General features: G+C 67.4%; 53 protein-coding genes and 1 tRNA gene (2 of these 54 running past the window's edge). 1 reads left to right on the top strand and 53 read right to left on the bottom strand.

Features of this window, described 5'->3' with window-relative positions:
- The 23 genes from HMPREF2826_RS07100 to lepA form a co-directional block, all read right to left on the bottom strand.
- Positions 1–447: the 5' portion of a regulatory protein RecX gene (locus tag HMPREF2826_RS07100; RefSeq protein ID WP_070640524.1), read on the bottom strand. 249 nt of this gene lie to the left of the window's left edge; only the first 447 of its 696 coding nucleotides appear in the window; its start codon is at positions 445–447; its stop codon lies beyond the left edge, outside the window.
- 2 nt (positions 448–449) lie between these two features.
- Positions 450–1544 carry a recombinase RecA gene (gene recA, locus HMPREF2826_RS07095; protein ID WP_058270407.1) on the bottom strand — a complete coding sequence of 365 codons (1095 nt, stop codon included), beginning with the start codon at positions 1542–1544 and terminating at the stop codon, positions 450–452.
- A gap of 214 nt (positions 1545–1758) precedes the next feature.
- A complete protein-coding gene (locus HMPREF2826_RS07090; RefSeq protein WP_070640522.1) occupies positions 1759–2292 on the bottom strand; it encodes a CinA family protein in 534 nt (177 codons plus the stop codon).
- Between the two features lie 4 nt (positions 2293–2296).
- Positions 2297–2935, bottom strand: a complete 639-nt coding sequence (gene pgsA, locus HMPREF2826_RS07085; RefSeq protein ID WP_070640520.1) for a CDP-diacylglycerol--glycerol-3-phosphate 3-phosphatidyltransferase — start codon at positions 2933–2935, stop codon at positions 2297–2299.
- Positions 2880–4235 carry a 30S ribosomal protein S12 methylthiotransferase RimO gene (gene rimO / locus HMPREF2826_RS07080; protein ID WP_070640518.1) on the bottom strand — a complete coding sequence of 452 codons (1356 nt, stop codon included), beginning with the start codon at positions 4233–4235 and terminating at the stop codon, positions 2880–2882. The genes pgsA and rimO overlap by 56 nt, the downstream gene beginning before the upstream one ends.
- Positions 4236–4247: 12 nt before the next feature.
- Entirely contained in the window at positions 4248–4745 is a 498-nt protein-coding gene (locus HMPREF2826_RS07075) for a YajQ family cyclic di-GMP-binding protein (RefSeq protein WP_058270411.1), read from the bottom strand.
- Between the two features lie 39 nt (positions 4746–4784).
- Complete coding sequence (locus HMPREF2826_RS07070) at positions 4785–6236, bottom strand: helix-turn-helix domain-containing protein (RefSeq protein ID WP_070640516.1); 1452 nt, start codon at positions 6234–6236, stop codon at positions 4785–4787.
- Positions 6237–6241: 5 nt separating this feature from the next.
- Positions 6242–8797 carry a DNA translocase FtsK gene (locus tag HMPREF2826_RS07065; RefSeq protein ID WP_070640514.1) on the bottom strand — a complete coding sequence of 852 codons (2556 nt, stop codon included), beginning with the start codon at positions 8795–8797 and terminating at the stop codon, positions 6242–6244.
- Between the two features lie 6 nt (positions 8798–8803).
- Positions 8804–10465 carry a ribonuclease J gene (locus HMPREF2826_RS07060; protein WP_070640512.1) on the bottom strand — a complete coding sequence of 554 codons (1662 nt, stop codon included), beginning with the start codon at positions 10463–10465 and terminating at the stop codon, positions 8804–8806.
- A gap of 309 nt (positions 10466–10774) precedes the next feature.
- On the bottom strand, positions 10775–12985 hold the full coding sequence (locus HMPREF2826_RS07055; protein WP_070640510.1) for a polyribonucleotide nucleotidyltransferase: 2211 nt from the start codon (positions 12983–12985) through the stop codon (positions 10775–10777).
- 93 nt (positions 12986–13078) lie between these two features.
- Positions 13079–13357, bottom strand: a complete 279-nt coding sequence (gene rpsO, locus HMPREF2826_RS07050; RefSeq protein ID WP_058270415.1) for a 30S ribosomal protein S15 — start codon at positions 13355–13357, stop codon at positions 13079–13081.
- A 194-nt stretch (positions 13358–13551) separates the two neighbouring features.
- Complete coding sequence (gene recO / locus HMPREF2826_RS07045) at positions 13552–14301, bottom strand: DNA repair protein RecO (protein WP_070640508.1); 750 nt, start codon at positions 14299–14301, stop codon at positions 13552–13554.
- Between the two features lie 4 nt (positions 14302–14305).
- On the bottom strand, positions 14306–15244 hold the full coding sequence (gene era, locus HMPREF2826_RS07040; protein WP_070640507.1) for a GTPase Era: 939 nt from the start codon (positions 15242–15244) through the stop codon (positions 14306–14308).
- Between the two features lie 7 nt (positions 15245–15251).
- Positions 15252–15638 (bottom strand): diacylglycerol kinase family protein, encoded by a 387-nt coding sequence (locus HMPREF2826_RS07035; RefSeq protein WP_058270418.1) that lies wholly within the window; start codon positions 15636–15638, stop codon positions 15252–15254.
- A gap of 3 nt (positions 15639–15641) precedes the next feature.
- On the bottom strand, positions 15642–16145 hold the full coding sequence (ybeY, locus tag HMPREF2826_RS07030; protein ID WP_070640505.1) for an rRNA maturation RNase YbeY: 504 nt from the start codon (positions 16143–16145) through the stop codon (positions 15642–15644).
- A gap of 1 nt (position 16146) precedes the next feature.
- Positions 16147–17112, bottom strand: coding sequence for a PhoH family protein (locus tag HMPREF2826_RS07025; RefSeq protein WP_058270420.1), 966 nt, complete (start codon positions 17110–17112; stop codon positions 16147–16149).
- A 78-nt stretch (positions 17113–17190) separates the two neighbouring features.
- Entirely contained in the window at positions 17191–17772 is a 582-nt protein-coding gene (locus HMPREF2826_RS09690; protein WP_246824712.1) for a hypothetical protein, read from the bottom strand.
- 14 nt (positions 17773–17786) lie between these two features.
- Complete coding sequence (locus tag HMPREF2826_RS09685; RefSeq protein WP_246824711.1) at positions 17787–18440, bottom strand: radical SAM protein; 654 nt, start codon at positions 18438–18440, stop codon at positions 17787–17789.
- The gene (locus HMPREF2826_RS07015; RefSeq protein ID WP_070640503.1) at positions 18437–19609 is read right to left on the bottom strand and encodes a DnaJ C-terminal domain-containing protein; all 1173 of its coding nucleotides are present in this window, start codon (positions 19607–19609) and stop codon (positions 18437–18439) included. Before HMPREF2826_RS07015 ends, HMPREF2826_RS09685 begins: the two co-directional genes overlap by 4 nt.
- A gap of 51 nt (positions 19610–19660) precedes the next feature.
- The gene (locus HMPREF2826_RS07010; RefSeq protein ID WP_070640501.1) at positions 19661–20746 is read right to left on the bottom strand and encodes a DnaJ domain-containing protein; all 1086 of its coding nucleotides are present in this window, start codon (positions 20744–20746) and stop codon (positions 19661–19663) included.
- 88 nt (positions 20747–20834) lie between these two features.
- On the bottom strand, positions 20835–22106 hold the full coding sequence (locus HMPREF2826_RS07005) for a coproporphyrinogen-III oxidase family protein (protein ID WP_070640499.1): 1272 nt from the start codon (positions 22104–22106) through the stop codon (positions 20835–20837).
- A complete protein-coding gene (locus HMPREF2826_RS07000; protein ID WP_070640497.1) occupies positions 22099–23166 on the bottom strand; it encodes a tRNA dihydrouridine synthase in 1068 nt (355 codons plus the stop codon). Before HMPREF2826_RS07000 ends, HMPREF2826_RS07005 begins: the two co-directional genes overlap by 8 nt.
- Positions 23163–24974 (bottom strand): translation elongation factor 4, encoded by a 1812-nt coding sequence (gene lepA / locus HMPREF2826_RS06995; RefSeq protein ID WP_070641241.1) that lies wholly within the window; start codon positions 24972–24974, stop codon positions 23163–23165. Before lepA ends, HMPREF2826_RS07000 begins: the two co-directional genes overlap by 4 nt.
- A 137-nt stretch (positions 24975–25111) precedes the next feature.
- Here lepA and rpsT point away from each other — a divergent pair, with 137 nt between their 5' ends.
- Positions 25112–25372, top strand: a complete 261-nt coding sequence (gene rpsT, locus HMPREF2826_RS06990; RefSeq protein ID WP_070640495.1) for a 30S ribosomal protein S20 — start codon at positions 25112–25114, stop codon at positions 25370–25372.
- Between the two features lie 192 nt (positions 25373–25564).
- On the opposite strand, the gene holA is transcribed toward rpsT, so the two are convergent.
- The 30 genes from holA to rimP all read right to left on the bottom strand — a co-directional run.
- The gene (holA, locus tag HMPREF2826_RS06985) at positions 25565–26533 is read right to left on the bottom strand and encodes a DNA polymerase III subunit delta (RefSeq protein WP_070640493.1); all 969 of its coding nucleotides are present in this window, start codon (positions 26531–26533) and stop codon (positions 25565–25567) included.
- 31 nt (positions 26534–26564) lie between these two features.
- Positions 26565–28877: a ComEC/Rec2 family competence protein gene (locus tag HMPREF2826_RS06980; protein WP_148138353.1), complete on the bottom strand. Its 2313-nt coding sequence runs from the start codon at positions 28875–28877 to the stop codon at positions 26565–26567.
- A gap of 82 nt (positions 28878–28959) precedes the next feature.
- Positions 28960–29664, bottom strand: a complete 705-nt coding sequence (locus HMPREF2826_RS06975) for a ComEA family DNA-binding protein (RefSeq protein ID WP_070640489.1) — start codon at positions 29662–29664, stop codon at positions 28960–28962.
- A 136-nt stretch (positions 29665–29800) separates the two neighbouring features.
- Positions 29801–31042 carry a tRNA uracil 4-sulfurtransferase ThiI gene (gene thiI / locus HMPREF2826_RS06970; protein ID WP_070640487.1) on the bottom strand — a complete coding sequence of 414 codons (1242 nt, stop codon included), beginning with the start codon at positions 31040–31042 and terminating at the stop codon, positions 29801–29803.
- A gap of 1 nt (position 31043) precedes the next feature.
- Positions 31044–31337, bottom strand: a complete 294-nt coding sequence (locus tag HMPREF2826_RS06965) for a DNA-directed RNA polymerase subunit omega (RefSeq protein ID WP_058270430.1) — start codon at positions 31335–31337, stop codon at positions 31044–31046.
- Complete coding sequence (gene gmk / locus HMPREF2826_RS06960; RefSeq protein WP_058270431.1) at positions 31312–31917, bottom strand: guanylate kinase; 606 nt, start codon at positions 31915–31917, stop codon at positions 31312–31314. The genes HMPREF2826_RS06965 and gmk overlap by 26 nt, the downstream gene beginning before the upstream one ends.
- A complete protein-coding gene (gene mihF / locus HMPREF2826_RS06955; RefSeq protein ID WP_058270432.1) occupies positions 31918–32226 on the bottom strand; it encodes an integration host factor, actinobacterial type in 309 nt (102 codons plus the stop codon). It lies immediately after the preceding gene.
- Between the two features lie 212 nt (positions 32227–32438).
- A complete protein-coding gene (pyrF, locus tag HMPREF2826_RS06950) occupies positions 32439–33182 on the bottom strand; it encodes an orotidine-5'-phosphate decarboxylase (protein ID WP_070640485.1) in 744 nt (247 codons plus the stop codon).
- Entirely contained in the window at positions 33176–34102 is a 927-nt protein-coding gene (locus HMPREF2826_RS06945) for a dihydroorotate dehydrogenase (RefSeq protein ID WP_070640484.1), read from the bottom strand. Before HMPREF2826_RS06945 ends, pyrF begins: the two co-directional genes overlap by 7 nt.
- A complete protein-coding gene (locus HMPREF2826_RS06940) occupies positions 34096–34884 on the bottom strand; it encodes a dihydroorotate dehydrogenase electron transfer subunit (protein WP_246824710.1) in 789 nt (262 codons plus the stop codon). The genes HMPREF2826_RS06945 and HMPREF2826_RS06940 overlap by 7 nt, the downstream gene beginning before the upstream one ends.
- Positions 34885–34944: 60 nt before the next feature.
- Positions 34945–36243 carry a dihydroorotase gene (locus HMPREF2826_RS06935; RefSeq protein ID WP_070640483.1) on the bottom strand — a complete coding sequence of 433 codons (1299 nt, stop codon included), beginning with the start codon at positions 36241–36243 and terminating at the stop codon, positions 34945–34947.
- On the bottom strand, positions 36227–37162 hold the full coding sequence (locus HMPREF2826_RS06930) for an aspartate carbamoyltransferase catalytic subunit (protein WP_070640482.1): 936 nt from the start codon (positions 37160–37162) through the stop codon (positions 36227–36229). The genes HMPREF2826_RS06935 and HMPREF2826_RS06930 overlap by 17 nt, the downstream gene beginning before the upstream one ends.
- Positions 37163–37732: a bifunctional pyr operon transcriptional regulator/uracil phosphoribosyltransferase PyrR gene (gene pyrR / locus HMPREF2826_RS06925; RefSeq protein ID WP_058270437.1), complete on the bottom strand. Its 570-nt coding sequence runs from the start codon at positions 37730–37732 to the stop codon at positions 37163–37165.
- 215 nt (positions 37733–37947) lie between these two features.
- Positions 37948–39783 carry a glycosyltransferase gene (locus HMPREF2826_RS06920; RefSeq protein WP_070640481.1) on the bottom strand — a complete coding sequence of 612 codons (1836 nt, stop codon included), beginning with the start codon at positions 39781–39783 and terminating at the stop codon, positions 37948–37950.
- Positions 39784–39787: 4 nt separating this feature from the next.
- A complete protein-coding gene (locus HMPREF2826_RS06915; protein ID WP_070640479.1) occupies positions 39788–40978 on the bottom strand; it encodes a glycosyltransferase family 2 protein in 1191 nt (396 codons plus the stop codon).
- Positions 40975–41766 (bottom strand): ABC transporter ATP-binding protein, encoded by a 792-nt coding sequence (locus tag HMPREF2826_RS06910; protein WP_058270439.1) that lies wholly within the window; start codon positions 41764–41766, stop codon positions 40975–40977. The genes HMPREF2826_RS06915 and HMPREF2826_RS06910 overlap by 4 nt, the downstream gene beginning before the upstream one ends.
- 226 nt (positions 41767–41992) lie before the next feature.
- Positions 41993–42259 (bottom strand): hypothetical protein, encoded by a 267-nt coding sequence (locus tag HMPREF2826_RS06905; protein WP_070640477.1) that lies wholly within the window; start codon positions 42257–42259, stop codon positions 41993–41995.
- A 228-nt stretch (positions 42260–42487) separates the two neighbouring features.
- The gene (locus HMPREF2826_RS09295) at positions 42488–42679 is read right to left on the bottom strand and encodes a hypothetical protein (RefSeq protein ID WP_148138351.1); all 192 of its coding nucleotides are present in this window, start codon (positions 42677–42679) and stop codon (positions 42488–42490) included.
- Positions 42664–43656, bottom strand: coding sequence for a hypothetical protein (locus HMPREF2826_RS06900; protein WP_070640475.1), 993 nt, complete (start codon positions 43654–43656; stop codon positions 42664–42666). Before HMPREF2826_RS06900 ends, HMPREF2826_RS09295 begins: the two co-directional genes overlap by 16 nt.
- Positions 43657–44146: 490 nt before the next feature.
- On the bottom strand, positions 44147–44959 hold the full coding sequence (locus HMPREF2826_RS06895) for an ABC transporter permease (RefSeq protein WP_246824709.1): 813 nt from the start codon (positions 44957–44959) through the stop codon (positions 44147–44149).
- A 209-nt stretch (positions 44960–45168) separates the two neighbouring features.
- Positions 45169–45243 (bottom strand) — tRNA-Asn (locus HMPREF2826_RS06890).
- A 165-nt stretch (positions 45244–45408) separates the two neighbouring features.
- A complete protein-coding gene (rpoD, locus tag HMPREF2826_RS06885) occupies positions 45409–46695 on the bottom strand; it encodes an RNA polymerase sigma factor RpoD (protein ID WP_082629973.1) in 1287 nt (428 codons plus the stop codon).
- 114 nt (positions 46696–46809) lie between these two features.
- Complete coding sequence (gene dnaG, locus HMPREF2826_RS06880) at positions 46810–48642, bottom strand: DNA primase (protein WP_070640471.1); 1833 nt, start codon at positions 48640–48642, stop codon at positions 46810–46812.
- Positions 48639–49709, bottom strand: coding sequence for a riboflavin biosynthesis protein RibF (gene ribF / locus HMPREF2826_RS06875; RefSeq protein ID WP_070640470.1), 1071 nt, complete (start codon positions 49707–49709; stop codon positions 48639–48641). The genes dnaG and ribF overlap by 4 nt, the downstream gene beginning before the upstream one ends.
- Positions 49706–50632 (bottom strand): tRNA pseudouridine(55) synthase TruB, encoded by a 927-nt coding sequence (gene truB, locus HMPREF2826_RS06870; RefSeq protein ID WP_070640467.1) that lies wholly within the window; start codon positions 50630–50632, stop codon positions 49706–49708. The genes ribF and truB overlap by 4 nt, the downstream gene beginning before the upstream one ends.
- Complete coding sequence (locus HMPREF2826_RS06865) at positions 50632–51669, bottom strand: DHH family phosphoesterase (protein WP_070640465.1); 1038 nt, start codon at positions 51667–51669, stop codon at positions 50632–50634. Before HMPREF2826_RS06865 ends, truB begins: the two co-directional genes overlap by 1 nt.
- Before the next feature lie 4 nt (positions 51670–51673).
- Positions 51674–52096 (bottom strand): 30S ribosome-binding factor RbfA, encoded by a 423-nt coding sequence (rbfA, locus tag HMPREF2826_RS06860; RefSeq protein WP_070640464.1) that lies wholly within the window; start codon positions 52094–52096, stop codon positions 51674–51676.
- A gap of 3 nt (positions 52097–52099) precedes the next feature.
- Positions 52100–54721 (bottom strand): translation initiation factor IF-2, encoded by a 2622-nt coding sequence (infB, locus tag HMPREF2826_RS06855; RefSeq protein ID WP_070640462.1) that lies wholly within the window; start codon positions 54719–54721, stop codon positions 52100–52102.
- Positions 54722–54774: 53 nt separating this feature from the next.
- Positions 54775–56034, bottom strand: a complete 1260-nt coding sequence (nusA, locus tag HMPREF2826_RS06850; protein ID WP_070640460.1) for a transcription termination factor NusA — start codon at positions 56032–56034, stop codon at positions 54775–54777.
- Positions 56035–56063: 29 nt separating this feature from the next.
- Positions 56064–56253 carry the 3' end of a ribosome maturation factor RimP gene (rimP, locus tag HMPREF2826_RS06845; RefSeq protein ID WP_070640458.1) on the bottom strand. The gene runs 281 nt beyond the window's last position, so only the last 190 of its 471 coding nucleotides appear in the window; its start codon lies off the right edge, out of view — the gene reads right to left on this strand; its stop codon occupies positions 56064–56066.

The raw sequence follows: 56253 nt of genomic DNA, 5'->3' as shown, positions 1-56253 counted from the left end.
GCCCCAGCCGGCGTAGAGCTTCGAGCGCACGAAGACGTCGGCATAGCGGGCGTCGTTGACGAGCCCCAGGTCGCGCAGACGTACGAGGCAGGCCGTCGTGACGTCCGACCAGTAGCCGTCCGCCCGCAGTTTGTCCGTAAGCTCCTTGGAGGAGTAATCGCGCCTGTCCAGAAGAAAGGTGGCCCGAAGGCACGCCTGGCGCTCCTGGAGCTCGCGCAGCTTGAAGACGAGCTCGTTGCGCGAGCGGGGCGCGAGCGACCCTTGTCTTTTGAGGCGGTCAAGCTCCTTGCCGACGGAAATCGGCACCCGAAACGTCTCCTCGGCGTCGTCCTGGACGAGCGAGACGCACGCCGTCGGCTTGAGGCACGAGATTGCCTCCTGTCGCCCGCGACGGGCGGGAAGCGCGACGTTCCAGGTGAGGGCGCCCGTGTCCTGGCCTGCGCCCATCGCTAGGCCTCGCTCGTGGGCCCGTCACCCAGGAGGGGCTCCCCCACCCGCTCGTCGCCCAGCTCGAGCCCGCAGGCGACGCGCACCTTGTGGTCAACCTCCTCGCGCAGGTCGGGATTGGTGGCCAAAAACTCCTTGGCCGCCTCGCGACCCTGACCCAGGCGTTCCTCGCCATAGGTGAACCAAGACCCGGCCTTCTCGACGATGTCATAGTCGACGGCCATGTCGAGGATGGAGCCCTCCTTGGAGATGCCCGTGCCGTACATGATGTCAAACTCCGCCTGCTTGAACGGGGGCGCGACCTTGTTCTTGACGACTTTGACGCGGACGCGGTTGCCGACAATCTCGTTGTTGCGCTTGATGGAGTCGATGCGACGTATGTCCATGCGGACGGACGAGAAGAACTTGAGGGCGCGGCCGCCCGGCGTGGTCTCGGGGTTGCCGAACATGATGCCGATCTTCTCGCGCAGCTGGTTGATGAAGACGCAGGTGGTTTTTGACTTGGAGAGCGACCCGGCGAGCTTGCGCAGGGCCTGGCTCATGAGACGTGCCTGAAGGCCGACCGTGGTGTCGCCGATCTCACCCTCTATCTCGGCGCGGGGCACCAGCGCCGCGACGGAGTCTATGACGACGACGTCGATGGAGCCCGAGCGCACGAGCATGTCGCAGATCTCGAGCGCCTGCTCGCCCGTGTCGGGCTGGGAGATGAGCACCTCGTCTATGTCGACGCCGATGCGCGCGGCATAGCTGGGGTCGAGCGCGTGCTCCGCGTCGATGAAGGCGACCATGCCCCCCATGGCCTGGGCCTCGGCAAGGATCTCGAGGGACAGCGTCGTCTTGCCGGAGGACTCGGGGCCATAGATCTCGACGATGCGGCCGCGGGGCACGCCGCCGATGCCGAGCGCCGCGTCAAGGGCAATGGAGCCCGTGGGGATGGCCTCCACCTCAAGGTCTGTGCCGCCGTCGCCGAAGCGCATGATGGCCCCGCTGCCAAACTTCTTGTTGATCTCCTTGGCGGTGGCCTCGATCATCTTGTCACGCTCCTCGCCGTAGGTCTTCTCGTGGACCTCGCGCGCGGGAGCCTTGCTCTTTGCCATGCTGTCTCCTCAGGTCGTGACTACGTGAATGACTATATGCGAACACCCGTTCTATGTCAATCAAGCTGCCACAAGCGTACGAGCGGTGACTGGCAGGAGGCTTGCAAAAAGCTGGCGGCATGCTCGCGCCCTGCCGCGCATCGAGCGTGGGGCGGCCTCTGAGCAGGCGGGCGGATGAGACCCTGGTCACGTGGCGTCTCATTCGCGCGTCCGTCTATGGCCTGGCACCCTCAATCTCTTCACAAAGAAGGCGCAAGGCGCAACAAACTGCCTGATGGCGCACGGACGCCCTGTCGCCCGAGAAGCGCTCGAGGACGCAGCGCGTGCCGTCTGGGCCGTGCACGCCAAACCACACCGTCCCAACGGGCCTGCAGGGCTCGGCGCCGCCCGGGCCGGCTATGCCCGTCACCGAGACGCCAAAGTCGCTGCCGACGACGCGCGTGACGCCCTCGGCCATCTGGGCGGCGCAGGGCGCCGAGACGGCGCCCTGCGCCGGGTCGCTCAGGACGTCCTGCGCAACGCCGAGCACTCGCGCCTTCACGGACGTCGCGTAGGAGACGACGCCGCCCACGAGCGCGGCGGACGAGCCGGGCACGGAGGTGAGGGCGCCGCACACCAGGCCGCCCGTGCAGGACTCCGCGCAGCCGACGGTCACGCCGCGCGAGCGCGCCGCACGCACCACCCGCCGCGCGAGCGCCTCCTCGCCCGGGGCGTCCGGGGCCCCTTTTGCCCACGCGCCGTCGTTCATGGCCCTACCCCTTCCTGACGATGACGTGCCAGGACTTCATGAAGTAGTCCAGGCCGGACCAGATCGTGAGGACGACCGCCGCCGCGAGGCACAGCCGAAACGCCGTCGCAAGCAGGTTGACGCACGTCCCCTGCGGCAGGGCCATGACGAGAAGGAGTCCCGATATGGCCACCATCGTCGTGGCGGTCTTCCATTTTCCCAGGTCGCTCGCCGCGACGACCTCACCCTCGGAGGCGACCACCATCCGCAGCCCCGAGACGAGGAACTCGCGGGCGACGACGACGAGCAGAACCCAGGGGCTGACCCATCCCCTCTCGAGCAGGAAGCAGAGGGACACGACGACGACGAGCTTGTCGGCGATGGGGTCGAGGAACTTACCGAAGGTCGTCACCTCGTCGCGACTGCGCGCCAGGTACCCGTCGAGCTTGTCGGTGAGCGACAGGAGGACGAAGAGAACGGCGACGAGAGCCAGGCCGGGCTGGAACTCCCCCGGCACGGGCGCCCCCGCAAGCTCGGCCGCAAGCAGCCAGGCGGGCACGAGCGCCACGCGAAGGCAGGTCACGATATTGGCTGGAGTCCAGATTCCCTTAGTCGCCACACAGCTCACCGTCCTCGTCGGAAACGACTTTGCCCTCGAGCTCATAGCAGAACGAGTCCGTCAGCAGGACCCGGACCTTGTCACCGACAGACGCCTCGCCGCAGGCGAGATGCACCGCGCCGTCGCAGTCGGGCGCCTGGAACCAGGCGTGGCCTATGAACTCGACGCCCTCGTCGGTCTCGTCCACGCCGTCGATGATGACGTCGACGACCTCGCCCACGTGGGACGCCGTCGCGGCAAAGCCCAGGTCCTCGGCGACGTCATGAAGGCGCTGCTCGCGCTCGCGCCGTTCGTCCTCCCCCATCTGGCCGTCCATGCCGGCCGCGCGCGTGCCGTCCTCACGCGAGTACGCGAAGACGGAGGTGTAGTCAAACTCCTGCTCCCTCACGAAGTCGAGCAGCTCCTCGAACTCCTCCTCCGTCTCGCCGGGAAAGCCCACGAGTCCGGTGGTCCTGAGCACCATGTGGGGGATCTCGCGCCTGAGGCGGGAGAAGAGCTCCGCGAGCTCGCGACGTGAGCCGCTGCGGCCCATGGAAGAAAGCACCCTCGCGTTGCAGTGCTGGATGGGGATGTCAAGGTAGGGCAGCACCTCGTCGACGTCGCGCAACGTCGCGACGAGCTCATCGGTCATGCCCTCGGGCTGCAGGTAGAGCACGCGCACCCACCCGCCGTACGGTGCGACCTCGCGTGCGACCTGACGCAAAAGCCAGGCCAGGCTCAGCTCGTCCGCGCCGAGGTCATGGCCCCACACGCCCGTGTCCTGTCCGATGAGGACGATCTCGCGCACGCCGCCCGCCAACAGGTCGCGCACCTCAGAGAGAATCTCGTCGGCCGGGCGCGACGCATAGCGGCCGCGGATGTAGGGTATGGCGCAGAAGGCGCAGAAGCGGTCGCAGCCGTCGGAGATCTTGACGTAGGCGCTCGCGCCCTCGACGGTGCGCAGGCTCGCTGAGGCGTCTCGTCCCTGCGCGCCCTGCGGAGGCTCCGTGTCGAGCACGCGCGACACCACCTCGACGATCTGGTCCTCCTCGCTGGTCCTCACGAAGGCGGCCACCTCGGGAAGCTCCGCCTCAAGGGCGCTTCCGTAGCGGGAGGGCACGCATCCGCACATGACGATGGGACGCGCGCGGACGCCCCGGTGAACGTCGTCGGCGAGCTCCAGGGTGGCCTCGACGGACTCGGAGGTCGCCGAGGCCAGAAAGGAGCAGGTGTTGACGAGCACGACGTCGGCGTCATCGACGTCATGGGCCTCGCCGAAGCCCGCGTTGAGCAGCAGCGCCCTCATGCGGTCGGTGTCGACTTCGTTCTTCGCGCAGCCGAGCGTCACGAACAGGCAGGATTGCATCGACGCCTCCCGCTAGCGGTAGTTGACGAACTGGAGCGGCTGGCCGTAGTCGCCCTCCCTGAGCGCGGCGATGACCTGCTGGAGCACGTCGCGGGAGGCGGAGCTCACCCGAAGCTTGTCCCCCTCGACCGTGGGCTTGCACTTGAGCTTGAGGTCGCGAACGTCCTTCGCGATGCGTTTGGCCGTCTCCTTGTCTATGCCCTGGACGAGGCTCCCGCTCTGGCGCACCGAGGCGCCGGCGGCAGGCTCGACCTTGCCCCAGCGCAGCGCCGCGAGGTCGATCTGACGCTTGGCGAGCTTGCCGGCGAGGACGTCGCGCACCTGGGCGCATACGAAGTCGGAGGGGGCCTGGATCGTGAAGGTCTCGTCCTTGCGGGAGAAGTCCAGGGTGGCACCCGTCTGCTTGAGGTCATAGCGCTGCGTCAGCTCGCGCGCCGCCTGCTGGTAGGCGTTGTCCACCTCCTGGAGGTCCACCATCGACACGATGTCAAAGCTTGCTTCCTTTGCCATGAGGCCTTCCTTCCTGTGACGTTGCTGGTGCCAGGGCGCCTAGGCGCCCGTCGAGTCTGTGCCGGCCGCCGAGCGGGAGGTCGCCTTGGACGCAGCGGCGTCCGTCTTGCCCGCGTCGTCACCACCCGCCGCTTCCGTCGTCGCCGCGTCCGTCGGGGCGGGCGGCGTCCCGGTAATGGAGATTGACCCGATGCCCGAGGTCTTTGACTCGAAGCTCTGGGTCGCGCCGTTCTTGGTGACCGTCACGGCGCTCATGTTGTTGACCGAGACCGTCAACGACTTCGTGACCGTGTATGAGCGCTCCCAGGGACCGGTGACCTGCTCCGCCACCATGCTCGCGCCGTCGCACTTAATCTCGACCCACGAGATCTCTCCGTCCGCCACCTTCACGTTAACGACGGTCGGCTCGCTTTCCTGGGCGGTCGCGTCGGGGTCGGTCGGCGCGTCTGCGTCCGCGCTTGCGTCCGAGGGGTTGCTGGTGCTCTGGGTCGCGGGCGCCTCGGCCCGCGTCGACGCGGCATCGCCAACCGCCACGGTCGTGGCGCGCGCGTCGCTGTTGCTGTTCCTGATGCATGACGACACCGAGAGGACGATGATGAACGTGATGAGCGTCGTGAAGAAGAGGATGAAGAACGCGAGGCCCCGCGTCCCCCTCAGGTTCAGCCCGGCCAGCCATCCCATGACGCCCGCGCGACGCGCGGGCTCCCTGCGTCCCGTGCGGCCCGTGGCGACCCTGTCGGCGCTGCGGCGGCGCACGTTGGGACGGTCAACGCGCGCGATGTTGCGCGATGAGCGCCTGCCGGAGGCGGTGGACGCGGCCTCGTACGGGTTGGCGTCACCATAGCGCAGGTCATCCGTGAAGTCGCTGGGCGCCACCGCGCGCCGTTCGATGCGCTCGCGCCCCACCGTCGAGGGTCCGCCCTCCGGGCGCCGCGCGCGGTCGGCGCGCGTCTGTCGCGTGCGGGTGCGTGCGTAGCGAGAGCTCGCGCGCGACGGGGGCGAGCTGAGGTCACGGGAGGTGTAGCGACGCTCCCAGTCGTCCGCGCCCGCGGTTCCACGACGCACGAGGGGGCTGCTCTGCCCCTTGGGCCTCACGGGGGACGTCGTGGCGAAGCCCCCCATGTCACCCGCATATCCGCCGGAGGTGGGCAGGAGCCCCTGGCTCCCCCGGAAGCCCTCGCGACGGGGAATCCCCACGGACGCGTCGACGTGTCGCGACCGGGCGAGGTCCCTGCCTCCCGCTCGCTCCCAGTCTGCCATGTCCCGACTGAACTGCTGGGAGACGGTGCGGGGATTGAGGCCGAGATAGCGCGAGTACGACGCGAGCATGCCCTGGGCGTAGCCGCTCTTGGGCATGTGGGCAAAGTCGCCCTCCTCAAACGCGACGAGGGCGCGCTCCTTGAGCTTGAGGACCGACGAGGCCTGGGCGATGGAGAGGCCGAGCGCCCTGCGCCTCTCGACGAGCATCTCGCTGAAGCGTGGACGAGCCATGGTCCCTACACCCCCCTAAAGGCGGCTTCTTGGGTCTTGAGCTGCTCGAGGGAGTCCTTGTCCAGGAGCACCTCGCGAGGCTTCGAGCCGTCCGGCGGGCCGACGACGCCCTTTGCCTCGAGCATGTCCATGATTCTACCAGCACGGGCGTACCCCACCTTGAGCCTTCGCTGCAGTCCCGAGGTGGAGCCCAGCTGGGAGTCGACGACGATGCTCGCGGCCTCCCACAGAAGCGGGTCGTCCGCCTCGTCCTCCTCTCCCATGCCCGCGCCGGACGCGCCGGGCTGCCCGGGGACGACCTGCGAGAGGATCTCCTCGTGGTAGTCGGGCGCCGCCTGGGCGCGAATGAACTCCACCACGTCGTTGATCTCGCGGTCCGACGTGTAGCAGCCCAGGACGCGGCGGGGCGAGAGGCCGCGGTCCTTGAAGAGCATGTCGCCGTTGCCCAAGAGGCGCTCGGCGCCCGTCTCGTCAAGGATGACGCGCGAGTCGATGCCCGAGGACACCTTGAGCGCCACGCGGCTGTCGATGTTTGACTTGATGAGTCCGGTGACGACGTTGGCGGAGGGGCGCTGCGTGGCGATGACGAGGTGGATGCCCGCCGCGCGGGCGAGCTGCGCGATGCGGACGATGGACGCCTCGACGTCCTTGCCGGCGACCATCATAAGGTCCGAGAGCTCGTCGATGATGACGACGAGGAAGGGCATGGGCTCGGGCGGGTTGTCCATCTTGGCGAGGGCGCCGTCTTTGCAGAGGCGGTTGTAGACCTTGATGTCGCGCGCCCCCGCCTTCTGGAAGACCTTGAGGCGCCGCTCCATCTCCGAGACGGCCCAGGCGAGCGCGCTCGCGGCCTGGCGGGGCTCCGTGACGACGGGGACGTAGAGGTGCGGAAGGCCGTTGTATGCCGAGAACTCCACGCGCTTGGGGTCGATCATGATGAGGCGGACCTGCTTGGGAGTGGTGCGCATGAGCAGGGACATGATCATGGAGTTGATCATGACGGACTTGCCCGATCCCGTCGTGCCCGCCACGAGCATGTGAGGCATCTTGGCTATGTCGGCGATGACGGGCCTGCCCGCCGAGTCGCGGCCGATGGCCACCTCGAGGGGGCCGCCTGCGGCAAAGGGCAGCACGTCTCCCAGATGCACGTTCTGGCGCGACTTGTTGGGAATCTCGATGCCCACGTAGGAGGTGCCTGGGATGGGAGCGAAGATGCGCACCTTCTCGGCGGCGAGCGTGAGCGCGATGTCGTCCTCGAGGTTGCGGATGCGGTTGACGCGCTCCCCCTCCCCCATCTCGACTCGGAAGGTGGTCACGAGCGGCCCCGAGACGTAGTCAACGACGCGGCCGGTGAGCCCGAACTCCTCCAGGGTGCCCTGGAGGCGCGCGCGCGTCTGGTCGAGCTCCTCCTTGCTGCTCGCGCTTGCGGCGCTGTTGGGGTTGGAGGAGAGCATGGAGAACTGCGGCAGCTCGTAGCCGTCGGCGTCATCGCCCGGGCGCGACGTCTTGGCCTTGGCCGCGGGGGACACGGGACGGGCAGGAGCCTCCGCGCGGGCCCGAGAGGTGGTGCAGCTGGGCGTTTGGGCGACCGCGTGCTTGCGCGGGGTCCCCCGGCGCCCGCGCGTCAGGGAGCGCGCGGCGGCGTCCTCGAGAAACGGCGGGACGGCCGGCTGACCTGGCAGGTCGCTCGCAACGTCCAAGGCTCCCTCGCCTGCGACGACGGCCGTCGTCGCGGCGGGCTCGGACGTGGCGACGTCGATGTCAGGATGACGATGACGCAGCAGCCGTGTGGGCGCCTCCTCGCCCGGCGCCTCGGGGCGCCCCCTCCTGAGGACGGTAGTCTTGCGAGAGCCCAAGAACGTGGTCTGGGCGACGTCCTCATGCTGAGCGACGGCGTCAGGAAGCCCGTCGTCAAGAGGCCCCTCAAGGTCCAGGGGCCGGCGCCGGGAGGCGATGCGGCGCCGCGCCGACCCCAAGGAGTCCTGAAGGCGCTCGACCAGGCGCGACACCGAGAAGCCGCAGACGACGACGCCCACGATGGCGAGGCCCACGAGGACGATGTTGCCGATGACCTGGCCGACGCTCTCAAGGAGGAGCAAGGCAAGCGCCCCGCCCACGTAGCCGCCAAACTCCTTGGCGACCTCGTCCAACAAGACGGCCGGGGCCTTTACCCCGACGACGTATGAGTTGATGGAGAGCAGGCCCAAAATCGCAAGCGCGATGAGGAGCACGCCCAGCGCGATGTGGCCCGAGAGAGGCCCGTCGTCAGGCACGAAGAACGTCAGCGCGAGCACGGCGACGGCCACGGGGCAGAGAAGCGCGCCCGCGCCAAAGCACAGATGAAGCGCCTGACCGCAGGCCTGCGTCACGATCGCGTCAGAGGGCGACACGACGGAGACGGCCAGCGCCATGGCGAGCACCATGAGCAGGACCCCGACGATGTCGCCTGCGGCCGTGCCGCGCAGGCTCCCCAGGGCGCGAGAGGGACTCGGGGCCCCCGGGCGCGAGGCGGGCTTGCGCGTGCGGTTGTGAGCTGCGTTTGATCTACGTAGTGCTGCCATGCGGCGCTAGACCTCCATAATGACCGGAATGACCATGGGACGCGTGCGCGTCTTGTCCCAGAGGTAGCTGGACAGCGCGCTGCGAGCCGCCTTGCGCAGCGTCTCGAGGTTGCTGCCGCTCTTGCGCGCGCGCTTGGACATCTGTTCCTTGACGAGGCGCTGGGCATCCTCGACAAGCCCCTCGGAGTCGAAGGTGACGCCGCGGCAGGCGAGCGCCACGTCGCCGACCTCGCCGCCGCGGCGCGACACGGTGACGACGCAGGTGACGATGCCGTCGCTCGCGAGCTTCTGACGGTCGCGGAACACCACGGGGTCGCTGTCCGTCACGTTGAGGCCGTCCACGTAGACCACGCCCGACTCCACGGGCTGCCCCCAGCTCACCGTGCCGTTGCGCATCTCGAGGGTGTCACCGTTGTCGGCGATGAAGATGTGGTCGCGGGGCACCCCCATGGCCTCGCCCAGGCGCGCGTGGGCGCGCAGATGGACCGCCTCGCCGTGGACGGGCATGAAGTAGCGCGGACGCGTCATGGCGAGCATGAGCTTGAGCTCCTCCTGCGAGGCGTGGCCCGAGACGTGCACGACGGTCGTTGACTTGTCAAAGATCGTGCACCCGATCTTCGAGAGCGCGTTGATGATGCCCTGAACGCTCTTCTCGTTGCCGGGAACGGGCGTGGCCGAGATAATCACCGTGTCGTCTGCCGTGATGGTGAGCGACTTGTGGTCGCCGTTGGCCATGCGGGCCAGGGCGCTCATGGGCTCGCCCTGGCTGCCCGTGCAGAGGACGACGATCTTCTCGTCGGGAATGTCGTGGACCTCGTAGGCGTCGATGAGGTCGTCCTGGTCAATCTTGAGGTAGCCCAGCTCGCGGGCGATGCGCGTGTTGTTGATCATGGAGCGGCCCGTGACGACCACCTTGCGACCGACGCAGGTCGCGGCGTCGCAGACCTGCTGGATGCGGTGAATCTGGCTCGAGAACGACGCGACGAAGACGCGACCCGCGGCGTTCTTGATGATGTGGCGCAGAGACGGCCCCACCGTGGCCTCCGAGGGGGTGTAGCCCGGGCGCGTGGCGTTGGTGGAGTCCGAGAGCAGCAGGTCGATCCCCATCGTGGAGAAGCGGTTGATGGCCTGGTAGTTGGGAAGGCGTCCGTCGATGGGCGTCTGGTCGAGCTTGAAGTCGCCGGTGTGGAGCACGGAGCCCGCCGGCGTGCGCATGTATACGCCGAGCGCCGCCGGGATGGAGTGCGTCTGGGAGAAGAAGTCGATGCTGAAGGCCCCCAGATTGATGTGGGTGCCGTTTTTGACCTCGCGGAGCTTGGGTGAGTTGAGCTTGTGCTCGGCGAGCTTGCCCTCGATGAGCCCAAGCGTGAGCTTGCTGGAGTAGATGGGCACCTTCCTGCCGAGGTCCATAAGCAGGTACGGGAGGGAGCCCGTGTGGTCCTCGTGGCCGTGGGTTATGAGGATGCCCCTGAGCTTGTCCTCGTTCTCGAGGACGTAGCTGTAGTCGGGAAGCACCAAATCGACGCCTGGCTGCTCGTCGTCAGGGAACATGAGTCCCGCATCGACGAGGACCAGATCGTCGCCATACTCGAAGGCGGTCATGTTCTTGCCGATGCCGTCGAGTCCGCCCAGAGGGATGACCCTCAGGGGAGTCTGCTGTTTTGCCATGTGCGCTTGCTGTCCTTTCGTGACGTTCTTAGTCAAAGCTATCTCTGGGGCCACGTCGTGGAGGCCCCGCCATCTTCATCGTGACCATTGTACTATCCTCGCCGCCCTTCGCCGAGAAGGGACAAACGCCTCATCAACACTCCCAAGGAGCCTGGGCGCCTTTTGCCACGTGGCCAAACGACGCCGGCGCGATCAGGGAAGTCCCCGTGAGGGCTCACTGCCGCCGGTGAGCCATAGGTACGGCTGGACCAGCCGGGAGAGCTCCGAGGCTGGTCCAGAATGACGCGACGTTATGGATGATGACGGTGACTAGCCCTCGTGGCGGCGGCGGGGCTGACGGCCCGACCCGTTGCCGCCGCGGTCGCCGGGACGGCGGCCGCGACGCTCCGCGCCCTCGTGCTCGCGCGACCTGCCGGAGCCGGCGGGCGCCTCGGGCTTGTCGAGACGGTCGAGGCTGATCTTGCCCTTCTCGTCCACCTCGAGCACCTGGACGCGAACCTCGTCGCCGACGCTGAGGACGTCCTCGACCTTGTCCACGCGACCCTTGGCGACGCGCGAGACGTGGAGCAGGCCGTCCTTGCCGGGTAGAAGCTCGATGAAGGCGCCGAAGGGCTGGATGTTCACGACGCGACCCAGGTACTCCTCCCCCACCTCGGGGACCTTGACGATGGCCCTGATGCGCTCGGCCGCCTCGTCGCCGGCGCCGGCGGTGCCCGCGATGAAGATGGTGCCGTCCTCCTGGACGTCGATCGTGGCGCCCGTGTCGTCCTGGATGCCGCGGATGACCTTGCCGCCCGAGCCGATCACGTCGCGGATCTTGTCCGTGGGGATGGTGAGGCTGATGATGCTGGGCGCCGTGTCCTTGGTGGTCTCGCGCGGGGCGGGAATCTGCTCGAGCATGGCGTCGAGGATGAACATGCGGCCCTCGTGCGCCTGGTGGAGCGCCTGGCGCAGGATCTCGGGGGTGAGGCCCGTGGCCTTGTTGTCCATCTGCATGGCCGTGATGCCCTTGGTGGTGCCGCAGACCTTGAAGTCCATGTCGCCGAGGAAGTCCTCGATCCCCTGGATGTCGGTGAGGACGACGGTCTTGCCCTCCTCCTGGATGAGGCCCATGGCCACGCCCGAGACGGGACGGGCGAGGGGCACGCCGGCGTCCATGAGGGCCAGCGTCGAGCCGCAGGTCGAGGCCATCGACGAGGAGCCATTGGACTCCATGACCTCAGATACCACGCGGATGGTGTAGGGGAACTCGTCCTCGGAGGGGATCACGGGCAGAAGCGCACGCTCGGCGAGGTTGCCGTGGCCTATCTCGCGACGCTTGGGCGCGCCCATGCGGCCCGTCTCGCCCGTGCAAAACGGCGGGAAGTTGTAGTGGTGGATGTAGCGCTTGCCATCGACTGGCTCGATGGTGTCAAGGCGCTGCCACTCGTTGAGCATGCCGAGCGTGGCCACGGAGAGGACCTGCGTCTGGCCGCGCTGGAAGAGGCCGGAGCCGTGCACGCGGGCGAGGTAGTTGGGCTTGACCATGAGCGGGCGAATCTCGGTGGCCGCGCGCCCGTCCACGCGCTCGCCGGTCTCGACGACCATCTTGCGCATGGCGTGCTTCTCGAGGCCCTTGAGCTCGACGGGGATGGCGCGGTCCCACAGGGATTGCTCCTCCTCGGAGAACTCCGCCCTGATGGCGTCCTTGAGCGCCTCGACCCTGCCCATGCGGGCGAGCTTGTCGGCGTCCTTGAGCGCGGCGGCCATCTCGTCAAAGTGCGCGAAGACGCGCTCGTGAACCTCGGCGACGGGCTCGTCGAGCAGGTACTCGCGCGGCGCGATGGGGCCGTTCGCGGCCTCCACCTTGGCAAAGAAGGCCTTTTGCTCCTCGCAGAAGGCCGCGATGGCCTCCTGGCCGAAGGCCATGGCGGCGAGCATGTCATCCTCGGAGATCTCCTTGGCGCCCGCTTCGAGCATGCTGATGAAGGTGGCCGAGCCGCCCAGCTCCAGGTCGAGGTCGGAGGCGTCGCGCTCCTCGTAGGTCGGGTTGACGATGAACTCGCCCGTCTCGACGTCGCGGCCGATGCGCACGCCGGCCAGCGGGCCCTCGAAGGGGACGCCGCCCACGGTGAGCGCCGCGGAGGCGCCCATGATGGAGATCGTGTCCACGGAGTTGACCTGGTCGGCCACGAGCGGCATGGCGACGATCTGCACCTCGTTACGGAAGCCGTCGGGGAAGGACGGGCGGATGGGGCGGTCGATCATGCGCGCCGTGAGCGTGGCCTTCTCGGAGGGACGCGCCTCGCGCTTGAGGTAGCCTCCCGGGATGCGTCCCACGGCGTACATCTTCTCGATGAAGTCCACGGTCAGCGGGAAGAAGTCGTAGTTCTTGCGCTCCTTTGAGACGACCACGGTCACGTTGACCGTGGACTCCCCGCAGGACACCACGCACGCGCCGGTGGCCTGCTTCGCGAGTTCGCCCGTCTCGAGACGGTAGTGCTTTCCATAGAGGTCGAACTCGTGCGTAACTTTTGCCATGTCATTTCCTCTTTATCTCCGCCTGCCCCTTTGCAGGCGGGCCGTCATGTGAGGGGAGCGCCTTGCGGCGCTCCCCACGATGCCATCTGTGGTCTACTGGATGTTGTCGCGAATGCCCAGACTCTTGATGAGCGCTCGATATGCCTCGATGTCCTGCCTCTTGATGTAGGACAGGAGGCGACGACGCTGGCCGACGAGCATCAGAAGGCCGCGGCGGGTGTGGAAGTCCTTCTTGTGCGACTTCATGTGCTCGGTGAGGCCCTTGATGCGCTCGGTGAGCAGGGCCACCTGGACGGGCGCGGAGCCGGAGTCCTGGGCGTCCTTGCCATACTGGGCGATGAGCTCTGCCTTGCGATCCTTTGAGACTGCCATGGGGGTTCTTCCTTTCCTGAATATTCGCCTCAGACCGGGAGAGCCGCCTGGCGAGCGAGCCCCTAGGTCAAAGGTACGGACGGAAGCTAGGATAGCACGTCGGCGCCGTTACGGGGCTGGAGGCGGGGTCACGGGCGCAACTAAACAAGGTCGCCATAGTTGCCACGCCCGCCCGGCGCCGGGCGGGCGGGAACTCAGGCCCCGAGCATGAACTCCAGGCAGCGCAGGCGCGCGTCAAGGTGGGTGGACGCCCACTCATGAGAGACCTCCAACAGCAGCGCCGCCGTGGCGTCGTCAGAATCAAGGGACAGCAGCTGGTCAAAGGTGAGCGAGAGCAGCGACGAGACCCAGGCGAGGCCCCCTGCGCCCAGGAGCCGGGCACCCGGCACGTCCTTGGCGCAGCTGGCGCAAAGGGCCCCGCCCGCTAGCGAGGAGAGCGACGACACGTCGGGGTCGCCGCAGGCGACGCATGACGCCAGCTGCGGCATCCAACCGCAGTGCGCGCAGACCTTGAGGGCGTAGGCCGCCGTGAGGAGCCTGAGCGAGGCCTGGCAGGACAGCCCCTCCACAGCCGAGAGCGCCGTGGCGCAGATGCCGTACAGGTAGGGGTCGCGCACGTCCTCGAAGCTGGTGAGGCGCGCCAGCTCCGCCACGGCGCTGGCCGCGCACACGCGTCCGTAGTCGCCCCGGATGCCTCGATGGGGGTTGACGAGGGTGGCCTCGCTGACGATGGAGAGCGCGCCGCGCCCCTTGGCGAGCAGGACGTCCACCTCCGAGAAGAGCTCGGAGCGCGAGGCGAGGCGCCCCCCCGGCTTGCGCGCGCCCTTGGCGACGGCGCGCACCTGCTCGCCCTCGCGGCTGAGCAGCGTCAGGATGAGGTCCTGCTCCGAGAGCTTGGTGCGGCCGAGGACGACGCAGCCGAGCCGGAAGGTGCGCGCGGGCACGGGGCTACTCCTCGACGGACAGGCCCATGCGCCTGATCTCGGACTGGTCGCGCCGCCACGCGGGACGCACCTGGACGCGCAGGTCAAGGTAGCAGGGGGCGTCGAGGAGCCTCTCCACGTCGCGGCGGGCCGAGATGCCGATGCGCTTGATCATGGCGCCCTTGTGGCCGATGACGATGCCCTTCTGGCCCTCGCGCTCGACCACGATGGTGGCGCGGACGGAGGCGTGGCCGTCCTTGGCCCACTCGATGCCGTCACAGACCACGCCCACGGAATGGGGAACCTCCTCCCGCAGGTTCAGGAGCACCTTCTCGCGCACGAACTCCGCGACGAGCTCCTCGTCCGTCATGTCGACGTCCATGTCCTCAGGAAACCAGGAAGGGCCCAGGGGCAGGTGCGCGGACACGAGGCGCAAAAAGACGTCCACGTTGAAGCCCTCCTTGGCCGAGACGATGATTCCCTCGTCAAAGTGGGCCAAGTCCGCCGCCGCATGAAGCTGCGCGGCGGCACGCTCGGGCTCGACGAGGTCGGCCTTGGTGACGACGAGGAGCTTGTACGGGGCGCCTGAGGCCTCCACGTGCGAGGCGACCCACTCGTCCCCCCTACCGACGGGCTTGGTGGCGTCCACGAGGAAGGCCGCGACGTCCACGTCGGCGAGCGACGAGAGCGCGGCCCTGTTGAGCTCCTTGCCCAGGGCGTCCTGAGGCTTGTGGAGGCCGGGCGTGTCAACGATGACGACCTGCGTGTCATCGGTGTTGATGACGGCCCTCATGCGCCGACGCGTCGTCTGCGCCACGTTGGAGGTGATGGCGATCTTGCCCCCGTAGCAAGCATTGAGCAGCGTGGACTTGCCGGCGTTGGGCCTGCCGACGAGAGCGACGAAGCCGCTGTGATGCGGGGGCTGGCCGGGCGCGTCTTCCCTGCCGGCATGCTGGTCTGACATGACTCACCTATCCTAGGACGAGACGGACGATGGCATTGACGTACAGTATGAGACCGATGAGCGCCACCACGACCGAGAGGGTCCAGGTGGCGGCTGCGGCGATGTCCTTGGCCCGCCCCGCGAGGGGGTGGAACTCGGGAGACACGAGGTCGACGACCGTCTCGACGGCCGTGTTGAGCAGCTCGGCGGCGATGACGACGCCGCAGCAGAGCAAGAGGAGGGCCCAGCTCAGCGGGTCAAGTCGCACGGCGATGCCCCCGATGAGCGCGCAGGCTCCCACGGCGAGCATGACCTTGAGGTTGCGCTCCTGTCGCAGGGCGCCCCGAAGGCCCTGGACGGCAAAGAGGAAGCTCCTCCTGAAGGACGGATGACGGGGCGTCTTTCCCGGAATCATGCGCTAGCCCTCACGATGACGGGTCAGCCTCACGGGCGCCACGCGCTCGTCGGCCAAAACCAGGCGCACGAGCTCGTCCTCACGCGCCTCCATGGCCCGCGCCTCGTCCTCCTCCAGATGGTCGTAGCCAAGAAGATGGAGGGTGCCGTGAACGAGCAGGAGCCTGAACTCGTCAGCCCAGGCGGTGCCGTAGCGTCGTGCCTGGCGGGCGACGTAGTCGGGCGCGAGCACGACGTCGCCCAGCTCGCAGGGCTCGCCGGGCGCCAGGTCAGGGTCGCAGGGACGCTCGCACTCGAGCGAGATGACGTCAGTGGCCTGCGGGCACCCGCGCCACCTCTCGTTGAGGGCCGCCATGCGCTCGTCGCTGACGACGCTCACCGATATGAGGCAGGGCCGCTCGACGCCCTCCTGGTCAAGGACGAGGCTCACGTCGCGGACGATCTCCTCCGGGCTGACGGGGCACGTGACGCCCTCGTCGCAGCAATAGTCAATCTCATGGTGGGGCATGCTACTCCGCTCTCTTTTCATGTGCGCCCTCGGCCCTATCGTAGGCGTCCACGATGCGGGCCACAAGGCTGTGACGGACGATGTCACCCTTGTCGAGGTCAACGAACGCGACGTCGTCGAGGCCCGCGAGCACGACCCGCGCCGACTCGAGGCCGTTGCGCCCGAGCAGGTCACGCTGGGTCTGGTCGCCGGTGATCACGAACTTGGACGAGAAGCCCAGGCGCGTGAGGAACATCTTCATCTGGTCCGGCGTCGTGTTCTGGGCCTCGTCGAGGATGACGAAGGAGTCGTTGAGCGTGCGTCCGCGCATGAAGGCCAAAGGGGCGATCTCTATGACGCCGCGCTCGATGAGGGAGCTGCCCCCCTCCATGTCGAGCATGTCGAACAGCGCGTCATAGAGCGGCCGCACGTAGGGGTCGAGCTTCTCCTGCAACGTGCCGGGCAGGTAGCCCAGCGACTCCCCCGCCTCAACGACCGGTCGCGCGAGCACGATGCGACCCACCTCCTTGCGCTTGAGCGCCGCCATGGCCATGGCCATGGCGAGGTAGGTCTTGCCCGTGCCCGCCGGCCCGACGCCAAAGGTCACGGTGTTGCGGGCTATGGACTCGATGTAGCGCTGCTGCCCCTCGGTCTTGGGGCGGATGGAGCGTCCCCGGTAGGTGAGCAGGATGTCGCGCGAGAGGTCGGGGGAGCTCCTGACGCCGCGACGCACCTGTCCCACGAGCAGCTCGACGTCGGCCTCGTCGGGCCTCTCGCCCCTCTCCACGAGCCGTATGAGCCGCGAGAACACCGACGTCGCCGCATCGACCTCGTCCGCGGGTCCCATGACCTTGATCTGGTTGCCCCGGACGGAGACCATGGCGTCAAAGGACTCCTCGACCTTCCTGAGAAGCGAGTCCGACGGACCCATGAGGCTGAGCGGGTCTATGGCGTCAGGAATGGTCAGGCGGACGTGGGTCGGCTGCATGGGCAGGCGCTCCTTCCAGGTTGACGCTGGGCGCACCCCAAGGCGCACGACTCCATGATAGCCCGAGAACGCCCGCGCTCACAGAAGCTCGGCAAGGAGGCTCCCGTCATCGAGCAGGGACGTGGGACGTGCGCGCACCATCGACCCCACCTGCGCCGCCGGTGAGACGCGCACGTCAAAGAGGCCGCCCGTGACGCCTCTGCCGCGCGACTCCACCACCACGAGCTCCTCGGTGCCCAGACGCGCCCTGGCCGCCTCACGGCGGAGGTCGCGCGCGAGGGCGCGCAGCCGGGCGCTGCGCGCGGCCTTGTCCTGGGCGCTGACCTGGTCAGGGGCGTCCGCCGCCGGCGTGAGGGGTCGGGGCGAGTAGCGAAACACGTGCATGTTGGCAAAGGCCATGTCACGGCAGAACGACAGGCTCTGCTGAAACTCCGCCTCAGTCTCGCCGGGAAAGCCTGTGATCACGTCGGTGCCCAGCGCCAGGGAGGGCACGGCAGCGCGGGCCATGCGGGCCATGCGGGCGTACGCGGCGACGTCATAGGGCCTGCCCATGCGGGCGAGCGTCGCATCGCAGCCGGATTGCAGGCACACGTGCAGGAAGGGGGCGAGACGCTCCGGATACGCCCCGAGCGTCTCGACGAGGCGGGCGCTGACGTCCATGGGCTCGATGGAGCCTATGCGCGCACCCGACGCACGTCCGTCTCGCGCATGAGCATCGCCAAGAGGCCGGCGAGGTCCAGTCCTCGGTCCTGATAGCTTCCCAGGTTGATGCCCGAGAGGACGACCTCGGCAGCGCCGCGCTCGCTCTCGCGGGCGACCCGCTCGAGCACGTCCGCTGCAGGAAGCGAGCGCTGGGCACCCCGCGCCCTCCAGACGATGCAGTAGCTGCAGCGATGGTCGCAGCCGTCCTGGATCTTGATGCCGGGGCGTGTGCGACCCGTGGGCGTGCCGGGGCGCGGCGCGGCGCTCTCGTGCGGCAGGGCCGAGATCCCCACGACGCTCATGACCTGGGCGGCGACCTGTGCCTTGTCGGGCACCACGCGCACGCTGGGGGCGACGGACGCGAGCTCGTCGGCAAAGAGGCTGGCGACGCAGCCGGTCACGACCACCTCGGGGGCCTGGGGCAGGGCTGCCAGGTGACGCACGCGCTTGCGCGTCGTCGCCTGCGCCTCCCCCGTGACGGCGCAGCTGTTGACGACGATGACGCTCGCGTCGGGCGGGTCCACGACGGCGACGCCCTCGGCCGCGAGCGTGCGGGCGATGTCGTCCAGCTCGTCACGATTGACCCTGCACCCGAGGTTCACGTAGGCGACGCGCGGTGCCGTCAACGACGCCTCCTGCCGTGGGGCCTCTTCTTTTCGCGCGACGCCGACGCCGTGGCGTCGGCGGCCGCGTCGCGAGGCTCGACCCCTGCGGCGGCCCGGCGGCGCCTGACGAGCCCGCGCAGCAGCTCAAGGTCTTCCTCGGCCAGATTCGCGGGGGGGTTCACCTGGACGACGGCGATGAGCGAGCCGCGCGTCGCGGAGCCCGTCCGCGGCATGCCCCTGCCTGGCACCCTCACCCGCTCGCCGTAGGCGCAGTTTGCCGGCACCCGCACCTCGACGCGCTCGCCCTCGATGATGCCGTCCAGGGTCAGGGTCCTGCCGACGATGGCGTCAAGGGCGTCGACCTCGACCTTGCAGAACAGGTCGTCGCCCTGCCGCTCGAAACGCTCGTGCGCCCGCACGTCAACGGTCACCACGAGGTCGCCGGCACGGTCGTTGCGCACGCCCGCCTCGCCCTTGCCCCCCAGCGCGAGCGACTGTCCTGCGTGGACGCCCGCGGGGATCTTGACCTCGACGACCTCGCGCGAGGGCGTGCGCCCCTGTCCCCCGCACGTCTCGCAGGGGTGGTCCATCACCGTGCCGGCGCCCTGGCACGCCGGGCAGGTCGTCTGCGACTGCATCTGTCCGAAGATGGTGCGCTGGACCTCGACGACGCGCCCGGTGCCCTGGCAGCGCGTGCAGGTGACGACCTTTCCGTGCTTTGCCGCGCCGCGGCCGCCGCAGTCGTCGCAGGGGGCCAGCCGCTCATAGGAGACCGTCTTGGTACAGCCCGAGGCCGCCTCCTCGAGCGTGATGCGCAGCGTGATGCCCATGTCACGCCCGCGGGTGCGCGGAGCCCGACCGCCGGCGGAGCCGCCGCCGGCGAAGAAGGAGTCAAAGATGTCGTTGATGCCGAAGCCCCCGCCGAAGATGTCCGACATGTCCACGTAGTCAGCGCCGAAGCCGCCTGGGCCGTCGGGCGTGCCGTAGCGGTCGTAGTTCGAGCGCTTGCGCTCGTCGGAGAGGACGGAGTAGGCCTCGTTGACCTCCTTGAAGCGCGCCTCCGCGTCAGGCTCCTTGCTGACGTCGGGGTGCAGCGTGCGCGCCTTCCTGAGGAAGGAGCGCTTGATGGTCTTGGCGTCGGCATCCCTCGCGACGCCGAGGATCTCGTAATAGTCCGGACTTGCAGCCAATCTCACCGATCTCCCTTGCGAATCAACTGACGTGGCGTGACGCCCAAAGGCCTACCTGCCAACATAGCCCCGGGTACCCAGGCTGGCGCAGGAGTGCATCATCGCGAGCAGAAGCGCGAGCAGAAGGCCGTTGGAGGCCCCGTTGGCAGCGATCCTGAGGCCGTGCTTCCACCAGGTCCTGGGATGCATGACGCCCTCGCCCAGCAGGCTCCAGAGCCCCACGCCCATCAAGATGACCACGAAGACGCCCATGCTCGTAAGGTCCTGCGACGCCAGGCCGAAGGCGACGAAAGGCGTCCCAAAGCCCAGCAGGTAGAACCCTCGCGCCTGGCGCGGGCTCAGGCGCTCGGAGGCAACGGCGACGCGACACACGAAGTCGCCCCCCTCCCTGCCGTTGGTGCCGGCGTTTCCCATCCCGGCGACGCGGACCTCGCTCCCATCGTGGGAGCCCGCCGGCACGTAGACGACCACCTCGCTGGCCGAGAGGGTGCGTCCCGACCCGCCGCATGCGGGACAGGGGTCGGCCACCACCTTGCCGGTGCCCGCGCACTCGGGACACTCCATCTCGAGCGTGCCGAAGCCGAAGATGCCGCTGAGGTCAACGCCGATATGCCCCGACCCGCCACAGGTGGGACAGGTCTCCGCGTGCTCATGGCGTATGGATCCAAAGCCGTGGCAGCTGTCGCAGCTCGCATAGCGCTGGTAGGTGACCCCGCGCGTGCAGCCCTCCCGAGCGGACCGCTCGTCCAGGTCGAGCTCGACCACGACGTCGGACCCGGCGCGCGGGTTGTACGCGCGTCCCGCCGACCGGCCGGCCGCCCACCCGACGCCGCCGAAGGGAAAGCCCCAGCCAAACGGGTCGCCGCCCGATCGTGCCGTGCTCGCGCCCGCACCCTCCCATGGCGCGAAGGGGCTGCCCGAGCGCATCGCGTCATAGCGGCTGCGCTTGCTGTCGTCCGACAGGACGGCATAGGCCTCAGAGACCTCCTTGAAGCGCTCCTCCGCGCCGGGGTCCTTGTTGACGTCCGGGTGGAGCTTGCGCGCCTTCTGTTGGAAGGCCCGACGAATCTCGTCCGACGAGGCATCCTTCTCCACGCCCAGAATCGCGTAATAGTCCTTCTCGTTCATTGCGGTCATGCGATGGTCCTGCCTGCCTGTCCGTCGTGGTCCTGCAGTCTAGAGAGTATAGCCAAGTGACGCCCTGCCTAAGCACCTGCGGCGCCCATTAGCACCGTGCGCCCAAAACCTCCCCCTCATGCAGGCCCCAGAGCTCGCCGTAGAGCTCGTTGCCCTGGAGCCACCCGCGTCGCGTGGGCGCGAGCGCGCCGTCGGGACGCAGCGTCACGAGTCCCCGCCGCAGGACGCGGCCAAGGCAGGCGTCCAGGCGTCGTGCGCCCAGGCGCTCTCGGGCGCGCTCGAGCAGAGGCGCCCCCAGGCCCGCGGAGGTGCGCGCGGCGAGCATGAGGTCCTCGCAGAGCGCCTGGTCCGCCGTGAGGAACTCGAGGTCACACGAGAGGTCGCGCAGACGGGGGCGAAGGGCGACGGCGCGCGGGGAGCTGGTGACGGTGAGACGGACCCGCGTGATGTTCGCCGGCAGCTCGGGCAGCTGCGGGGCGGCGACGCTGAGGCGGGCGTATTCGCGCGCGTCGAGCATGCCCGCGGCGCCCGTCCCCAGGCCCAGGTACGGGCGTCCCGTCCAATAGGCCAGGTTGTGGGCGCAGGCCTCGCCCGGACGGGCGTAGCTCGCCACCTCATAGCGAACGAGCCCGGCCGCGCCCAGCGCCCTCTCCGCCTCGAGCATGCGGGCGGCCTGGACGTCGGGGTCGTTGAAGGCTGCCTCGGCGTGGGCGTAGCGCCTGCCGAAGGCGCTGCTCTCCTCAATCTGGAGCGGGTACACGCTCACGTGGCCGACGCCCGCGTCGATGACGCCGGCGAGCGTGGTACGCCAGGATCGTTCCGTCTGCAGGGGTGTGGCACACATGAGGTCGCAGGAGACGAGAAGGCCGCTCTTGACGGCCGCGGACAGGCGCCTTCGGGCCGATGTCGCGTCATGTGCGCGCCCCAGGGCGGCAAGCTCCGCGTCGTCCAGGCTCTGGACGCCCACCGAGACGCGCGTGACCCCGCCGTCCACGAGCTTTGCCATAAGCTCGTCGCCAAGCGAGTCGGGATTGGCCTCGCAGCTGAGCTCCGCGAGCGCGGGGCAGGCACGGTGCACCGCCGCCACGAGGGACCCTAGCGTCTTGGGTCCCAAGAAGCTCGGGGTGCCCCCGCCCAGATAGGCCGTCCGGACCCCCTCGAGCAGCCCCAGGGACGTCAGCTCTGCGAGCTGAAGGCGAAGGGCCCGCGCGTAGGCGACGAGAAGCTCGTCATCTGCGCGCGCTGCGCGTGTGGGAAAGTCACAGTAGAGGCACCTGCGGGCGCAGAAGGGAACGTGCAGGTACAGGGCAGACACGCTCGGCGAATTTTTACGGGTCGGGTCGTGGGCGTCGTCAGACATCGGCGCCTTCGTCCGCCAGACGGTCGCGCGCGTCGTCAAGCAGGTCAAGGAAGTCGGTCAGGGTGACGCAGGACATGGCGGCGTCGCGCCAGACAGAGGCGTGGGGCAGCCCCTTGAGATACCAGCCGGCGACGCTCCTCCCGCGCACGAGATGCCCGCCCGTCGCCTCGAGGATCTGAAGATGGAGCCCAAGCGCGTCCAGGCGCTGGGCGATTGTGGGGGACATGCCCTTCTCGTGGCGCCGAAGCGCCTGCGCCTGGCAGAAGAGCCAGGGGTTGCCATAGGAGCCGCGGGCGACCATGACGGCCGTCGCGCCCGTCTCGTCCAGCAGCCGCGCGGCCGCGCGGGCGTCCGTCACGTCGCCCGAGCCGATCGTGGGAATGCAAGTCGCCTCGGCGACGCGGCGGATGACGCCCCAATCCGCCCTGCCCCGGTAGAGCTGCGCGGCCGTACGCCCGTGGACGGCGATGGCGGACGCCCCCGCCTGCTCCAGCCGGCGCGCGAAGTCGGGGGCGACCTCCTCGCCGTCACGCCGTCCGAGACGAATCTTGCAGGTCACGGGCACCTGGTCGCAAACGCCTCGCCGACAGGCGCGCACGATCGCCTCTGCGCGCGCGGGCTCGTCGAGGAGGGCCGACCCCTCCCCCTTCGAGACGACCTTGCGGACGGGGCAGGCCATGTTGACGTCGATGAGGGCGAGCCTCTCGCCCAGGCGCTCGGCTACGAGCGCGGCGGCCTCCTCGAACTGCTCGGGCCTGCTCCCGAAGAGCTGGACGGCGAGGTCGGGCTCTCCCTCGACGGGCAGCACGAGGTCCCAGGTCTTGTCGCTCCCGTAGTGGATGCCCGCGACGGAGACCATCTCGGTGTAGGCCAGGGCCGCTCCCCCGGCACGCGCCATCAGGCGGTACGCGCCGTCGGAGACGCCAGCCATGGGAGCCATGAGCAGGGGGTTGCGGGCAAGGAGAAAACGAAGGCTCGAGCCGCGCCCGACGAAGGGGCGCACGCCGGCGCCCAGGCCCGCGGCCGGGGCGTACGCCGCCAGGAGCTCGGAGGGGGTCATTCGTCCCCCACCTTGAGGACGGCGAGGAAGGCCTCCTGGGGCACGTCAACGGACCCGATGGCCTTCATGCGCCTCTTGCCCTCCTTCTGCTTCTCGAGGAGCTTGCGCTTGCGGGATATGTCGCCGCCGTAACACTTTGCCAGGACGTCCTTGCGCACGGCCCGCACCGTGGAGCGACTGATGATCTTGTTGCCGATGGCGCCCTGGATGGGAACCTCGAACTGCTGACGCGGAATGATCTCCTTGAGCTTGTCGCAGAGGCCGCGCGCCAGGGCGTAGGCCTTGTCCTTGTGCACGATGAACGAGAAGGCGTCCACCTCGTCGCCGGCGAGCAGGATGTCGAGCTTGACCAGGTCGCTCGGCCGATAGTCGGCCATCTCGTAGTCAAGGGAGGCATAGCCCTTCGTGCGGCTCTTGAGCTGGTCGAAGAAGTCGAGGATGAGCTCGGCCAGCGGGATGTCAAAGTGGATCTCAACCGACTTCTCGCTGAGATAGACCATGTCCTTGGTGATGCCGCGGTGCTCGATGGCAAGCTGCATCACCGCCCCCATGTGCTCGGGGGGGACGATGACCTTGGCGGCGAGGTAGGGCTCCTCGATGCGGTCGATGCGCGTGACGTCGGGAAGGTCCTGGGGGCTGGTGATGGCGAGCTCGCTGCCGTCGGTGAGGAACACGTGGTAGTTCACGGAGGGCGAGGTTGCGATGAGGTCGAGCCCGAACTCCCGCTCAAGGCGCTCCTTGACGACCTCCATGTGCAGGAGGCCCAGAAACCCCACGCGAAAGCCAAAGCCCAGGGCGACCGAGGTCTCGGGCGACCAGACCAGGGAGGGATCGTTGACGCGCAGCTTCTCCAGGGCGTCCCTGAGGTTCTCGTACTGCTTGTTGTCGATGGGAAAGAGGCCGGTGTAGACCATGGGCTTGGCGTCCTGGTAACCCGGGCAGGCCTGGGCGCAGGGGCGCGTCGCCGAGGTGATCGTGTCACCCGTCTTGACGAGCGCGGTGTCCTTGAGGCCCGTGACCACGAAGCCCACCTCGCCCACGGACAGGGCGTCAACCATGGTCTCGTCCGGGCGCTTGCAGCCGACGCCGTCGCAGAGGAAGCCGTCGCCCAGGGCCATCATGCGCAGCTGGTCACCCTTCCGGATGCTGCCGTCAAACACGCGCACCGTGGCGATGACGCCCCGATACTCGTCGAAGTAGGAGTCCAGGATAAGGGCCTTGAGAGGCGCGGCGGCGTCTCCCGCGGGGGGCGACACCAGGTAGACGATGGCCTCGAGCAAATCATGGATGCCCTCGCCCGTCTTGCCCGAGACGAGCACGGCGTCGTCGGCGGGGATGGCCAGCTCCTCTTCGATCTCGTCTTTGACCTCGTCGGGATGGGCGGAGGGAAGGTCGATCTTGTTGATGGCAGGGACGATGTCGAGGCCGGCGTTCATGGCGAGGGTGGCGTTGGAGACGGTCTGGGCCTCGACGCCCTGGGTGGCGTCCACGACCAGCACCGCGCCCTCGCAGGCCGCGAGCGAGCGGGAGACCTCGTAGGTGAAGTCGACGTGACCCGGGGTGTCAATGAGGTTGAACTGGTAGCTGTCACCGTCGTCCGCGTCGTAGCTCACGCGGACGGCGTTCGACTTGATGGTGATGCCACGCTCCCGCTCGATGTCCATGGAGTCGAGCATCTGGGTGGAGAGCTCGCGGTCCTCGACCGTGTGCGTGAGCTCGAGGATGCGGTCCGAAATCGTGGACTTGCCATGGTCGATGTGGGCAACGATAGAGAAGTTGCGAATATGTGAGACGTCATGCGTGTTCATGCGGAAGATGATAGCAAATGTGCCGGCCAGCATGCTATACTTCAGCGGTTGACCTCGCCGTGTCGAGGGTGGGTGCCCCACGCCCATCCCCAGCTAAGTCAAGAGGCCTCTGGGACAGCATTTGAAAGGATTCGCACGTGGCAAACATCAAGTCGCAGAAGAAGCGCATCATCACCGCCGAGAAGGCCCGCATGCGCAACAAGGCGGTTCGCTCCGAGCTCAAGACTGCCGTCAAGAAGGTTCGCGCGGCCGTCGAGGCCGAGGACAAGGACGGCGCTCAGGATCTTGCCAACAAGGCCGGACGCCTGCTCGACAAGGCGGCCTCCAAGGGCGTCATCCACAAGAACCAGGCCGCCAAGCGCAAGAGCGGCATCCAGGGCCTCGTCAACTCCCTCTAGGGCCCAGGGCCTGATTACGCCGCGCGTTCGCGTCGCGCTCGCGGGTCTCGAACGTTAGGAATTGCGCCGACAGCTCACATCGTAAGGGGCCCGTCCGCCACGACGGGCCCCTTTCTCATATGCGCGTGATCCCAGGCTCGTCCTGGGGCCTTGTGGGATGCGAGATTTCAGTTCGGTCCCGGCCGCGAGGACTCAGAGGTCGCAGACGGCGGCCATGAGGGACAGAAAGGCGATCTCGGCATCGCCGCCGCCCTTGAGGGAGCGCTCGCAGCTCGCACAGGAGGCCAAGGCGCGTTCAAGCTCGCCCTCGCCAAAGCGCCGCGCCCATCCGACGTGCCGCCTGACGGCCCATTCGGGCTTCCTGAGCGTCGAGGCGAGCAGGTTCGCCTCCCCCCTGTCCGCCAGCGAGCGGGCGCAGATGAGCTCGCGCACTCGTCCGGCGACGAGGGCCGTGAGGGCGATCTGCGAGGGCTTCTGCATGAGGCCGTACAGCTCGAGCGCCCGCGGAAGCCTCCGCTCGCAGAGGGCGTCGAGGAAGTCCCACGGCTTGACCTCCGCCGTCCGCGCCACGTGGCGCTCGACGTCCGCGAGCATGATCTCGCCCCTGCCGCCGCAGAGCGCGGCGAGGGCCCTCACCTGGTTGTCAAGCATGGTGGTTGACGTGCCCGCGCGACTCACGAGCTCACGCGCCGCGTCCTGCCCCATGCTCATCCCTCGCGCCGTCGCAAGCTTCTGGACCAACGTCGAGAGGTCCCGCGACCTCATGGCGGAGCAGTCGATGACGGCCTGGGGGCCCAGGGCTGCCACCGCCTTGTAGAGGCGCGTGGACTTGGCCAGGGACTTTGTGACCAGCAGCAGGACGCAGCCGGGGTTGGGATCGGCAAGATAGGTGATGATGGCCTCCGACACGGGCTTGGGCAGACGCTCGGACTCGCCGATGAGCACCAGCCTGAAGCCCGAGCCCATGGGCAGCGTGTTGAGCGAGGCGACGAGCTCGACGGGGTCAAGGTCGGGTCCCGCCTGGCGCTCGTCCAGGTTGAAGGCCTCCAGGCCAGGCTCGAGCCGCGCCTTGAGGCGCGTCTGGGCGGCGCGGCTCTTGAGCTCGTCCTCCCCCACGACCAGATAGGCCGCCAGAAGCGGTCGCGCGGAGCGTGATGCCATATGACACGTCCTTTCCCCTCGTGACCCTACACTATGCCACATCCGTCCCGTCCAAGGCGCCGTCCCGCGCGCTCACGACGACGACGCCGCGCGCGTTGGGCCTCAGCCGTATCGTGCCCTGGTCCTTGGTGCAGAGAAAGAGCGCCCGCGCCCCTTCGAGCGTCTCCCGACACGCCCGCGTGGGGTGATTGAACTTGTTGTTCTCGCCTGCGGAGGCCACCGCGACGTCAGGCGAGAGGATGCGGGCCGTCTCTGGGTCGATGGACGCCTCGGAGCCATGGTGACCCACCTTGAGCACGTCTATGTCACGAAGGCGGGCCCCCCGGACCGCGCGGCGCGTCTCGTCGCGCTCGGCGTCCCCCGTCAACAGGGCCGTCATGCAACCCGCCGGACCCTCATAGCTTACGACGAGCTCGATGGAGTCCTCGTTGTCCTTCCCGTCCACGGGGGCGGTCGGCCATATCATGGTGAGGGTGAATGCGCCCGCCTTGAGCGTGTCTTTTTCGGACATCTGTCGCGGGCGTCGTCCCGTGATGCGCCGGCTGCTTGCGACGACGTCCGCCGGCAGGTCATCGACGCCGCGCGCGACGACGACGCTGCCGCATCCCAAGGGCGGCGCGAGGTCGCGCAGGCCGTTGACGTGGTCGGCGTGCAGGTGCGTGAGAACGACGGCGTCAAGGCGCAGGACCCCCAGGCGCGCGAGCTCACGTGAGCAGGAGGCGTCAGGCCCCGTGTCCACGAGGATTGCATGGGGCCCGTCACGCACGAGGATGGCGTCCCCCTGCCCCACGTCGAGCACGCAGACCTCTGCGGGGGACAGGACGAAGGGCACGATGGCAAGCGAAAGGACAAGGGCGAGGGCGCCCGCCGCGAGCCGTGCCACCAACGTGGGTCTCACGTCGTCCCAGCGCCACCAGAGCAGGGCGGCCGCGAGGGCGCAGACGGCAGGGGGTAACGCCAGCCCCTCCGGGATGACGAGGGAGGCCCAGGGCAGCGCGCAGAGCAGGCGCAGGGGCATGAGGCAGAGGCGGGCGCAGAGCTCGGCCGCCCACAGCGTCGCCGAACCCAGCACGGGCAGCGAACAGGTGAGGGCGGCACAACATCCCGCGGCGACCAGCAGCGAGAACGGCAGCGACAGCATCAGGTTGGCCACGGGCGCCACCAGGGAGAGCTCGCCAAAGGCGGGAAGGGTCAGCGGCAGGGTGGCCAGCTGGCACACGAGCGTCGCGGTCAAGATCTCGCCCCCTCCCCTCACCAGGCCGCTCGCGACACGAACGGAACGCGACCTCGACGCTTCCAGCCTGCGCCGCGGCCCCGCGAGGGCACGCCGGGCCAGATGAGTGGCCAGGGGCGAGAACACGCACAGCGCCGCGACTGAGCACAGCGAGAGAAGGAACCCGAGCTGGCCCGAAAGGCCGGGGTCCGCAAGGAGCATGGCGGACCCGACGATCGAGAGGGAGGACAGGCCGTGCGAGCGCCTGCCCGCCAGCTCGCCCGCGCACGCGACGGTCGCCATGGCCCACGAGCGCAGCGCGGAGAGGGGAAGGCCGCAGGCTACGACAAAACAGCCGAGCGCAACCGTCAGGACGCCCACGCGCGCCTTCGGTCGCAGGCGTGATCGACGCAGCGGCGCGCTCATGAGAGCGGAGAGGATGACCAGGTGACCCCCGGAGACGGCGACGAGGTGGGCGACGCCGGCGCGGGAGAAGAGCTCCCGCAGGGACCGCGCGGCCATGCCGGGCTCGAAGCCCAGCACCGTGGCGGCGAGCAGCGCGCGCCCGTCAGACGAGGCGGGGTCGATTCGCGCGAGGGCGTCCCTTCTCCAGCCCATGACACGGCCCAACGGGCCCGACGCCTCGTTGCGCTCCAGGATGCGCACCACGCGCACCCTCCCGATCACCCCCTGCCGGGCGCTGCGCGCGCCCCAGTCGTCCTGCGCGTTGGGAGAAAAGCGCCCCACCACTCGCAGGCGGTCGAAGGCGGCAAGCTCCTCGGGCGCGCTCACCCACACGTTTGCCGTCTGGGCGCCGGGCCCGCGCAGGCGGCCCAGGCAGCTCCATCCCCGCTCGCCCGGGGTGGGGTCGCCCAGCAGCTCAAGCTCCCAACGTGCGAGGGAGTCATGACTCACGAGCCACCCCGTCGCCTGGTCCGCCCCCACCCGCAGGCACGCCACGGCCGCGCCCACGCAGAGCGCGGCGAGCACGGCCAGGACGGAGCGGGCGACGGACCCGTGACGTCCGCCTTGAGGCGGCCAGCCTCCCAGAAGGAAGACCGCGGCGGCGCACCCGACGACAAAAAGGGTGACGATGACGACGGGCGCCACGTGGTCAGGCTGAACGGACATGACGACGCCCTCGGAGGATAGGACGCCCACAAGCCCCCAGAACGTCCACGGCGCCTCAGGCCTGAGAGGCGCTTCCGGTGACCTAGACACAGATTCTGTCCTTGAGCCTGGCGAACTTCTTCTCGCCTATGCCCGAGACGCGCATGAGGTCCTCGATGGTCGCAAAGGGACCGTTCGTCGAGCGGTCCCTCACGATGGTCGCGGCGGTCGCTGCCCCCACGCCCGGAAGGGTCTCAAGCGTCGCCTCGTCGGCGGCGTTGATGTTGACGAGCGCTGCCGCCTGGGAGGACCCGGCGGCAAAGCCCGGGGCCGAGGCGACCGTCCCGGCAACAGGCGCCTCGCCCACCTGTGGCACATGCACCTTCTGCCCGTCAGCGAGCGGTGCGGCGAGGTTGACGGCGGTGCCGTCCGCATCCTCGGTAAGACCCCCGGCAGCGGTGATTGCGTCGCGCACGCGCGGCGGGCTGCCCCTGAGCTCGATGACGCCCGGGGCGTTGACGGCACCGTCCACGTCCACGACGACAAGGGCGACGTCGCCGTCAGCGGACGGCGCGCCGGCGGATGCGCCTGCGACGTCGGGCGAAGCGCCCTCGTCGGCGTCATGCAAGGGCCGCTCCTGGCTCGTCTCGGCAGGGCCACCGTCATCGCGCATGACGAGCGTGCCGCTCGCCTGCGTCCCCGCGCCCACGACGATCAGGCAGCCCAGCGCCAGGGCGCCCGCAAGGGCGACGGCGCCCGTCACCGCTCGCGGCAGGTTACCCCGCCTCCGTCGCCGCAGCTGTGCCATGCGAACCACCCCCCTCTCCAGTGTGGGACAAGGGAGACGCGCAGGCGACGGCCTTGGTCACGCAAGCGAGCGCCAGTCTGGCGCCCAGCTTGCCGCGCCCCGTGCCGTCAGACGTCCTGCCGGGGAATATGTGCCGTCAGTTGCCTTCGGAGGCGGGCAGAAGGTCCCTGTGGCGAGCGCGCAGGGACGCAGGTGGGCGATACGAGGCGCACTGGTCGAAGTCAACGTACTCAATATCGCGCACCAAATCGTCAATCATGGCGTCGTGGTCGAAGGAGTCCCATGCCGCGTGCACCTCGGCGAGGCGGGCATGCGTCTCGGGCCGACGCGGCATGAAGAGGGTGCAGCAGTCGTCAACTGACTGCGCGCTGAGGTCGTAGGTGCCGATCTGCTGGGCCCGACGCATGATCTCCTGCTTGTCGGAGCCGATGAGAGGGCGCAGGACCGGTATGGTCGCCATCTCGTTGACGGCGGCTATGTTGTCGAGCGTCTGCGAGGCCACCTGCCCCAGCGACTCGCCGGTGACGAGCGCCTTCGCCCCCTCGAGGGCGGCGATCCGCTCGCTCACGGCGAACATCACGCGACGATAGGTGATGATGCGCAGGCTCTGGGGCACAGCAAGCGAGATCTCGCGCTGTCGCTCTCCGAAGGGCACCACGTAGAGCCGCCCGACCATCCCGGCGGGGGCCAGGGCGTCGACGATGTCGCGGCAGAGGTACTCGCTCGTGTCGGCGGTCATGGGCCTGCCGGAAAAATGCACGGGCACGCAGACGGCACCTCGACGCCCGACCATCCAGGTGGCCACGGGTGAGTCAAAGCCGCTCGAGAGGAGCGTCACGACCTTGCCCGCCGTGCCGACGGGCAGGCCGCCCACGCCGGGGCCCGAGGTCGCGTAGACGTAGACGCCGTTGTTGACGACGTTCACGTTGACCGTGACGTCCGGCTTGTGCATGCGCACCTGTTTGTCGGGAAACGCACGGCACAGCACGTCGCCCACCAGGCGGTTCATGTCGATGGAGTGCAGCGCGTAGGTCGTGGACGACCGACGGGCATGCACCTTGAAGCTCGTGAAGTCACCCGCCTCGCCCAGCGCGCGCACGGCGGCGTCGCAGTACTCCTTTTCCACAAGCGCGCAGTGAAAGGCGAGCGAGACGCGCGCGACGCCGGGGACCTGCGCGACAGCGCGGGCCAGCTCGTCAGTGACGGCATCGTCGACGCAGCTCACCAAGAGGTGTCCCGAGATGCGCCTCACGTCCTTGACGGGAAACGCCTGGAGCGCCTTGCGCAGGTTGGTCACGAGCTGGTTCTCAAAGGCCGAGCGATTCTTACCCTTGAGACCAATCTCGTGATAGTGGACCAGGCATACGCGTGAGCTCATGCTACAGGTTGTGCTCGACGCGCGTGTTGGAACCCTGGATCTTCTCGTCGAAGTCCTCCTTGACGAAGCTCAGGGTGCCCTCCTCGATCTCCTGCATGGCGACCGAGACGGTGTCCTCGCCGGACACGATGGTCGTGATGTTGTCAAAGTCCTGCACCTCGGCGACGCGCAGGTGCATGCCGCGAATCATGTTGTTGATGTCGCAGGCGCGCTTGGACGCCACGGCGCACAGCAGGAAGGGGTTCTCCTCGGTCTGCGCCAGGAGGTCGTCAATCTCGGGCTTGGTTACTGCCATGATGGGGGTCTCCTCCATCCATCTCGTATGCGTTCAGAACTGACGCCAGGTCGCGTGCGGCGGCGGCGCAGTCGTCGTTGACGATGCGGACGTCATAGCTCGCGGCGTGCTCAAGCTCGCGGCGAGCGTTGCGCAGCCGCAGCTCGACCTCGGCCTCGTCCTCGGTGTGTCGGGCGCGCAGGCGCCGCTCGAGCTCCGCCATGGAGGGCGGCTCAACGAAGATGAGCACCGCCTGAGGCATGAGGCGACGCACGTTGAGGGCTCCCACGACGTCTATCTCGAGAATGACGGACCTGCCTTGGCCCAGGATCGCCTCGACGTCAGCCTTGAGGGTGCCGTAGCGATGCCCATGGACGTCGGCCCACTCCAAGAACTCGCCCGCGGCCACGCGGCGGGCGAACTCGCCCTCATCCATGAAATGGTACGAGACCCCATCGACCTCACCGGGACGAGGGGGTCTCGTGGTAGCCGAAACCGTCAGGCCCAGGCTGGGGTCCGCCTGCCTCACGAGCGAGACGAGCGTGCCCTTGCCTGCGCCCGACGGTCCGGATATGACGAAGAGTCTCGGTGACCTGCCCACTTACTTGGAGAGCACCTCGAGGAGCTGCTCGCGCTGACGGCCGCCCAGGCCCTTGACGCGACGCGTGGAGGAAATGCCAAGCTCGTCCATGATCTTGGTGGCCTTGGCCTTGCCGTAGCCGGGCAGCGACTCGATGAGGGCAGAGACCTTCATGCGAGCGGCTATGGGATCGTCGGATGCGAGAACGTCCTGGAGGCTCGTCTCGCCCTTCTTGATCTTGTCGCGAAGCTCAGCACGAGCATGACGGGCAGCGGCGGCCTTCTCGAGAGCTGCCTTGCGCTGCTCATCGGTAAGCTGAGGTAGTGCCATTGTTCCTCCAAACGTAGGATGCGTCTGTAAAACGCCTTGCTCTGAAAGACTAGCAGGTAAGACGCTTGCGGACAAGTAGTTTGTCCGTTGTGGCTCCGATTTGCAAGCAAAGTGGCCCACGAGGACCCCCAAAGGGCCCCGTTTCCATAAAACCGCCCACATTCGTGCGGCACGGCAAGGCGGACCTGCCGCACGACGCGGGCTCGCACGGTCTAGGCGGACGCGTCCGACAGAGGGCCCTCGAGCTCCTCGAAGACGCTCTCGAAGGCGCGCACGACGTCAGGGGCCTGCGTGATGGGGCGCCCGATGACGAGCTTGCTCGCCCCCGCGCCGATGGCGGCCGCAGGGGTGGCGACGCGACGCTGGTCGCCGACGGCGGCGCCCAAGGGGCGCACGCCCGGCGTGACGATGAGAGCCTGAGGGCCCAAAAGCTCACGCAGGCGCGCGGCCTCCTGCGGGGAGCAGACGACCCCGTCCGAGCCCGCCGAGACCGAAAGGCGCGCCAGGCGGTCCACCTGCTCGGCGACGGGAGCCTCGACGCCCACCTCGGCCAGGGCGTCCGGGCCCATGCTCGTGAGCACCGAGATCGCGAGCAGGCGCGTGCGTCGGCCGTCTCTCTTCACGGCGGCTTCCTCGACCCCCGCACGCGCCTCCCTCACCATTGCCGAGCCGCCCGCGCCGTGGATGGAGAGCAGGTCGGCGCCCGTGAGCGACGCCGCGCGCGCGGCGCCCCTCACCTGGAAGGGGATGTCGTGAAGCTTGAGGTCGAGGAAGACCTTAAGCCCCCGGGCGCTGAGCGCCCCCACGATTGAGGGCCCCTCCGCGTAGAAGAGCGTCATGCCCACCTTGACCCAGCGGGCGCGCCCCTCCAGGCGCCGAGCGAGGTCGAGGGCCGTCTCGCGGTCGCAGTCAAGGGCGACGATGATGGCGTCGCGCGCGGCGTCGTCACTTAGCATTCGAAGGCTCCAATCAGGTCGTTGACGTCATCCACGCCCTGGCTTGCGACCCAGGTCGTGAGCTCGTCAAGGATGCGGCCGGCAGCCGCGGGGTCATAGAGGCTCACCGTGCCCACGCCGACAGCCGTGGCGCCGGCGAGGATGAACTCAGCCGCCTCCTCCCCCGTCGTGACGCCGCCGATGCCGCAGACGGGAATGGACGTCGCGCGGGCCGCCTCCCATACCATGCGCACCGCTATGGGATGGATGGCGGGGCCGGACAGACCCGCCGTGGGCCGTGAGAGCCTGCTTCTTCTGGTCCTGACGTCAATCGCCATGGCGGGAATCGTGTTGACGAGCGAGAGCGCGTCGGCGCCCGCCGCCTCGAGGGCGCGCGCCACCTCCGACACGTCGTGCGGCGCCATCTTGACGATGAGGGGGCGCGCGCTGCGGGGACGCACCGCACGCATGACCTCGGCCGCCTTCGAGGGCGTCGCGCCCATGGCGGCGCCTCCCTCGGACACGTTGGGGCAGCTGATGTTGATCTCGATGCCGGAGGCGAAGGGGGCAAGCTCCTCGTACAGCTCCACCGCGCGCACGTAGTCCTCGAGCGAATGCCCGGCGACCTGGCAGATGACGGCGACGCCTCGCTCGCTCAGCCTCGTGAGATAGGCCCCGTTGTCCTTGACGAAGGCGCGGATGCCGGGGTTGGCGAGTCCCACGGAGTTGAGCATGCCGCTCGCCGTCTCCGCCATGCGACTGCCGGGGTTGCCCGGCCAGGGAACGGGCGCGCAGCCCTTGCAGGTGATGGCCCCAAGACGAGACACGTCCTGAAAGCTCTCGAACTGCCAGCCAAAGCCGAAGGTCCCGGAGGCGGTGTTCACGGGGTTGCTCATGCGGATGCCCGCAAAGTCCACGGCCATGTTGGGGGTGCTCACCATGCCACCTCGCTTCCGTCAAAAACGGGCCCGTCCATGCAGCATGACGCATAGCCGCCGTTGCGCAGCGGCACGTTGCAGCAGCCGCAGGCCCCGAATCCGCAGGCCATGAGCTGCTCCAGGGAGACCAGGCAGCGCACGTGGGCCTTCTCGGCCAACGACGCGACGCCCGCCATCATGCGCGTGGGGCCGCAGGCCATGACGAGGTCGTACGGGCGCGCCGCCAGGCACTGAGCCATGGCGTCGGTCGTGAGCCCGCCCAGGCCGTAGCTGCCGTCGTCAGTGGTGACGAGCGTGTGGTGCGCACCGAGGTCGCGCAGCTGCCGCTCGCCCCAGAGCCTGTCCTTGCTGCGTGCCCCGACGATCGCGTCAAAGGGCAGGTCATGCGCGGCAAGCAGCCCCGCCGCCGCCACGATGGGCGGGGCGCCGACGCCTCCCGCCACGAGCAGGGTGCGCCCGCCGTCGGGAAGCGGCCACCCCACGCCCCCGGGGCCAACCGCGCTGACGCGCTCGCCGGCTCGTAGGTCCGCGAGCGCCTCCGTGCCCGCGCCGACCACCGCATAGACGAGCTCGACTGTGCCCGTCGCAGCGTCGGCGCGAGAGAACGAGAGAGGAATCCTCAGCAGCTGGCTCTTGTCACGAGGGACCCGCAGGCTCAGAAACTGTCCCGGCGCGAGGGCCTCGGCGAGTCGGGGGGCCCTCAGGACCATGCGAAATGTCTGTGCGGCCACGGCGGCGTTCTCCACCACCTCCGCCTCGTGCAGGCTCGGCCTCGGCTTGGGCACGATGCACCTCCTCACGTGCGCGGTGCCCGGCGTGCCGGGCACCGCGGTTTGATGCCGCGTCTAGGCCTGGGTGACGACGCCGCCCGTCAGGGTGCGCCTGCCGCCGACGAAGACGTCCGTCGCGGCGCCGACGAGCGACTGCCCCAGAAACGCCGAGTTCTTAGACTTGCTCTCAAAATAGTCGACCGTGACGTCCACCTCTTGCTCGGGGTCGATAAGCGTGAGGTCGGCCGCCGATCCGGCCTCGACGCGCACGGGCGCGAGCCTCAGGACGCGACGGGGGTTGACGGCCATGACCTCCACGAGGCGCGCCCAGCTCAGACGTCCGGTACGCACCAGCTTGGTGAGCATGAGGGGAAGGGCCGTCTCAAGCCCTATGGTGCCAAAGAAGGCGATCTCCCACTCGCAGTCCTTCTCGTGCTGGGCATGGGGGGCATGGTCGGTCACAAGGCAGTCGATGGAGCCGTCGATGAGGCCTTCCACCAGGCACTCCATGTCATGGGCCGAGCGCAGGGGCGGGTTCATCTTGAGGTTGGTGTCATAGGCGTCCGTGATGTCGTCCTCGTTGAGGAAGAGGTGGTGCGGCGTGACCTCGCAGGTGACGGGCAGCCCCTCCTTCTTCGCCTGCCTGACGAGCTCAAGGCCCTTGGCGGTCGAGATGTGCGCTATGTGCAGGGCGCATCCGGTAAGGCGGCAAAGCTCGATGTCACGGTAGATCTCGAGCTCCTCGCCCAGGGCGGGCCAGCCGAACATCCCCAGGCGGGTGGACGACCTGCCTTCGTTGATGACGCCGTTGGCGGTGAGGGCCTCGACCTCGCAGTGCGCGATGGCGACACGGTCAAACTGCGAGACATAGTCCATGCACGTGCGCATCATGCCCGCGCTCTGGACGCCGTGTCCGTCGTCCGAGAAGGCGCTCGCGCCCTCCATCACCATGTCGCCGATCTCGGCCAGCGCCTCGCCCTTCTCACCGCGCGTGAGCGCGCCGATGGGGCGCACGTGACAGAGGCCCGCCTGACGGGCGTGGTCGAGCTGGTAGCGAATCTCGGCGCCGGAGTCCGTGACGGGATCGGTGTTGGGCATCGTGGCCACGTCCGTGAAGCCGCCGTGGGTTGCCGCGCGCGCACCGGTCTCGGTGGTCTCCTTGTACTCGAAGCCAGGGTCGCGAAAGTGCACGTGCATGTCCACGAGACCGGGAACCAGGTACTTGCCCGTGCCGTCGATGACCTCGACGCCGTCGGCGTCGTCGATGGCGGGCGCGACGCGGGTTATGGTCGAACCCTCAATGAGGACGTCACGCACGTCGTCAAGGCCCAGCTGCGGGTCGACCACATGGGCGCCCCTAATCAGAAACGGCATTGTTCTCTCCTCCCAGAAGCAGGTACATCTCGGCCATGCGGGTCAGGACGCCGGCATTGACCTGGTCAAGGATGCGCGAGCGGGCGCAGTCGGCCACGTCGGCGTTAATCTCCATGCCGCGGTTCATGGGGCCGGGATGGCAGATGATGGCGTCGTCCTTCATGCGGCCCACGCGACGCATGTCAAGGCCGTAGAGACGGTTGTACTCGCGCCGGGAGGGAATGGCGGCGCCCTCCATGCGCTCAAGCTGGACGCGCAGCATGTAGACCACGTCCATGTCCTCGATGACGTCGTCGAGGCTGGCGGTCTGGGGGCAGCCGAACCAATCGGGGTCGTCCACCTGGAACGTCGGAGGACCCACCAACGTCACGTGGGCGCCCATGGTCTTGAGGGCGGGGGCCAACGAGCCGCAGACGCGACTGTGGGCGAGGTCGCCCACGATGGCCACCTTGAGCCCGTCAAGATGGCCAAAGTTCTTGCGAATGGTATAGAGGTCGAGCATGGCCTGCGTGGGATGCTGATGTTTGCCGTCACCGGCGTTGATGACGATGGCGTCGGTGTTCTCGGTGATCTTCTGCGGCGTGCCGGCAAGGCGGGCGCGGCAGATGAACATGTCAACGTTCATGGCGTCAATCGTCTGAATGGTGTCGGCAAGGCTCTCGCCCTTGACGACGGAGCTCGTGGAGCCGCCCATGCTCAGCGAGTCGGCCGAGAGGCGCTTCTCGGCTAGTTCGAAGGAGCTCTTGGTGCGCGTGGAGGGCTCGAGGAAGAGGTTCACTATGGTGCGGCCCCTGAGGGCGGGAACCTTCTTGATGGCCCGGCTGTTGACCTCCTCGAAGGAGGCGGCGGTGTCCAGGATCTGCGTGATGTCGTCGGCGGTGAGGCTATACGTGTCGATGAGGTGCTTGACGGAGAGCATCTACTCGGCACCTCCCTTGCTGGTGGTGGAGGTAAGGTCCCAGATCTCCACGGCGTCGTGGTCGTCGAGCGGGCGCACGCAGACGCGGACGTCCTCGTCATGGGACGAGGGGACGTTCTTGCCCACGAAGTCCGCGCGAATGGGAAGCTCCCGATGGCCGCGATCGACCATGACGGCGAGCTGGACCGTGTGCGGCCGTCCGTAGTCCATGAGCGCGTTGAGCGCGGAGCGCACGGTGCGACCGGTGTAGAGGACGTCGTCCACCAGGACGATGTCCCTGCCGTCAACCGTGAAGGGTATGTTGGTCGCGTGCAGCACCGGCTGGATGGCGCGCGACACGTCGTCACGGTAGAAGCTGATGTCCAGGGACCCCAGCTCGGGGCGGACGCCGACGATGCGCTCGATCTCGTCGGCCAGGCGATGCGCGAGGGTCTCGCCCCGCCGGATGATTCCCACGACCGCAAGCCTCTTTGATCCCTCGTTGCGCTCGACGACCTCATGCGCGATGCGCACGAGCGCACGCGACAGGGCCGCCTCGTCCATGATGGTTGCCTTACAGCTGCCTTGCATCTGTCTCCTCCCAAAAAAATAAGGGCCCGCACCGACTTGCACGGCACGAGACGCCTGACATCTGCAAAAAGGCAGCTATGGAACGACCCTGAGGGGCCGCGTCGCCTTACGGGCATCTCGTACCGCGTTTAAAGGACAGGGCCATTCTATACGAAACGGCCGCCGACATATGCAGAAATCGGCGACCTTCAAAACTTGTCCCGTTCACGGGCACCCTAGCGGGCCATGCGCCTGAGGTAGTCCTCCCAGAACGAGACGGACGTGAGCTCGTCCTTTGCGGCGGCCCAGCTGGCGGCCACCTCGTCGCCACAGCGGTCGAGCTTTGCCAAGACGCGGCGCAGCTCGCGCTCGAGCGCGGCGGCCCGACGGCGGTCGAACTCCCTCAGCACGCCCTCGTTGCCGTCTGCCGTGACGGCGAGGATGCAGCTGCGGTTACGAATCTTGTTGGGGGCGTAGTCCTGCAGGAGCGTCACGGCAGGCTCGTCGCTCACGAGGAAGTCGGGCAGGCGATGTCCGTTCTCGGTGACGTAGTCGTAGAGGTGCTGGGCGCTGTTTCGACGCTTCTTCTTCTTGAGCTTCTCGGGCTTGAACGATACGCGCAGGACCCGGGGATCGTCAATCTCGTCGAGGGGGACGACCTTCTCGTTCTTCTTGCCCGTCTCGGCCATGAGCGCGGCACCGTCGACGCGCTTGAGGTACTCCGGGCCGCGCAGGTAGTCCTCGATGGCGCGGATGGCGAGCTCGCAGCCGTCGTAATAGAAGTTCTTGAGGTCAAAGCCAAAGACGATCCTGATCGCCCTTGTGAAATCAACGCCCGGGTAGGCACCCGTGGTAGCCTGGCCGATGAGGGAGTTGCGCAGCACCTGATACCGGTCGAGGTTGGCGCGGAACTTGGCCGAGAAGGTCATGTGCCAGATGCAGATGCCGTTCATGGTCATGAACGGCTCGTCGCAGCGTATGCCGTATTCCGTGTCGTCCCCGCGGATGAAGAGGGGCAACGGCAGGCCGACCCTCCTGATGACCGCCGTGGGAATGCAGCAGTACCACCAGCCCGCGTAGGCGTTGACCTTGGAGGCGCGCATCGTCTCAAGGCGGAGCGCCTCCCTGAGCGTCGCGACGCTGCGCTTCCTCTTGACCGGCTCAAACATGCCGTTCTCGTCAAGGTGGCCGATGTCCTCGCGGAACATGTCCTGCTGCTCAAGCGAGAGCATAGCCCCCGACAGCAGCGCCGACGCGTACTCGTCCCGCACGAGGGAGAGCAGGTTGAAGGTGCGCTTGACGCTCTCGGGCGACACCTCCACGTCGTCGTCCATGAGGATGACGTGCGTCGCCTGGGGCGTCTGCCTCAAGGCCTCGATCATGCCCCGGGCATAGCCGCCCGAGCCGCCCACGTTGGGGTTGGGATGCACGACCACGCAGCCCTCTGAGAGCCCCTGCGCGTCGAGCGTGCGGCCGTTGTCGACCACGTGCAGCGTGAAGTGCTTGGCAACCGGCTCGTCGCAGCCTCCCACCTCGCGCCGCAGGAGCTCGACGTTAGGAAGGATGTACTCCTCCTTCTTGAAGGTGGTTGTGGCGACGGCGAGCTCGACGGGGCGGATGAGGGCCTCGTCCACCTTCGTGTAGTAGTAGGCCTCGACCAGCTCCACGGGCGAGGCGGTCGCGACCTCAAAGGCGAGGAGGTCCCCCGCGATGGAGGGAAACTCGACGTCAAGATCCGCGACCTCGTCATGCCGGACCGTGCGAGTCAGCAGCTCCGCCCTCTTGGGCGACTTGTACCCCGAGTAACTCGTGAGCGTGAGCGTGAGGGAGCCCTTGACCCTCAGATGCAACCACACGTTGTCGATGGGCGTGTAGCGACGCCACTTGATGGACGAGAGGGCGTTGAAGTACGTCGCGAAGTCGTAGCGCTCGCTCGCGGGGTCGGCCAGGATGACGCTCCCCTTTTCCGTGGCCCTGGGAAGCCGGGACTGCCGCCAATAGAGGGAGGGCTGGGTGACGCTGCGCTCTGAGTCGCATAGCAGCACGTTTGCGAGCCTGAAGTTGACCATCATGAGGTTAGCGACCTTTCCTGGGGGCGCTCTTGGGGAGCCCCTTGCCCTGACCTTCCCCACCGTCGCGGCGCGGGCCGCGACGGTTCTGGCTGGCGCGCCTCCTGAGATAGCGCCTCGTCTGCGCAAGGGCAAAGCCCACGCCGTTGATGCCGAGGGAGTGTGAGAACTCGCGCACGAGGCCCCGGGCATAGCCCAGGGCGGCGACGCGGGGCACCTCTCTGCCGGAGAGCCTGAAGGCCAGCTCCCTCAGGCGAGGCGCAACGTTGTCCAGCGAGAGGATCGTCTCGGCGTCCATGCGAGAGAAGATGGCACCCATCCGCGCCCTGAGGTCGGCGTCCTCGAGGGCGCCTTGGGCCATGGCCTCGCCCGCGTAGCGAAAGCCCACGACGGCGAGGGCCCTGCGCACGCCCTCGTCCGTGACGCCAAGCCGGTCGCAGACGTCGCACATGTCCTGCCAGCGGTCGAAGGAGAGGGCGAGGTCGCGCGTGGCCGACGAGGAGCCGGGAAGGTCCTCCCGGTAGCAGTAATAGGGCGTGTCCAGGTAGACGATCGTCTCTGCTTGGCAGAGCGTCTCGTACCAGAAGGGGTTGTCCACCCATCCCGCCCCCGGGACCTCCTTGAAGCGAATGGAGCGGTCGCGGATGAAGCCGGCTCGGTACAGCGCGGACCAGATGGAGGGATGATGCTGCACGAGGCGCGGGCAGTCGCCGAGCGTGAAGGGCTGGCGAGAGGGACGGATGCGCCGAAAATAGGCGCAGTTGAGCCGCCGCTCGTCAGGGGTCCCCGGCATCCAGATGCGCCAGTACGGCGACTTCACGACGTCCGGGGGCGTCTTGAGGCAGAAGCTCCGGGCAAAGTCAAAGAGGTCGTCATACATGTGCGGCTCGACCCAGTCGTCCGGCTCCAGGATGGCGAGGTAGGTGCCGCGCGCCTCCGCGAATCCCCTGTTGACCGTCGCGCCGTAGCCCTGGTTGGGCTTGTCGATGACGCGCACGCGGGCGTCCCTGCCCTCGTGGCGACGCATGACGTCCAAGGACCCGTCCGTGGACCCGTCGTTGAGGACGATAATCTCAAGGGAGACGCGGTCGTTCTGCTCGGCGCTCGCAAGCGCCTGGTCGAGGTATCGCTCCGTGTTGTAGCAGGGGACCACGACGCTGACGTCGACGCCTCCCCCACGTTCGTCCTGCCCCGTCATGCCAGATCCCCCAGGCTCCGATACGCCTCGCACACCTCGTCGGCCGCGCCCAGCATGCGCTGCCTACCCTTCTCGATCCAGCAGACGCGGTCGCAGATGCGCTCCACGAGGTCGATGCTGTGGCTCACGAGCAGCACCGTCGTGTTGTCGGACCTCACGAGCTCCTGGATCCGGTCCTCGCACTTCTGCTGAAAGAGGAAGTCCCCCACCGAGAGGGTCTCGTCAACGATGAGGATGTCGGGCTCCGTGATGGTCGCGATCGCGAAGGCGATGCGCGCCACCATGCCGCTCGAGTAGTTCTTGAGCGGCATGTCCATGAAGTTCTCGAGCTCGGCGAAGGCGACGATGTCATCAAAGTGGCTGTCGATGAACTCCTTCCTGTAGCCCAGGAGGGAGCCGTTGAGATAGATGTTCTCCTTGGCCGTGAGCTCCATGTCAAAGCCCGCGCCTAGCTCGATGAGCGGGGCGATGGTCCCCTTGACCGAGCAGCTGCCCTCGGAGGCCTCCAGGACGCCGGCGATAATCTTGAGCATCGTGGACTTGCCCGAGCCATTGGTGCCCACCAAGCCAAAGGCCTCGCCCCGCCTAACCTTGAAGCTTATGTGGTCGAGCGCGCGGAACTCCTTGAAGCGCAGCTCGTGGCGCATCAGCGCGATGAAGTACTCCTTGAGCGAGTTGAACTGCTCCGAGGCGATGTTGAAGATCATGGACACGTCATCGACGTCGATGATCGTCTCGTCCTGGACGACGTTCGTCGTGAGGGTGCGAAAGAGGCGCTTCTCAGACAACGGGACTCCCTTGCGGCTAGAAGAGGTGCGGCCCTTCAGGGTTTACAAGGTATCACAAGGCGCTCTAGCTTGCGATATGCATCACAGTACGCTCGCATGACACGCCCGCCTAGAGCCGTGCGCAACACGCCCGAGAGGCAAGATGCCCTCCTGCCCAAAGTCAGGAACCAACCATCTGATCCTGCGCACGGGACCTCCTAACACGTGAGGCCCCCGCGCGGGGGCCTCACGACAGCTCTGCCATTGCCTTCTGGTACTTTTCCAGGCGCTCAAGGTCTGACTCTGTGACCTCCGGCAGCCTCGAAAGGTCGCTGTTGTGCTCAAGGTCGGCCAGCTTCACGGCCCTCGCTATTTGGTTCGTCTTGATGCGCCGCACGTACTCCATGTACGGCACCGTGGGATCATGGGTGAGCAGGCGCGCGGCCTCGATCACCTCGTCCGAGATGCCAGCGGCGCGCAGGTCATCGAGGGTTGCGCCCGTGTCCTCCACCACGTCGTGGAGCCACGCCGCGGCCTTCGCAGCGTAGGTCCATTGAGTGCATCGACGGAACTTATTGCGTGATTGACGGGGCGACGCGCAAAAGCCCCATCTGCCCTCGGTGCTATCGGGACTCGGGGGCGCTGTACTACGTGGGGAAGGTGGGGAGAGGCGCACAGTGTCCCGTCTGCCACACGGTGTACCCGCGCTCGGACGGGCTAGCGCCAAGGTACGGCTAGATAGCTAAAAAGCACCTTTGAGCACTTTTTGTTTGAATGCTTCATACTCAGCATAGTTTTCAGGGGCGTTCAGCTCCCTTATTTTACTGGCTTTTTCAAAGTCACTCTCTATCCAGTCTGCAAACTTCTTGCTAGCAGGAATGTCAGCGGGGGCAGTAAAATACGCAGCTAGCTTACGTCTTAAAGCTTCGTCCATTTTATTCTCCCCTCTTTCTGCAGCTGCGACATAACTTCAATGGCAGCATCATAATCACTCATACCAGTTAAAGTCAGTTCGTCAATCTTTGCATCGTAGTACCATCCAGAAACACCGACGCCCGTTTGCTCATAATAATGCACTTCCCCATTGTGCAAAACGACAATACCCCCAGCGTATGAGTGTGTGTGTTGAGAATCAAAGTCACTCCCTGTGGGCGGAATATTGGTTGCATGGTTATGCACCGATATGAGCGTATGCGGTTTATGCTTCTTGATGGCATTAAGCACGCTTGTTGTATATTTTACTTCGTTCTCTTTGGTTGCTGCAGTGCTACGAGCTACAACCTTGCCCGTTTCCTTAGAAATGAGCACCAAGTCTTCGCTGTTTGTACCTGACCTATGCGTAACGATAGCCCTGCACTCCTTAGCTATCGTCTTGTTAACCTTCTCGCCGCCAGTTAACCCCTTAAATTTTTTGAAGAACTTTGGGCTGTTAATGCGTTTGAAGTCTGCTTTTGCCATCTTATTAGCATATTTCTTGCTGGTAATACCACGTTCAACAGCATTACGTATTACACCTTGCTGCCTGCTCTTCGGCAGCGTCTTGAACGCCCTGAGGTCACTGTAGCCCTGCTTGCGCATTTCCTCACGCATGGCCTTCATAAGCTTGGATTTGCTCATGCCGGACTTCTCTATGCGCCTCTGCACACTTGTTAGCTCTAAGAACTTCTCTAGGCTCCTGCCGCTCGCCGCCTCTGGTTGTTGCTCCTTAACGCCTGCCTTCGAAAGAGAGCCTACGCGCTGCTTCTCGCGGCCTGCCGTGACGTCATGCCCGGGAATATAGGCAACCAGCGTGCAGCGGCAGTTGTACGTCTCGCCGGCGGGCGCCTCGGGGTCGCCGGGGAACCTGCAGCCGTTGTCGAACCTCTCGTTTGGTTTTACGTGCGCGCTGTAGCCTGCAGTGCTGCAGCGCACCCTCGCCTACGCCGTGCGATGCGAGCTCGTGGCCACAAACCCGATGGACGTTGACTACCTCACGCCCTCCCGATCGACCTCAGTAGGGCGCGGCTTGGGGACATGATTGCTCGCCGAGCGAGAGAAGCTGTGGAAGGCATGCGCGGGTGCGCGGCTCGAGCCCGCGTTCCTGCTCATGACATTCGGGAGGCAGGGTCAAAGAGGCGCTTGGCCCAACGGGAGCCGACGTAACGCGCAACACGAGGTCTGGGAGAGCGCCTGTGCATCGTATCAGAGGCCGTCACGTGCAGCGCGGCGGCCCGGCACTACGGCAGGACCCTCGAGGACCAGCTCTGCGAGGCCGTGGCCAAAACGTACGCCAAGCACCCGCTCGACGACGTATGTGGTCGCCCCTGCAGGCGCAGATGATACGTCCCAACCGCCCCAGTTGGGACAAATTTGGACGCAAATAAAATTATTAAGCCATCTACCTGCTAAGACGCAATCATGTTTAGATGAAGAGGATGAACTTGTGCTCATGGCGACGAAACACGACGTATCCCAAAAGCAGCGAGGCCAGCGCGTAGGCAATGCAGGCCAGGTGCATCTGGGGCGATGGGACGCTCTGAAAGAGCACGATCTGACGAAGGTAGGTCACGTAGCAGTACATGGGGTTGAAGACCTCGAGCCTGTGCAGCCAGTCGGGAAGCAGCGTCACAGAGTAGAAGATGGGCGTGAGGTACATCCAGGCCGTCAGGACAACGCCCCACAGGTGCATGACGTCGCGAAAGAACACCGAGAGCGCCGAGAGCAAAAGCGAGAGGCCGGAGCTGAAGGCGATGAGCATGAGAAGCCACACCGGCCAAAGCAGCGCGGTGGGTCCCACGGGAACGCGCTCGAACAGCATGACGAGGGCGATCGCCAAGATCGAGAACGCATAGTTGACGCCGGCGAACAGCGCCTTCTGGACCGGAAAGACGTAGCGGTTGACCTTGACCTTCTTGAGCAGCGGCGCCGCGCCGATGATGGACCCCATGCCCTGGGACGTGGCGTCGGCCATCAGCTGCCAGGCGGTGTTGCCCAAGATCAGATACACGGGGAAGTTGCCGATCTCGGGGGCGCGATTGTTCATGAACGAGCCGAACACCGCCGCGAGGACAATCATCATGAGCAGGGGGTTCAGGACGCTCCATAGGACGCCCAGGGCGCTCCTGCGATACTTGAGCTTGAAGTCCTTGGTGACGAGCTGTCTGAGAATGAAGACGTCCTTCTGACCCGTCGGGTACCAGGCGTCCTTGCCAGAGATCTGCTGCGTCGCTTCCACGTTGCCTCCGAGGTCAGGGCGGTGTCCGTCCTTGCGTGTCGTTAGCATCCTAGCATAGGCCCATCATAGGGATCTCTCCCTCAAGAATGAGCGGAAAAGCCCCATGCCCGGCGTTCGCACCCGTCGAGGGGCCGGACCCGCGCTCAGATTCGACGCAAAGGCAGCGAACCCGCCGGGCTTGCGGCCCAGCGGGTTCGAGGACAATCAAATGGCTCCCCGGGCAGGATTCGAACCTGCGACACGCTGATTAACAGTCAGCTGCGCTACCACTGCGCCACCGGGGAATGTCTGGTGCACGTGACACGAACAACTACTATAGCGGATTGAAGCTCGGGCGCAAGAGAAAAAATGGGCGATTTGCGCATACACATCAAAGCGCGAGGGACGGCGCCGACGGCAATCTCGGCGGGAGTCGTCAAGGCACGCCCAGGTGCGCGACACGTGCCGCCTCACTCCTCCATGAAGTCCTTGAGCTTGGAGGAGCGTGAGGGATGACGCAGCTTGGCGAGGGTCTTGCTCTCGATCTGGCGAATGCGCTCGCGCGTGACGCCAAACTCGCGACCCACCTCCTCGAGTGTCCGGGGATGGCCGTCCTCAAGCCCAAAGCGGAACTTGATGACCTTGCGCTCGCGGTCCGCAAGCCCGTCCAGCACCTGGCCGAGCTGCTCGCGCAGCATGGAGTCGCTCGCCGCCTCGGCGGGAACGACCGCCATGGAGTCCTCTATGAAGTCGCCGAGCTGGGAATCCTCCTCTTCGCCGATGGGCGTCTCGAGCGAGACCGGCTCCTGGCTGATCTTCTGGATTTCGCGCACGCGGTCGGCGGAGATGCCCATCTCCGCGCCGATCTCCTCTGACGTGGGGTCGCGGCCGAGGTCCTGCATAAGCTGCCTCTGCACGCGCACGAGCTTGTTGATGGTCTCGACCATGTGGACGGGGATGCGAATGGTCCGGGCCTGGTCGGCGATCGCGCGCGTGATGGCCTGCCTGATCCACCAGGTGGCGTAGGTGGAGAACTTGAAGCCCTTCGTGTAGTCAAACTTCTCGACCGCGCGGATGAGGCCCAGGTTGCCCTCCTGGATAAGGTCGAGGAAGAGCATGCCCCTGCCCACGTAACGCTTGGCGATGGACACCGTCAGGCGCAGGTTGGCGCTGATGAGCGCCTGCTTGGCTTCAAGGCCCACCTGCTCGATGCGCATCAGACGCCGCTGCTCGGCACGCGTGAGCTCGATCTCGCCGTCCTCCGCGGCCTCGAGCTTGGCGCTCGCCTCGGTGCCCGCCTCGATCTTCATGGCAAGGTGCACCTCCTCGGAGGCGGTGAGCAGGTCCACCTTGCCAATCTCCTTGAGGTACATGCGAACGGGGTCGCCCGTGAGCATGACCGTGGAGCTGTCGGTCCTGCGGGCGCGCGCACGGCTGGAGCGCTTGTGCGTCTTGGCCTTGGGGGCGGAGCGAAGAACCTCGTTGGCGGCCTTGGCCTCCTCGCGCGCCTCGGTGAGCTCGGGGTCGTCGCTGTCGTCATCGTCGTCGAGCTTGTCGTCGTCCAGGTCCTCGTCGTCGTCCGCGTCCATCTTGGGGTCATCCCCCTCGTTGGCGCTCACGATGTCCACGCCCTTGGATCGGACGGCGTCATACAGGTCAGAGAGCTCGTCGTCATCGACATCAATCTCGGCGATGGCAAGCTGAACGTCATCCTCCGTCACCGACGAGCCTCGCTTTGAACCCTTGGAGACCAGCATGCTGGCGACGGCCTGGAGCTCACGGGAGAGTCCTTCGAAGCCCTGAGACGTGTTTGTAGCCACAAATATCCTTTCGTCGAGAGAGACGCAGGTATGATACCCAATTGTAAGGCCTTACACACCCTGCGTCAGACGTGCCGCCAATTCGTTGACGTGCTGCTGGACCTGGTTCGCCTGACGCATCAGGTCGGCCTGATCGCCCTCCCGGGCCGCCATGACGCGCGCCTTGAGCTCCTTCAGCCGCTGGCGCGAGGTCCATAGGTCCATCATGTCAACTAGGAACTCCACCTGGGAGGCGGTGGGGATGTCGGCCGTCGAGGGCATGGTCCCCTCCGAGAGGATCTGCGGCGCCTCGGCGACGACGGCCGCGGCCGCGCCGACGACCTGCGACGGCGTGCTGTCCGGGGGCGTCGCGAGCATGGCCCAGGCCATCGCCTGGTCGCGGGGGTCCACCCACGTGAGGGAGCCGATCCTCTCCCCCTTGTCCCTGACCTGGTCGATGTCAGTCGTCATGATGGAGAGCAGCTCGCGCTCGACGGCCAGCTGGCGACGCTCGCCCTCGCTGAGCCTCAGGGGCATGCCCGCAGCCTGGCCGGAGAACGTCTGGACGGGCTCGTCATGCCGCAGGGCGGGCGTCTGGACGGGCTCGTCATGTTGACGCCCGGCGCGCCGGGCGGCGATGCGACGCTTTGCCTCGGCGACGTCAACGCCGACCAGGCCGGCAAGCTGAGTGGCAAACGCGTCCAAAAGGATGGAGTCCCCCAGCGGCGCCAGCAGCGACGAGAGGTCGTCGAGCGCGGCCACCCGCTGGCCGGGGACCGTCACGTCAAAGCGGGCGAGGCGCTTCTCGAAGACGAAGGCCATCAGGGGGACGGCGACCTCCAGCTGGGACCGAAGCGCCTCGGGGCCCCGATCCTGGAGGAACTCGGCGGGGTCGAGCCCTCCCGGCAGCACCACGCACAACAGCTCGAGCGGCGTCTTGTCAAGAAATTGGATCGTGCGCTCCGCCGCTCGCTGGCCCGCCTCGTCGCCGTCGAACATGCAGATGACGCGACGCTTGGCAAAGCGGCCGATCGCGGTCACGTGGTCCAGCGTCAGCGCCGTTCCCAGGGCCGCGACGGCGTTGGTGAAGCCGGCCTGATGCAGGGCGATGACGTCGGTGTAGCCCTCGCACACGACGGCCGTCCCCGTGCGGACCATCTCGTCCTTGGCGCGGTCGAAGGCAAAGAGATGCTTTCCCTTGCGGAAGACGGTCGTATCCTTGGTGTTGAGGTACTTGGGCTTGGCGTCGGTCAGGACGCGGCCTCCGAAGCCAATGGGGCGGCCCTGCTCGTCGCTGATGGGAAAGATCACGCGGTCAAAGAAGCGGTCCCTGAGCCCGCCGCGCCCCTCCAGGGCGAGGTCCGCGGCGAGGAGCTCCTGGTCGCTGTAGCCCTTTGAGCGCAGATGGGCCACGAGCCTGCCGCGACCCTCGGCAAAGCCCAGGCCCCAGTCCCTGCAGACGGAGGAGCCGAACCCGCGCCCGGCAAGGTAGTGCCGCGCCGCGTCCGGGCCCTCCCCGCGACCGCGCATGAGCATGAGGGCGTAGAAGTCACGGGCATCCTGCACGCAGGCCAGAAGCCGGTTGCGCCGGGGCCCCCGCCGACCGGTTCCGCGCTCCTCGGTCAGCTCGACGCCCGCCCGATCGGCCAGATAGCGGATGGCGTCGGGAAAGTCCAGGCTCTCGCGTCTCATCACGTAGGCAAAGACGTCGCCTCCCGCGCCGCAGCCGAAGCACTTCCAGAGGCCCGTCTCGGGGTTGACGTGGAACGAGGGGCTCTTCTCCTGGTGAAAGGGGCAGCAGCCCCAGTAGTCGCGACCACGACGCTTGAGCTCGACCGTCTCGCCGACGAGCGCGAGAGGGTCGGTCGCCTGGCGGACGCGCTCCTTGTCCTCGTCGCTGATCATGTTGGCACCTCCACGCCCGCGGAGCCGATGTTGTCCCTCACCCAGGCGACGTTGCCCAGCACGGTCCTCTCGAGCTCGCCGAGGGAGGCAAAGCGACGCGAGGCGCGCAGCCAGCGGCAGAAGAGCACGCTCAGGGCGTCCCCGTAGAGGTCTCCCGAGAACCCCACAAGATGCGCCTCGAGAAACGCGGGGTCGGGCGAGGAGAAGGTGGGGGGCTTGCCCACGTTGACGGCAGCCGGCCAGGCCCTGCGCCCATGAACGACGACGCCGGCGTACACCCCATCCCGAGGAAGGCAGCGCGTGGGGTCCACGACGACGTTGGCGGTGGGAAAGCCGAGGTGGGCCCCCTCGCCCCTGCCGTGCCCGACCGACCCCGAGACCAACGGGAGCCTGCCAAGGAGCCGGGAGGCGCACTCGACGTCCCCCTCATGGATGAGCCTGCGGATGCGCGTCGATGAGACCGCGACGCCGTCCGCGGCAAGGAGCTCGTGGCCCGTGACGGTGATGCCGTGGCGCTCTCCCAGGTCGCGAAGACGATCGAGCGTGCCCGCCCCGCCCCTGCCCAGCCGAAAGTTGGTTCCCACATGCAAGGCGCCCACCCTCATCAGCCGGGGCAGCGTCCGCGTGACGAAGTCCTCGTAGGTGGTGGAGGCCAGCTCGTCGTCAAAGTCAAGGACGATGACGACGTCGAGGCCGGCTCCCAGCAGGGCCACGACCCGCTCTTCGTTGGAGAGCAGGCGATGGGAGCCTCCTGCGGCGCCAAAGAACTGAGCGGGCAGCGGCTCAAACGTGAGCGCTGCGGCCAGGGCGCCGCGACGACGCGCGTCGTTCACGGTCTTCGTCACAAGGAGGCGATGGCCGCGGTGGAAGCCGTCAAATGACCCGATGCACAGCGCGACGTCACTCGTAGGTCCCAGCACGACGCCCGGGCGCGCCCAGGACCTGCCTCGCTCAAGCTCCCGGACCTCAACGCCCGTGACGGGACCCCGAAGCAGGGAGTCCCTCACCAGCCTGGACAGCTCGCCGGAAGCGAGGGGGTAGCTCGGAAGGCCGTCATGGGCGCTCATGGTCTCACCCCCGCCAGGGGCTGGGGAAAGTTGAGGTCGCACCTGAGGCGCGTCCCGTCGCGGTGCCACACCCCCACCAGGCCGCCGTCAAGGACCAGGCCCACGCGCCGTCCCTCACCCAGGCCCGCGGGAGCGTCGAGAGCCCGACCCTGCGCGGCAAGGGCGGCGACGCGGGCGTCCACGTGCCACGGACGGGCGTCCAGCAGCTTGCAGGGGTCGAGGAGCCGGCTTTCGAGGGCGGCGGGACCGTCCTTCGCGAGACGCTCGAGCGTGACGCAGTCGCTCAGGCTCACCCCGCCGGAGGCGGTGCGCCGAAGCTCGCACAGGTGCGCCGCCGTCTTGGCCATGCGGCCAAGGTCGCGGGCGAGAGCGCGAACGTAGGTGCCCTTGGAGACCTCGAAGCGGCAGCGCCACCTGAGAGGGTCGCCGGGCTCGATGCTCACGAGCGTCGCCTCGTACACGACGACGGGCCGCGGCTCGAGCTCGACCGCGCCGCCCGAGCGGGCGATGTCGTAGGCCCTGCGGCCCCGCACGGAGATGGCACTGTAGGCCGGAGGAACCTGGAGCGAGCGTCCCGTGAGGCTCGCCAGCAGCGCGCGGGCGCGCGCGGCGTCACGCAGCGCGCACGGAACGTCCGCGCTGACCGTGGGCGTGCCCTGCGCATCGTCCGTGTCGGTCTCAAAGCCAAACTCGACGCACGCCTCGTACGACTTCCGGTCGGCGGCAAGCAGTCCCAGAAGCCGCGTGGCCTGCCCCACCCCGACCACGAGCACGCCGGTGGCGGAGGGGTCGAGCGTGCCGGCATGGCCGACCCGCCGCTCGCCGAGGGCGCGGCGCACCGCCGCGACGGCGTCATGGCTCGTCATGCCAGTCGGCTTGTCAAGGCCCAGAAGGCCGTTGATGAGACTCGCCCTGCGTCGCACTATTGGAGGCTCCCCGTCCCGTCGCGCCAGTCGGGAACGTCCACGAGGTCGCGCAGCTTGGGCAGGACGGTCGCCAGGGTCTCGTCGACCGTCCCGTCAACCGTGAACCCCGCGGCGGCGACGTGCCCGCCGCCGCCCAGCGACGCCGCGACCGAGGACACGTCGTGCGTGGTCTTGGACCTGAGGTTGCCGCGCACCTGGCCTCCGGGTATCTCCTTGAGGAAGAGGGCGATCTCGCTGCCGGCGACGCTGCGGACGACGTCGATGAGCCCGTCGCATTCGTCAAGGCTCGCGCCCGTGCGCTCGAGGTCCTCCTGGGTGGCGTAGCTGTAGGCGATCTTGCCCCCCGCAAACGTCGTGATCCTTCCCATGACGGCCGACTCAAGGTGCAGGTAGCTCAGACTGAAGCTTTGGTACACGTTGAGCGAGACCTCCGAGGGCGACGCCCCGGCGTCGACGAGCAGCGAGGCGACCTGAAAGGACTCGGGGTCGGCGTTCTGGTACTGGAAGCGGCCCGTGTCGGTGACGATGGCGCAGAAGAGGCACTGGGCCATGGCGGCGTCAAGCCTGACGCCCAAGAACAGCGCCAGCTCGGTGACGATGACGCCGCTGGCGGCGGCGGAGGGCCGGATGACGGAGGCCTCGCCCGTGTGAGAGAGGCAGGGGTGATGGTCGATGATCGCGTGATGCCGGGAGCGCGCAAGCACCGCCGCGCCGTCATTGAGCCGTGCGTCAACGGACAGGTCAACGCTGACGAAGAGGTCGGGACGTCCCTGGTAGGCGCATGCGCGGACCATCTGGTCAGCCCCGGGAAGGAAGGCATAGATGCTCGGGACGGGAGCGTCGTCGGCGAGCAGGTTCCAGACGCGCTTTTGTGGCCATGCCCGACGGATGATCATCCCCAGCGCGAGGCCGGAGCCTATGGCGTCCCCGTCGGGAGAGGTGTGGGCGCAGATGGCGACTTCGTCGCTCGCCTCGATGAGACGGGCGATGTCGGCGAAGGCCTCCTCCTGCTCGCGATTGGGTGTGAGTCCCATGCGGCTACCGCCCGCCTTCCTGGGTGTGGTCCCGCGCGGCCCCGGCGGCGTCGAGGGGATAGCCGTCCGCGTCCTTCTCGACCGCAAGCGTGGGCGGCACGTTCGTGAGGGCCTTCTGGATGCGCTCGGCGTCGTCGGCCGTCGTGTCGATCTGGAAGATCAGCTCCGGCGTCACGCGCCAGCCTAGCGCATGACCCAGAAGCGAACGGATGCGGCCTCGGGCCCGGGCAAGCCCGGCCGAGACCGACTCGTAGCGATCGGGCTCGCAGCTCACGTACGCGCGCAGCACCGACTTGTCCACCGAGACCTCAACGCCCGTGATGGTCACGAGCGCGAGGTCGGGGTCGGACAGCTCGAACAGCAGGATGGAGGCGAGCTTCTCGCGGGCCTGCCGATTGACGCGACGCGAATTTTGATTCTGCTTCATGTCTTACTCCGTACGTGCGACTTCTTCGACTCGATAGGCCTCGATGGTGTCGCCCACATGGAAGTCCTGGAAGTTCACGAGGCCGATGCCGCATTCGAAGCCCGCCTTGACGCTCCTGACGTCGTCCTTGAAGCGACGCAGCGAGGCAAGCCTGCCCTCGTAGACCACGATGCCGTCGCGGACGAGGCGGCATAGGTCGTCGCGGGAGACCTCGCCCTCCTGGACCATGCAGCCCGCGGCGACGCCCACCTTGGGCACCTTGAACGTGTTGCGAACCTCGACCGACGCGGTCTGCACCTCCTGCTCGGTGGGCTTGAGCATGCCGATGCGCGCGGCGTCGATGTCCTCGATGGCCTTGTAGATGACGCTGTAGGTGCGAATCTCGACGCCCTGGCGCTCCGCGGCGGAGCGAGCCTTGGACTCGGGGCGCACGCCGAAGCCGATGATGATGGCGTTGGAGGCGTCGGCAAGCGTGACGTCCGTCTCGGAGATGGCGCCGACGGCGGAGTGGATCGTGTTGATGCGCACCTCGCTCTGGTCCATCTTGTCGAGGGAGTCCTGCAGCGCCTCGATGGAACCCTGGACGTCGGCCTTGATGATGAGGTTGAGCTCGCGCACGTCGGACTCCTCCATCGTGGAGAAGAGGTTCTCGAGCGTCACATGCTTGACCTTGTTCTGCTCCTCGATGCGCGCCTTGAGGGAGCGCTCGTCCGCGAGGCTGCGGGCGTCGCGCTCGTCCTGGAACACACGGAACTCGTCACCGGCCATGGGGACGCTCGAGAGGCCCAGGACCTCGACCGGGTCGGAGGGGCCGGCGGCGTCGACGCTCTCGCCGCGCGGGTTGACCATGGCGCGAATCTTGCCATAACACATGCCCGCGACGATTGCGTCGCCCACGCGCAGGGTGCCGCGGTTGACGAGCAGCGTCGCCACGGAGCCGCGGCCGCGGTCAAGCTTCGCCTCGAGGACGTTGCCCGAGGCGAAGGTGTCCGGGTTGGCCTTGAGCTCAAGGACGTCGGCCTCAAGCAGGACCGCCTCAAGCAGGGCGTCGATGTTGAGGTTGCGCTTGGCCGAGATGTCGATGAACATGTTCTGCCCGCCCCACTCCTCGGGCATGACGCCGTACTCCGAGAGCTCCTGACGGACGCGGGTGGGGTCGGCGCCCGGCTTGTCGATCTTGTTGACGGCGACGATGATGGGGACGTCGGCCGCCTTGGCATGGTTGATCGACTCGATGGTCTGGGGCATCACGCCGTCATCCGCCGCCACGATGAGGATGACGATGTCCGTCACGCGGGCGCCGCGGGCGCGCATGGCCGTGAAGGTCTCGTGGCCCGGGGTGTCGATGAAGGTGATGACGCGGTCGTTGATCTTGACCTGGGAGGCGCCGATGGCCTGCGTGATGCCGCCCGCCTCGCCCTCGGCCACGCCCGTGTGCCGAATGGCGTCAAGCAGCGAGGTCTTGCCGTGGTCGACATGGCCCATGACGGTGACCACGGGCGGGCGGGGCTTGAGGTCTTTGGGGTCGTCATAGAAGGTGAAGGAGTTCTCCTCCTCCTTGCTCATGACCTTGACGTCGGCGCCGAGGTCGTCCGCGACGAGTTCGATGAGCTCGTCCGACATGGACTCGGTCACCGTGAGCGGCGTGCCCAGAAGGAACAGCCGCTTGATGATGTCGTTGGCCGGCACGCCCAGAAGCTTGGCGAGGTCTGCGACCGTGGAGCCCTGGGGGACCTTGACGGTGTCGAGCTGGGAGAGGTCCTGGTCGTTCTTGATGGCCTCCTGGATGCGCTCCACCTCGGCCGCCTCCGCCTGCTGCTGACGGCGACGCTCCTTGCGCTTCTTGCGCCGTCCGGTGGACTGGCGGGCCTCCTCGATGGCCTCGCGAGCCTCCTCGAAGACGTGGCTCGCGCGCGTGTACTCCTCGGCCTCGCGCGCCATGCGGCTGTAGCGGTCCTCGCCCTGGGCGCGCTTGGAACCCTTGCGGCCCCTGCCGCGGCCGTCGCCCTCGTCGGGGCGGGCCTGGCTTGCGCCCTCGCCAGAATGCGGGGCAAAGCGAGAGCCGCGCCGCTCGCCGGGCGTGGCGTCCTTGCGGGCGGAGCGGGCGTTCTCGCGCTTGCGCGCCTTGTCCTCCTCGCGCTGCTTGAGGACCTTTTCCTGCTCGGCGATCTGGTCAAGAAGACTCGTGAAGCTCGTCGTCGTCCGGGGCGCGGTGTCCTTGATGCGCTTGCGCTCCTCCTCTTCCTTGCGCTTGCGCTCCACTTCGGCGCGGCGCTCCTCCTCCTTGCGACGGGCCTCCTCGGCCGCGAGGCGACGGGCCTCCTCCTCGGCGCGCTCCTTCTCGCGACGCCTCTCCACCTCGATACGCTTGCGCTCCGCCTCCTCGGCGGCAGCCTTCTCGGCAGCTGCCCTGGCCTCCTCCTCGGCACGCCTCTCTGCCTCGATCTTGGCGGCGTTGGCCTCGAGGATGGGCTTCATCTTCTTGCGGATGATGGAGATGTAGGCCTCCTCGAGCGACGACGAGGCCGACTTGGCCGGAATCTTCATGTCGGAGAGATACCCGAGCATCTCCTTGCTAGTGACGCCAAACTCCTTGGCAAGGTCATGAACTCTCATTTTGGGCATTGAATCACCTTCCGTACTCTTCGCGAGCGGGACTGTCGTTGTCAGGTCGCCCGCTAGCGCAGGGCGTCGGCCTCGGCGGACTGTTCGTCCTCGATGCCGTGGTGGCTCTCATGGATGCCGCAGTAGTTGGAGCCGGGTCGCGCCAGGTTGCGGCACTTGATGCCGGTGGGGCCGACGTAGTGGCAACGACGCTCCTCAGCGCCGATGAGGTCAAGGTCGGCCCCGAGGCCGCCGAGGATGTCGTCGGCGAGCGTCTCGTTCTTGATGTCGATGTGCATGCCCGTGAGGCGGGCGGCCAGGCGGGCGTTCTGCCCCTTCTTGCCGATGGCGAGCGTCAGCTGGTCGTCGGGGACGATGACGGTGGCGTGCTTCGTCTCGGGGTCCACCACGACCCTGCTCACCCGTGCGGGAGAAAGCGCGTTGGCGACGCACCTGGCGGGGTCGTCGTCCCAGAGGACCACGTCAACCCGCTCACCCTTGAGCTCGCTCACCACGGTGCGGACGCGGCTGCCCTTGGGGCCGACGCAGGCCCCCACAGGGTCGAGGCGCGGATCCACGGACGAGACGGCCACCTTGGAGCGGACGCCGGCGTCGCGCGCGACGGAGCGGACCTCGACCACGTGGTCGTAGACCTCGGGGACCTCAAGCTCGAAGAGGCGCGTGATGAGATTGGGGTGCGTGCGCGAGAGGACGATGGTGGGGCGCTGGCGCTCTCCCTTGATGGGCGCCTGCTTGGAGTCGGGGTCGCGCACGTCGATGATGATGGCGCGAATCTGCTCGTTGTGGCTGTAGCGCTCGCCGGCAGGTCGCTCGTTGCGCTCGTCGGGATGGCGGGTGAGGTCAAAGTAGGGCAGCTCCGCCTCGACGCCCTCGCGAATCTTGACGAAGGTGAACTCAGGCGTGGTCTGCAGCACGGTGCCCGTGATCAGCTCGCCGATGCGGTCCTTGAACTCGTCAAAGATCTGCCGGCGGCTGGAGTTGCGAACCATCTCGTTGATGACGCTCTTGGCATGCTGCGCCGCAAAGCGGCTGGCGTCGGAGGGCGTCACGTTGCGCTCGGTGAAGCGTGTGTACTCGCCGTAATGCTCGTCCTCCTCGTCCAGGATCATGGAGTCGTCGTCAGGGACGAGCTCGTACACGTAGACGCTGCCGGACTCCCGGTCGATGGTCACCTTCGCGCCAAACGGGAGGCGCAGGACCTTGCCGTAGCTCTCGGCCAGGGACTCCTCCAGGTTGTGGATGAGCTCGCCCTGGTCGATGTGCTTCTCCTCACAGAGCGCCATCAGGGCGTTCATCATGTCGGATGCTGCCATGTGTTGCTTTCCTTTCCTCGGCGGCGGGCCTAGAACGTTGGCTTCAGCTTTGCGGACTTGACGTCCTCAAGGTCAAGCGAGAAAGTCTCCCCGTCGCACTCGACGACGACCTTCCCACCGGCCAGCCCCTTGAGGCGTCCGGTATAGCGGCTCCTTCCCTCGGCCGCCGTGGTCTTGATGACGACCTGCTCTCCTGCGAAGCGTTCGAAGTCGCGGGGC

It is taken from the genome of Olsenella sp. HMSC062G07 (assembly GCF_001811895.1).
In the GTDB taxonomy this organism is placed as follows: Bacteria; Actinomycetota; Coriobacteriia; order Coriobacteriales; family Atopobiaceae; genus Olsenella_F; species Olsenella_F massiliensis.
This window is presented reverse-complemented; position numbering and strand designations above follow the sequence as displayed.

Bases quoted from the DNA above. Each gene is read 5' to 3' on its own strand.
- HMPREF2826_RS06915 (WP_070640479.1), bottom strand. From the start codon at position 40,978: ATGACGGGGCAGGACGAACGTGGGGGAGGCGTCGACGTCAGCGTCGTG.
- ribF (WP_070640470.1), bottom strand. From the start codon at position 49,709: ATGAGCGCCCATGACGGCCTTCCGAGCTACCCCCTCGCTTCCGGCGAG.
- rbfA (WP_070640464.1), bottom strand. From the start codon at position 52,096: ATGAAGCAGAATCAAAATTCGCGTCGCGTCAATCGGCAGGCCCGCGAG.
- HMPREF2826_RS06965 (WP_058270430.1), bottom strand. From the start codon at position 31,337: ATGGCAGTAACCAAGCCCGAGATTGACGACCTCCTGGCGCAGACCGAG.
- nusA (WP_070640460.1), bottom strand. From the start codon at position 56,034: ATGGCAGCATCCGACATGATGAACGCCCTGATGGCGCTCTGTGAGGAG.
- HMPREF2826_RS09295 (WP_148138351.1), bottom strand. From the start codon at position 42,679: ATGGACGAAGCTTTAAGACGTAAGCTAGCTGCGTATTTTACTGCCCCC.
- thiI (WP_070640487.1), bottom strand. From the start codon at position 31,042: ATGAGCTCACGCGTATGCCTGGTCCACTATCACGAGATTGGTCTCAAG.
- holA (WP_070640493.1), bottom strand. From the start codon at position 26,533: ATGGCATCACGCTCCGCGCGACCGCTTCTGGCGGCCTATCTGGTCGTG.
- dnaG (WP_070640471.1), bottom strand. From the start codon at position 48,642: ATGATCAGCGACGAGGACAAGGAGCGCGTCCGCCAGGCGACCGACCCT.
- HMPREF2826_RS07090 (WP_070640522.1), bottom strand. From the start codon at position 2,292: ATGAACGACGGCGCGTGGGCAAAAGGGGCCCCGGACGCCCCGGGCGAG.
- HMPREF2826_RS07065 (WP_070640514.1), bottom strand. From the start codon at position 8,797: ATGGCAGCACTACGTAGATCAAACGCAGCTCACAACCGCACGCGCAAG.
- lepA (WP_070641241.1), bottom strand. From the start codon at position 24,974: ATGAACACGCATGACGTCTCACATATTCGCAACTTCTCTATCGTTGCC.
- HMPREF2826_RS07035 (WP_058270418.1), bottom strand. From the start codon at position 15,638: ATGATTCCGGGAAAGACGCCCCGTCATCCGTCCTTCAGGAGGAGCTTC.
- ybeY (WP_070640505.1), bottom strand. From the start codon at position 16,145: ATGCCCCACCATGAGATTGACTATTGCTGCGACGAGGGCGTCACGTGC.
- HMPREF2826_RS09690 (WP_246824712.1), bottom strand. From the start codon at position 17,772: ATGGACGTCAGCGCCCGCCTCGTCGAGACGCTCGGGGCGTATCCGGAG.
- HMPREF2826_RS07060 (WP_070640512.1), bottom strand. From the start codon at position 10,465: ATGGCAAAACAGCAGACTCCCCTGAGGGTCATCCCTCTGGGCGGACTC.
- HMPREF2826_RS06980 (WP_148138353.1), bottom strand. From the start codon at position 28,877: ATGTCCGTTCAGCCTGACCACGTGGCGCCCGTCGTCATCGTCACCCTT.
- rimO (WP_070640518.1), bottom strand. From the start codon at position 4,235: ATGCAATCCTGCCTGTTCGTGACGCTCGGCTGCGCGAAGAACGAAGTC.
- rpsO (WP_058270415.1), bottom strand. From the start codon at position 13,357: ATGGCAGTCTCAAAGGATCGCAAGGCAGAGCTCATCGCCCAGTATGGC.
- HMPREF2826_RS07010 (WP_070640501.1), bottom strand. From the start codon at position 20,746: ATGACCGCAATGAACGAGAAGGACTATTACGCGATTCTGGGCGTGGAG.
- HMPREF2826_RS07005 (WP_070640499.1), bottom strand. From the start codon at position 22,106: ATGTCTGACGACGCCCACGACCCGACCCGTAAAAATTCGCCGAGCGTG.
- infB (WP_070640462.1), bottom strand. From the start codon at position 54,721: ATGCCCAAAATGAGAGTTCATGACCTTGCCAAGGAGTTTGGCGTCACT.
- HMPREF2826_RS06865 (WP_070640465.1), bottom strand. From the start codon at position 51,669: ATGGGACTCACACCCAATCGCGAGCAGGAGGAGGCCTTCGCCGACATC.
- HMPREF2826_RS07055 (WP_070640510.1), bottom strand. From the start codon at position 12,985: ATGGCAAAAGTTACGCACGAGTTCGACCTCTATGGAAAGCACTACCGT.
- pgsA (WP_070640520.1), bottom strand. From the start codon at position 2,935: ATGAGCTCGAGGGCAAAGTCGTTTCCGACGAGGACGGTGAGCTGTGTG.
- pyrF (WP_070640485.1), bottom strand. From the start codon at position 33,182: ATGCTAAGTGACGACGCCGCGCGCGACGCCATCATCGTCGCCCTTGAC.
- mihF (WP_058270432.1), bottom strand. From the start codon at position 32,226: ATGGCACTACCTCAGCTTACCGATGAGCAGCGCAAGGCAGCTCTCGAG.
- HMPREF2826_RS06930 (WP_070640482.1), bottom strand. From the start codon at position 37,162: ATGCTCTCCGTCAAGCACCTCATCGACACGTATAGCCTCACCGCCGAC.
- HMPREF2826_RS07075 (WP_058270411.1), bottom strand. From the start codon at position 4,745: ATGGCAAAGGAAGCAAGCTTTGACATCGTGTCGATGGTGGACCTCCAG.
- HMPREF2826_RS06935 (WP_070640483.1), bottom strand. From the start codon at position 36,243: ATGCCGTTTCTGATTAGGGGCGCCCATGTGGTCGACCCGCAGCTGGGC.
- recA (WP_058270407.1), bottom strand. From the start codon at position 1,544: ATGGCAAAGAGCAAGGCTCCCGCGCGCGAGGTCCACGAGAAGACCTAC.
- HMPREF2826_RS07000 (WP_070640497.1), bottom strand. From the start codon at position 23,166: ATGACCCCCTCCGAGCTCCTGGCGGCGTACGCCCCGGCCGCGGGCCTG.
- pyrR (WP_058270437.1), bottom strand. From the start codon at position 37,732: ATGCAAGGCAGCTGTAAGGCAACCATCATGGACGAGGCGGCCCTGTCG.
- HMPREF2826_RS06945 (WP_070640484.1), bottom strand. From the start codon at position 34,102: ATGGTGAGCACCCCCAACATGGCCGTGGACTTTGCGGGCATCCGCATG.
- era (WP_070640507.1), bottom strand. From the start codon at position 15,244: ATGTCAGACCAGCATGCCGGCAGGGAAGACGCGCCCGGCCAGCCCCCG.
- HMPREF2826_RS06920 (WP_070640481.1), bottom strand. From the start codon at position 39,783: ATGATGGTCAACTTCAGGCTCGCAAACGTGCTGCTATGCGACTCAGAG.
- HMPREF2826_RS07070 (WP_070640516.1), bottom strand. From the start codon at position 6,236: ATGGCTCGTCCACGCTTCAGCGAGATGCTCGTCGAGAGGCGCAGGGCG.
- HMPREF2826_RS07025 (WP_058270420.1), bottom strand. From the start codon at position 17,112: ATGCAGCCGACCCACGTCCGCCTGACCATTCCTGACGCCATAGACCCG.
- rpoD (WP_082629973.1), bottom strand. From the start codon at position 46,695: ATGCTGGTCTCCAAGGGTTCAAAGCGAGGCTCGTCGGTGACGGAGGAT.
- HMPREF2826_RS06975 (WP_070640489.1), bottom strand. From the start codon at position 29,664: ATGGCACAGCTGCGGCGACGGAGGCGGGGTAACCTGCCGCGAGCGGTG.